This is a genomic window from Arcticibacterium sp. SM2516, assembly GCF_057914865.1.
Genome location: NZ_CP195290.1, coordinates 3,229,603 through 3,286,295, shown reverse-complemented (window position 1 = coordinate 3,286,295; position 56,693 = coordinate 3,229,603). Strand labels below are relative to the sequence as shown.

At 37.7% G+C, this 56,693-nt stretch carries 59 protein-coding genes and 1 riboswitch (2 of these 60 only partly in view); of the genes, 36 read left to right on the top strand and 23 right to left on the bottom strand.

The window, feature by feature from the left end:
• The 3 genes from ACSBFT_RS13630 to ACSBFT_RS13620 all read right to left on the bottom strand — a co-directional run.
• A protein-coding gene (locus tag ACSBFT_RS13630) for an ExbD/TolR family protein (RefSeq protein WP_463047622.1) crosses the window boundary here: on the bottom strand, positions 1-346 show its 5' portion. It extends 245 nt beyond the left edge of the window; the window shows 346 of its 591 coding nt (coding positions 1-346); its start codon is at positions 344-346; its stop codon lies off the left edge, out of view.
• 61 nt (positions 347-407) lie between these two features.
• Positions 408-1,238 (bottom strand): MotA/TolQ/ExbB proton channel family protein, encoded by an 831-nt coding sequence (locus tag ACSBFT_RS13625; protein ID WP_463047621.1) that lies wholly within the window; start codon positions 1,236-1,238, stop codon positions 408-410.
• A 354-nt stretch (positions 1,239-1,592) separates the two neighbouring features.
• Complete coding sequence (locus ACSBFT_RS13620) at positions 1,593-2,636, bottom strand: M28 family peptidase (RefSeq protein WP_489601049.1); 1,044 nt, start codon at positions 2,634-2,636, stop codon at positions 1,593-1,595.
• A gap of 132 nt (positions 2,637-2,768) precedes the next feature.
• Between ACSBFT_RS13620 and gcvP the strand changes: the two genes are divergently transcribed.
• From gcvP to ACSBFT_RS13590, 6 genes are all read left to right on the top strand, one after another.
• On the top strand, positions 2,769-5,675 hold the full coding sequence (gcvP, locus tag ACSBFT_RS13615) for an aminomethyl-transferring glycine dehydrogenase (RefSeq protein WP_489601048.1): 2,907 nt from the start codon (positions 2,769-2,771) through the stop codon (positions 5,673-5,675).
• Positions 5,675-6,691: an aminodeoxychorismate synthase component I gene (locus ACSBFT_RS13610; RefSeq protein ID WP_489601047.1), complete on the top strand. Its 1,017-nt coding sequence runs from the start codon at positions 5,675-5,677 to the stop codon at positions 6,689-6,691. Before gcvP ends, ACSBFT_RS13610 begins: the two co-directional genes overlap by 1 nt.
• Positions 6,675-7,286: an aminotransferase class IV gene (locus tag ACSBFT_RS13605; protein WP_489601046.1), complete on the top strand. Its 612-nt coding sequence runs from the start codon at positions 6,675-6,677 to the stop codon at positions 7,284-7,286. The genes ACSBFT_RS13610 and ACSBFT_RS13605 overlap by 17 nt, the downstream gene beginning before the upstream one ends.
• On the top strand, positions 7,283-7,702 hold the full coding sequence (locus ACSBFT_RS13600; RefSeq protein WP_489601045.1) for a hypothetical protein: 420 nt from the start codon (positions 7,283-7,285) through the stop codon (positions 7,700-7,702). The genes ACSBFT_RS13605 and ACSBFT_RS13600 overlap by 4 nt, the downstream gene beginning before the upstream one ends.
• Before the next feature lie 463 nt (positions 7,703-8,165).
• A riboswitch (SAM riboswitch) is annotated at positions 8,166-8,287 on the top strand.
• Positions 8,288-8,400: 113 nt separating this feature from the next.
• On the top strand, positions 8,401-9,684 hold the full coding sequence (locus ACSBFT_RS13595) for an O-acetylhomoserine aminocarboxypropyltransferase/cysteine synthase family protein (RefSeq protein ID WP_489604841.1): 1,284 nt from the start codon (positions 8,401-8,403) through the stop codon (positions 9,682-9,684).
• A gap of 80 nt (positions 9,685-9,764) precedes the next feature.
• Complete coding sequence (locus tag ACSBFT_RS13590) at positions 9,765-10,781, top strand: homoserine O-acetyltransferase family protein (protein WP_463047613.1); 1,017 nt, start codon at positions 9,765-9,767, stop codon at positions 10,779-10,781.
• Here the strand turns inward: ACSBFT_RS13590 and ACSBFT_RS13585 are convergent.
• A complete protein-coding gene (locus tag ACSBFT_RS13585) occupies positions 10,774-11,430 on the bottom strand; it encodes an alpha/beta hydrolase (RefSeq protein ID WP_463047612.1) in 657 nt (218 codons plus the stop codon). The two genes, ACSBFT_RS13590 and ACSBFT_RS13585, sit on opposite strands and share 8 nt — an antisense overlap.
• Complete coding sequence (locus ACSBFT_RS13580; protein WP_463047611.1) at positions 11,427-11,795, bottom strand: group III truncated hemoglobin; 369 nt, start codon at positions 11,793-11,795, stop codon at positions 11,427-11,429. Before ACSBFT_RS13580 ends, ACSBFT_RS13585 begins: the two co-directional genes overlap by 4 nt.
• Positions 11,796-11,855: 60 nt before the next feature.
• Between ACSBFT_RS13580 and ACSBFT_RS13575 the strand changes: the two genes are divergently transcribed.
• Both ACSBFT_RS13575 and rlmB read left to right on the top strand, forming a co-directional pair.
• Entirely contained in the window at positions 11,856-13,151 is a 1,296-nt protein-coding gene (locus tag ACSBFT_RS13575) for a GWxTD domain-containing protein (RefSeq protein ID WP_489601044.1), read from the top strand.
• A complete protein-coding gene (gene rlmB, locus ACSBFT_RS13570) occupies positions 13,124-13,939 on the top strand; it encodes a 23S rRNA (guanosine(2251)-2'-O)-methyltransferase RlmB (protein WP_463047356.1) in 816 nt (271 codons plus the stop codon). The genes ACSBFT_RS13575 and rlmB overlap by 28 nt, the downstream gene beginning before the upstream one ends.
• A gap of 76 nt (positions 13,940-14,015) precedes the next feature.
• On the opposite strand, the gene rfbC is transcribed toward rlmB, so the two are convergent.
• A complete protein-coding gene (gene rfbC / locus ACSBFT_RS13565; protein ID WP_463047357.1) occupies positions 14,016-14,552 on the bottom strand; it encodes a dTDP-4-dehydrorhamnose 3,5-epimerase in 537 nt (178 codons plus the stop codon).
• A gap of 74 nt (positions 14,553-14,626) precedes the next feature.
• On the opposite strand from rfbC, the gene pyrF reads away from it, so the two are divergent.
• The 3 genes from pyrF to ACSBFT_RS13550 all read left to right on the top strand — a co-directional run bounded on the left by pyrF (position 14,627) and on the right by ACSBFT_RS13550 (position 17,760).
• Positions 14,627-15,451, top strand: coding sequence for an orotidine-5'-phosphate decarboxylase (gene pyrF / locus ACSBFT_RS13560; RefSeq protein ID WP_489601043.1), 825 nt, complete (start codon positions 14,627-14,629; stop codon positions 15,449-15,451).
• Positions 15,452-16,028: 577 nt separating this feature from the next.
• Positions 16,029-17,300, top strand: coding sequence for a DUF2851 family protein (locus ACSBFT_RS13555; RefSeq protein ID WP_489601042.1), 1,272 nt, complete (start codon positions 16,029-16,031; stop codon positions 17,298-17,300).
• A gap of 61 nt (positions 17,301-17,361) precedes the next feature.
• Positions 17,362-17,760 carry a putative signal transducing protein gene (locus ACSBFT_RS13550; RefSeq protein ID WP_463047360.1) on the top strand — a complete coding sequence of 133 codons (399 nt, stop codon included), beginning with the start codon at positions 17,362-17,364 and terminating at the stop codon, positions 17,758-17,760.
• Positions 17,761-17,877: 117 nt separating this feature from the next.
• On the opposite strand, the gene ACSBFT_RS13545 is transcribed toward ACSBFT_RS13550, so the two are convergent.
• Together ACSBFT_RS13545 and ACSBFT_RS13540 are read right to left on the bottom strand one after the other, a co-directional pair.
• On the bottom strand, positions 17,878-19,341 hold the full coding sequence (locus ACSBFT_RS13545) for a CCA tRNA nucleotidyltransferase (protein WP_489601041.1): 1,464 nt from the start codon (positions 19,339-19,341) through the stop codon (positions 17,878-17,880).
• 223 nt (positions 19,342-19,564) lie between these two features.
• Positions 19,565-22,807 carry a UvrD-helicase domain-containing protein gene (locus ACSBFT_RS13540; RefSeq protein ID WP_489601040.1) on the bottom strand — a complete coding sequence of 1,081 codons (3,243 nt, stop codon included), beginning with the start codon at positions 22,805-22,807 and terminating at the stop codon, positions 19,565-19,567.
• Positions 22,808-22,932: 125 nt separating this feature from the next.
• Here ACSBFT_RS13540 and ACSBFT_RS13535 point away from each other — a divergent pair, with 125 nt between their 5' ends.
• Together ACSBFT_RS13535 and ACSBFT_RS13530 are read left to right on the top strand one after the other, a co-directional pair.
• Positions 22,933-25,224, top strand: a complete 2,292-nt coding sequence (locus ACSBFT_RS13535) for a TonB-dependent receptor (RefSeq protein WP_489601039.1) — start codon at positions 22,933-22,935, stop codon at positions 25,222-25,224.
• A 167-nt stretch (positions 25,225-25,391) separates the two neighbouring features.
• Entirely contained in the window at positions 25,392-25,772 is a 381-nt protein-coding gene (locus ACSBFT_RS13530) for a TfoX/Sxy family protein (protein WP_489601038.1), read from the top strand.
• On the opposite strand, the gene ACSBFT_RS13525 is transcribed toward ACSBFT_RS13530, so the two are convergent.
• The 7 genes from ACSBFT_RS13525 to ACSBFT_RS13495 all read right to left on the bottom strand — a co-directional run bounded on the left by ACSBFT_RS13525 (position 25,769) and on the right by ACSBFT_RS13495 (position 33,574).
• Complete coding sequence (locus tag ACSBFT_RS13525; RefSeq protein WP_489601037.1) at positions 25,769-26,782, bottom strand: LLM class flavin-dependent oxidoreductase; 1,014 nt, start codon at positions 26,780-26,782, stop codon at positions 25,769-25,771. The genes ACSBFT_RS13530 and ACSBFT_RS13525 overlap by 4 nt on opposite strands.
• Before the next feature lie 590 nt (positions 26,783-27,372).
• Positions 27,373-28,947, bottom strand: a complete 1,575-nt coding sequence (locus ACSBFT_RS13520; RefSeq protein WP_489601036.1) for a protein adenylyltransferase SelO — start codon at positions 28,945-28,947, stop codon at positions 27,373-27,375.
• Positions 28,948-29,074: 127 nt separating this feature from the next.
• Positions 29,075-30,619 carry an SBBP repeat-containing protein gene (locus ACSBFT_RS13515; RefSeq protein WP_489601035.1) on the bottom strand — a complete coding sequence of 515 codons (1,545 nt, stop codon included), beginning with the start codon at positions 30,617-30,619 and terminating at the stop codon, positions 29,075-29,077.
• Positions 30,620-30,837: 218 nt separating this feature from the next.
• Complete coding sequence (locus tag ACSBFT_RS13510) at positions 30,838-31,020, bottom strand: hypothetical protein (protein ID WP_463047368.1); 183 nt, start codon at positions 31,018-31,020, stop codon at positions 30,838-30,840.
• A gap of 104 nt (positions 31,021-31,124) precedes the next feature.
• Positions 31,125-32,375: a M24 family metallopeptidase gene (locus tag ACSBFT_RS13505; protein ID WP_489601034.1), complete on the bottom strand. Its 1,251-nt coding sequence runs from the start codon at positions 32,373-32,375 to the stop codon at positions 31,125-31,127.
• A 364-nt stretch (positions 32,376-32,739) separates the two neighbouring features.
• Complete coding sequence (locus ACSBFT_RS13500; protein WP_489601033.1) at positions 32,740-33,096, bottom strand: DoxX family protein; 357 nt, start codon at positions 33,094-33,096, stop codon at positions 32,740-32,742.
• Between the two features lie 7 nt (positions 33,097-33,103).
• The gene (locus tag ACSBFT_RS13495; protein ID WP_489601032.1) at positions 33,104-33,574 is read right to left on the bottom strand and encodes a CBS domain-containing protein; all 471 of its coding nucleotides are present in this window, start codon (positions 33,572-33,574) and stop codon (positions 33,104-33,106) included.
• A gap of 214 nt (positions 33,575-33,788) precedes the next feature.
• Here ACSBFT_RS13495 and ACSBFT_RS13490 point away from each other — a divergent pair, with 214 nt between their 5' ends.
• Positions 33,789-34,514 (top strand): SGNH/GDSL hydrolase family protein, encoded by a 726-nt coding sequence (locus ACSBFT_RS13490; RefSeq protein WP_489601031.1) that lies wholly within the window; start codon positions 33,789-33,791, stop codon positions 34,512-34,514.
• Positions 34,515-34,629: 115 nt separating this feature from the next.
• Positions 34,630-35,253, top strand: coding sequence for a hypothetical protein (locus ACSBFT_RS13485; protein ID WP_489601030.1), 624 nt, complete (start codon positions 34,630-34,632; stop codon positions 35,251-35,253).
• Positions 35,254-35,518: 265 nt separating this feature from the next.
• Here ACSBFT_RS13485 and ACSBFT_RS13480 read toward each other — a convergent pair whose 3' ends face one another.
• A complete protein-coding gene (locus ACSBFT_RS13480; protein ID WP_489601029.1) occupies positions 35,519-37,951 on the bottom strand; it encodes a TonB-dependent receptor in 2,433 nt (810 codons plus the stop codon).
• A 310-nt stretch (positions 37,952-38,261) separates the two neighbouring features.
• Here ACSBFT_RS13480 and ACSBFT_RS13475 point away from each other — a divergent pair, with 310 nt between their 5' ends.
• The 17 genes from ACSBFT_RS13475 (at position 38,262) to ACSBFT_RS13395 (ending at position 46,540) form a co-directional block, all read left to right on the top strand.
• Positions 38,262-38,633, top strand: a complete 372-nt coding sequence (locus ACSBFT_RS13475; RefSeq protein WP_489601028.1) for a hypothetical protein — start codon at positions 38,262-38,264, stop codon at positions 38,631-38,633.
• Entirely contained in the window at positions 38,620-39,048 is a 429-nt protein-coding gene (locus ACSBFT_RS13470) for a helix-turn-helix domain-containing protein (protein ID WP_489601027.1), read from the top strand. Before ACSBFT_RS13475 ends, ACSBFT_RS13470 begins: the two co-directional genes overlap by 14 nt.
• 1 nt (position 39,049) lies before the next feature.
• Positions 39,050-39,499, top strand: a complete 450-nt coding sequence (locus ACSBFT_RS13465) for a hypothetical protein (protein WP_489601026.1) — start codon at positions 39,050-39,052, stop codon at positions 39,497-39,499.
• A gap of 192 nt (positions 39,500-39,691) precedes the next feature.
• Complete coding sequence (locus tag ACSBFT_RS13460; RefSeq protein ID WP_489601025.1) at positions 39,692-39,889, top strand: hypothetical protein; 198 nt, start codon at positions 39,692-39,694, stop codon at positions 39,887-39,889.
• A gap of 133 nt (positions 39,890-40,022) precedes the next feature.
• Positions 40,023-40,736 (top strand): tRNA-uridine aminocarboxypropyltransferase, encoded by a 714-nt coding sequence (locus tag ACSBFT_RS13455; protein ID WP_489601024.1) that lies wholly within the window; start codon positions 40,023-40,025, stop codon positions 40,734-40,736.
• Between the two features lie 134 nt (positions 40,737-40,870).
• Positions 40,871-41,119 carry a hypothetical protein gene (locus ACSBFT_RS13450; protein WP_489601023.1) on the top strand — a complete coding sequence of 83 codons (249 nt, stop codon included), beginning with the start codon at positions 40,871-40,873 and terminating at the stop codon, positions 41,117-41,119.
• Between the two features lie 106 nt (positions 41,120-41,225).
• Positions 41,226-41,423 (top strand): hypothetical protein, encoded by a 198-nt coding sequence (locus tag ACSBFT_RS13445; RefSeq protein WP_489601022.1) that lies wholly within the window; start codon positions 41,226-41,228, stop codon positions 41,421-41,423.
• A 110-nt stretch (positions 41,424-41,533) separates the two neighbouring features.
• Entirely contained in the window at positions 41,534-42,547 is a 1,014-nt protein-coding gene (locus ACSBFT_RS13440) for a phosphotriesterase family protein (RefSeq protein ID WP_489601021.1), read from the top strand.
• A gap of 53 nt (positions 42,548-42,600) precedes the next feature.
• Positions 42,601-43,221, top strand: coding sequence for a hypothetical protein (locus ACSBFT_RS13435; RefSeq protein ID WP_489601020.1), 621 nt, complete (start codon positions 42,601-42,603; stop codon positions 43,219-43,221).
• Between the two features lie 250 nt (positions 43,222-43,471).
• Positions 43,472-43,879: a DUF3592 domain-containing protein gene (locus tag ACSBFT_RS13430; protein ID WP_489601019.1), complete on the top strand. Its 408-nt coding sequence runs from the start codon at positions 43,472-43,474 to the stop codon at positions 43,877-43,879.
• 62 nt (positions 43,880-43,941) lie between these two features.
• Positions 43,942-44,223: a hypothetical protein gene (locus ACSBFT_RS13425; protein ID WP_489601018.1), complete on the top strand. Its 282-nt coding sequence runs from the start codon at positions 43,942-43,944 to the stop codon at positions 44,221-44,223.
• A gap of 25 nt (positions 44,224-44,248) precedes the next feature.
• Positions 44,249-44,584 (top strand): DUF4172 domain-containing protein, encoded by a 336-nt coding sequence (locus ACSBFT_RS13420; protein WP_489601017.1) that lies wholly within the window; start codon positions 44,249-44,251, stop codon positions 44,582-44,584.
• 205 nt (positions 44,585-44,789) lie between these two features.
• The gene (locus ACSBFT_RS13415; RefSeq protein WP_489601016.1) at positions 44,790-44,960 is read left to right on the top strand and encodes a Fic family protein; all 171 of its coding nucleotides are present in this window, start codon (positions 44,790-44,792) and stop codon (positions 44,958-44,960) included.
• A gap of 111 nt (positions 44,961-45,071) precedes the next feature.
• Complete coding sequence (locus ACSBFT_RS13410) at positions 45,072-45,209, top strand: hypothetical protein (protein WP_489601015.1); 138 nt, start codon at positions 45,072-45,074, stop codon at positions 45,207-45,209.
• Positions 45,210-45,227: 18 nt separating this feature from the next.
• Positions 45,228-45,320: a hypothetical protein gene (locus tag ACSBFT_RS13405; RefSeq protein ID WP_489604840.1), complete on the top strand. Its 93-nt coding sequence runs from the start codon at positions 45,228-45,230 to the stop codon at positions 45,318-45,320.
• A gap of 150 nt (positions 45,321-45,470) precedes the next feature.
• Positions 45,471-45,653 (top strand): hypothetical protein, encoded by a 183-nt coding sequence (locus ACSBFT_RS13400; protein WP_489601014.1) that lies wholly within the window; start codon positions 45,471-45,473, stop codon positions 45,651-45,653.
• Positions 45,654-45,766: 113 nt separating this feature from the next.
• A complete protein-coding gene (locus tag ACSBFT_RS13395; protein ID WP_489601013.1) occupies positions 45,767-46,540 on the top strand; it encodes a class I SAM-dependent methyltransferase in 774 nt (257 codons plus the stop codon).
• A 226-nt stretch (positions 46,541-46,766) separates the two neighbouring features.
• Here the strand turns inward: ACSBFT_RS13395 and ACSBFT_RS13390 are convergent, their stop codons facing one another.
• From ACSBFT_RS13390 to ACSBFT_RS13380, 3 genes are all read right to left on the bottom strand, one after another.
• Complete coding sequence (locus tag ACSBFT_RS13390) at positions 46,767-48,554, bottom strand: LA_2272 family surface repeat-containing protein (RefSeq protein ID WP_489601012.1); 1,788 nt, start codon at positions 48,552-48,554, stop codon at positions 46,767-46,769.
• Positions 48,555-48,642: 88 nt separating this feature from the next.
• The gene (locus tag ACSBFT_RS13385) at positions 48,643-49,605 is read right to left on the bottom strand and encodes a FecR family protein (RefSeq protein WP_489601011.1); all 963 of its coding nucleotides are present in this window, start codon (positions 49,603-49,605) and stop codon (positions 48,643-48,645) included.
• Complete coding sequence (locus ACSBFT_RS13380; protein ID WP_463047391.1) at positions 49,602-50,207, bottom strand: RNA polymerase sigma-70 factor; 606 nt, start codon at positions 50,205-50,207, stop codon at positions 49,602-49,604. The genes ACSBFT_RS13385 and ACSBFT_RS13380 overlap by 4 nt, the downstream gene beginning before the upstream one ends.
• A gap of 157 nt (positions 50,208-50,364) precedes the next feature.
• Here ACSBFT_RS13380 and ACSBFT_RS13375 point away from each other — a divergent pair, with 157 nt between their 5' ends.
• Complete coding sequence (locus tag ACSBFT_RS13375; RefSeq protein ID WP_463047392.1) at positions 50,365-51,090, top strand: GIN domain-containing protein; 726 nt, start codon at positions 50,365-50,367, stop codon at positions 51,088-51,090.
• A gap of 347 nt (positions 51,091-51,437) precedes the next feature.
• Here the strand turns inward: ACSBFT_RS13375 and ACSBFT_RS13370 are convergent, their stop codons facing one another.
• Entirely contained in the window at positions 51,438-52,361 is a 924-nt protein-coding gene (locus ACSBFT_RS13370) for a LysR family transcriptional regulator (RefSeq protein WP_463047393.1), read from the bottom strand.
• Positions 52,362-52,607: 246 nt separating this feature from the next.
• Here ACSBFT_RS13370 and ACSBFT_RS13365 point away from each other — a divergent pair, with 246 nt between their 5' ends.
• Both ACSBFT_RS13365 and ACSBFT_RS13360 read left to right on the top strand, forming a co-directional pair.
• Complete coding sequence (locus ACSBFT_RS13365) at positions 52,608-52,784, top strand: hypothetical protein (RefSeq protein WP_489601010.1); 177 nt, start codon at positions 52,608-52,610, stop codon at positions 52,782-52,784.
• Between the two features lie 97 nt (positions 52,785-52,881).
• Positions 52,882-53,847 (top strand): sodium-dependent bicarbonate transport family permease, encoded by a 966-nt coding sequence (locus ACSBFT_RS13360; RefSeq protein ID WP_489601009.1) that lies wholly within the window; start codon positions 52,882-52,884, stop codon positions 53,845-53,847.
• A 222-nt stretch (positions 53,848-54,069) separates the two neighbouring features.
• Here the strand turns inward: ACSBFT_RS13360 and ACSBFT_RS13355 are convergent, their stop codons facing one another.
• Positions 54,070-54,939: a hypothetical protein gene (locus tag ACSBFT_RS13355; protein ID WP_489601008.1), complete on the bottom strand. Its 870-nt coding sequence runs from the start codon at positions 54,937-54,939 to the stop codon at positions 54,070-54,072.
• 135 nt (positions 54,940-55,074) lie between these two features.
• Here ACSBFT_RS13355 and ACSBFT_RS13350 point away from each other — a divergent pair, with 135 nt between their 5' ends.
• Positions 55,075-56,037, top strand: coding sequence for a methylenetetrahydrofolate reductase (locus ACSBFT_RS13350; RefSeq protein WP_489601007.1), 963 nt, complete (start codon positions 55,075-55,077; stop codon positions 56,035-56,037).
• Between the two features lie 103 nt (positions 56,038-56,140).
• Here the strand turns inward: ACSBFT_RS13350 and ACSBFT_RS13345 are convergent, their stop codons facing one another.
• Both ACSBFT_RS13345 and proS read right to left on the bottom strand, forming a co-directional pair.
• On the bottom strand, positions 56,141-56,563 hold the full coding sequence (locus tag ACSBFT_RS13345) for an FKBP-type peptidyl-prolyl cis-trans isomerase (protein WP_463047398.1): 423 nt from the start codon (positions 56,561-56,563) through the stop codon (positions 56,141-56,143).
• A 51-nt stretch (positions 56,564-56,614) separates the two neighbouring features.
• Positions 56,615-56,693, bottom strand: partial view of a proline--tRNA ligase gene (proS, locus tag ACSBFT_RS13340; protein ID WP_489601006.1) — the end only. Its footprint extends 1,391 nt past the window's final position; the window shows 79 of its 1,470 coding nt (coding positions 1,392-1,470); its start codon lies beyond the right edge, outside the window; its stop codon occupies positions 56,615-56,617.

Genomic DNA, 56,693 nt, shown 5'->3' with positions numbered 1-56,693 from the left:
GTTGCTTCATTGGTACGCCTACTTCTGAAAGACTTGTAAACTGGATCATTTCTTGTTGAGAAAGTCCTAAGTTATACTTATCGCTCATCGCTTTAGCGAAATCATCTCTTTGAGATGGATCTACAATTCCGAAATAGTATTTGCCGAATTGGTCAATAGAGACCATAGACGCATCTGTTTCAGGGATTAGATCTAGTGAAATGGATGATGGAGTATTGATTGTTACTGTCTCCTCGCTTTTAAATGAACTGGCCATTATAAAGAAGGTCAATAACAAGAAAGCTACATCACACATCGCTGTCATGTCCATTGCTGGACCGTGTCTTTTTGGTTTTACAGCTGCCATATATTTTTCTTTTAATGCTTAAAGTTAAACAATAATTTTTAATAACTAAAAAATTAGTTGATTAATTATTCGCAGAGAAAGTTTGTTGTAAGCTCATACCGATTTCATCAATCTTGTATGTTAAACCATCAATCTTACTTGTGAAAAGGTTGTACATGATGATGGCAACCGCTGAAGTTCCAATACCAAGACCAGTGTTAATAAGTGCTTCTGCAATACCACGAGCAAGTTCAGCTGCATCTGGAGCTCCACCACCTTCACCAATAGCGAAGAAAGAACGAATCATACCAAGTACAGTTCCTAAAAGTGCAATAAGTGTAGCAACAGAACCTAAAGTAGAAAGAATAGTAAGATTCTTTTCTAACATTGGTAATTCTAATGAAGTAGCTTCTTCGATCTCTTTCTGAAGAGCAGCTAACTTTTGGTCTTTTGTTAATTGAGTTTCACCAACTAATTGGTTGTACTTCATAAGAGCTGTTTTTGCAACATTTCCTACAGTACCACTTTGTTTGTCACACTCTTTGATAGCATCTGCAAGATTACCAGAGCTAACTTGAGAACGGATTTTTGCAACAAACGCGTCTAAGTTGCCTTTTCCAGAAGACTTGCCAATAGTGATAAAACGCTCAATTGAGAAAACGACTACAATAAGAAAACAAGTAATAAGAATAGGTACAATAACACCACCAGAGTAAACGATACCTAGCATGTTAGATGGATGATGTTTTACCTCAGGGTCATCAAAGTTAGCACCATCACCAAGGATGAATTTCCAGATGCAGATACCAATTACAAGTAAAATAGGAATGATAATTCCTGCGTTAAGTCCACCACCTTTTTTTGGAGCGGCCGCTTTTTTCGGTGCCGCAGGGGCTGTAGTCTTTTTTTCCATTAGATTAGAATTTTTTGGGGTTTTTGTTTGATTAAAACCGTTTGTTTAAAAAAAATAATTAATTCGTTTTGAAAAGAGGCTTTAGACCGATTTAAGTAGTCAGATACTAAACAAAACTTTGGCAATTCTAAGGAAAATACCTTAGAACCTAAAACATTTGTGAAGCCTTTTTTTTGTTAACATTAGATTTCTCCTGTTTTTTCTTTCAATGCCCTATAAATGCATGCAGAGGCATTTTTTTTATTTAAGTAATAAAATTAAAGGATAAAAATAGGTGATTTAGGCAAGAATGAGGCTTTGAAATTAAAGGGTTTTGTCTATCAGTTATACTTTTAGCCGACGTTTATGAAAGTTTTAACGATTGAGCTTCAGGCTTTCGTCTCTATTTGTCAGTTCCCATGCTGTGTGGAAAATTAATTTCGTGATTTTTGAGTATTTAGGAAATAATATTTTGTCAATGTCGTCTCCAGGTCTATGATAGTCTTCATGAACGCCTGTAAAAAAAAATACAACTGGTATATTATTTTTTGCGAAATTGTAATGATCGGACCGATAATAGAATCTGTTTGGATCCTTTTCGTCATTGTAGGTATAGTCTAATTCAAAATTTATGTAACGTTTATTTACATCTTTAGTGACCTTGTCGAGGTCTTTTGAGAGCTTATCTGCACCTATTAGGTATACGTATTGGTCTGATTTATGCTTATCATCTTTACGTCCTATCATATCTATATTTAAATCACAAGCGATGGTTTCCAATGGTATTACCGGAGATATATCTGTGAAATATTTAGAACCTAAGAGGCCTTTTTCTTCACCTGCTACTAATAAAAAAAGAATACTTCGTTTCGGTTCGTGACCTTCCTTTTTTGCTAACGCAAATGCTTCTGCAATTTCTAAAATGGCCGCTGTTCCACTTCCGTCGTCATCGGCACCATTGTTTATTTCTCCATTACTGTTTATGCCTATATGATCATAATGTGCAGAAATAACAATGACTTCTTCTTTCTTACCTGTTCCAGGTAGGAAACCTAGAATGTTCATGGTGGCACGTTTCTCAAAACCCTCTGCGTTCTCTTCCTTGTTTAAGACAAGCTTTTGAGATTTACCTTTTACCCAAACATCGAACCATTGAAAATAAGATTTATACGCTCCAAGGTCAACTGGTCGTTCGAGCCCGATTCTTTCAAATTCTTCAGCGAGATATCTTGCCGCTTTAAACTGCCCTGCTGTTGCAGTTTCTCTACCTTCCATTTCATCTGAAGCAATTATTTCTAGGTGTTTTCTTAAATCTGATTCTGAAATGGTCTCTGCATAAACCTTTGATAAATCTTGGGCAAAGGATATGTTTTTTGATATTATGCTTAGCATTAATACCAGAAAGAAAATGTTTTTCATTGCTTGAAATATTGTTTAAATGTTTTTCAATGGATATTGAAATAAGCCAAAAGGTTTTGCTTTATCAAGTAATTCATAATTAGTACTTTTGCGGCGGCGAATCATTCTTTATTTAATACTACATTTAACATAATGACAATAAGTCTTACAGCATACGAGAAATTTGAAAATAGACACCATGGAAAGAGAGATGAAAATCTTTCGGACATGCTTAAAAGTGTTGGTGTTGAAAGTATTGACGATTTAATCAGACAGACGGTTCCTTCGGGAATTAGATTGAAGAAGTCTCTTTCATTGCCTGAGGCAAAAACCGAGACACAGTTTCTAAAGGATTTCAGAGTTATTGCAAATAAGAACAAGGTTTTCAAGTCTTTTATTGGCTTGGGATACTATGAGTCAATATTACCAAATGTGGTTCAACGGAATATTTTAGAGAACCCGGCATGGTATACCGCCTATACACCATATCAGGCTGAAATAGCACAAGGTAGATTAGAAATGCTGTTCAATTTCCAGACTGTTATTTGTGATTTAACACAAATGCCTTTGGCAAATGCTTCGCTTTTAGATGAAGGAACGGCAGCTGCGGAAGCAATGGCCATGTTTTATGCCAGTAGAAAAGGTCAAAAGAAGAAGTCTGCAGATGTCTTTTTGATTTCAGAGAATTGTTTTCCTCAAACCATAGACATTGTAGTAGGTAGAGGTATTCCCCAAGGAATTACGGTTAAAGTGGTTCCTGAGAAAGAAATTACGTTTTCGGAGGATGTTTTTGGAATTTTAATTCAAAACCCAAGTAAAGAGGGAGAGATAAAGGATTATACTGAGTTTATTGAAGATGCTCATGAAGCGGGAATTCAAGTAGCAATAGCCGCAGATTTGCTGTCTCTAGCTTTAATGAAGTCGCCAGGCGAGATGGGAGCTGATTGCGTTTTAGGAACCGCACAAAGATTTGGTATTCCTATGGGTTTAGGTGGACCTCATGCGGCTTTTTATGCGGTGACAGAAAATTATAAAAGACAGATTCCTGGGAGAATTATTGGGATGTCTAAAGACGCCCAAGGAAATGATGCCTACAGAATGGCTCTTCAGACCAGGGAGCAGCATATTAGGAGAGAAAAAGCAACCTCCAATATTTGTACTTCACAAGTTCTTTTAGCGGTGTTATCGGCGGCGTATTCGCTATACCATGGGGCAGAAGGAATTAAAAGAATAGCTGAAAGAGTGCATGGATTAGCAAGATTTTTTGCAAATTCTGTTCAAGGATTAGACTTCAAGGTCAATTATGAAGATTTTTTTGACACTGTTTCAGTAGAAGTCAATGGGACAGAAAAGTTAAGAGCACTGGCGGAAGCCAAGGGAATTAATCTTAGGTACGTTAATGAGGATACGGTTTGTGTTAGTTTTGACGAAGCTAAAACCCTTCATGATGTTGGCGATTTATTAGAGATTTTCGCTGAGATTAGAGGAGATAGAGTGTTGATGAGCCTAAAAGGTGAAATAGAATCTGGTATTCCAACAAGGTTAAAAAGAACTTCACCTTATCTGACAAACCCTGTATTTAGCACGCATCATACGGAGCATGAAATGCTGAGATATTTGAAATCTTTAGAAAATAAAGATTTGTCTCTTGTGCATTCCATGATTTCTTTGGGTAGCTGTACGATGAAATTAAACGCCACTGCAGAAATGATTCCGGTTACGTGGCCTGAAATTGGAGGTATACATCCTTTTGCCCCAGCAAATCAAACGGAAGGCTATCAAGAGTTATTTAAGAATTTACAAGAGTGGTTGTGTGAAATAACGGGTTTTGACGCCATGTCTTTACAGCCAAATTCAGGTGCACAGGGAGAATATGCAGGATTGATGGTGATTCGTGCATTTCATGAAAGTAGAGGAGAGAGCTTTAGAAATATTGCTTTAATTCCATCTTCTGCTCATGGAACCAACCCCGCGTCTGCCGTTATGGCTGGGATGAAAGTTGTGGTGACAGCCTGTGACGAAAACGGGAATATAGATTTAGAGGATTTAAAAGCTAAGACGAAAGAGCATTCAGCTAATTTGTCTTGTTTAATGGTGACGTATCCGTCTACCCATGGGGTTTTTGAAGAGGGTATAAAGGAAATATGTAGTTTGATTCATGAGCATGGCGGTCGTGTGTATATGGATGGTGCCAATATGAATGCCCAGGTCGGACTTACGTCTCCAGGTCATATAGGAGCTGATGTTTGTCATCTAAATTTGCATAAGACTTTTTGTATTCCTCATGGTGGAGGTGGCCCTGGGATGGGGCCAATTGGCGTAGTGAAAGATTTAGAGCCGTTCTTACCGGGTCATGTAGATATCAATAATCGTACATCATCTGGAGCAAATTCTGAATCTTACTCTTTCGGTTCAATACATGCTGTTTCGGCCGCTCCATGGGGTAGTGCCAGTATATTGCCAATTTCTTATGCATACATAGAAATGATGGGTGCAGAAGGCTTGAAAAATGCCACGCAATATGCCATTTTAAATGCCAATTATATTAAATCAAGACTGGAAGGTCATTATAATATTCTTTATACAGGAAGTAACGGAAGATGTGCCCATGAAATGATTGTGGATTGTCGTTCGTTTAAAAATTCTGCCGGTGTAGAGGTAGAAGATATAGCAAAGAGATTGATTGATTATGGCTTTCATGCCCCTACCGTTTCTTTTCCAGTAGCAGGAACATTGATGATAGAGCCTACTGAGTCGGAGTCGAAAGAAGAGCTAGATAGGTTTTGTGATGCCCTAATCTCTATTAGAAAAGAGATAGCGGAGATAGAAAGTGGTGAAGTACCTTCCGAAAATAATGTGTTGGTAAACGCACCACATACCATGGAAGTGGTAATGACGGATAACTGGGAAAGACCTTATTCTAGATCCAAAGCCGCTTTCCCTGCAGAATATGTGAAAGGAAACAAGTTCTGGCCATCTGTTAGTAGAATTGATTCCGCCTATGGAGATAGAAATTTAGTCTGCAGTTGCCTCCCAATAGAAGCATATGTAGAGGCATAATGTCAATATTGAAAAATGAAATTGTATTAAAACAAATGAACGAGTTTGGCGAAAGCCAAACTCCGTTTCTTTTTATGATAGATTTTGAAATGGAAAATCCTATGGTTATTCCATTATTTGATCTAGATCATAAAGAGTTGGCTTATGCCATGAATGACAATTTCATTAACTATCAAAATTTTCACACCAAAGCGTTTAAAGACCTGCCTGAACTCATATTAGAAAAGAAACCAATGGTTTTCAATGACTTCAAGAAGGCTTTTGACTTTGTTCTCGGTAATTTGAAAAAAGGAAATAGTTTTTTGGTCAACCTCACGGTAGAAACTAAAATAACGGTGAACTGGCCTTTAGAAGCTCTTTTTCACAGGTGCAGGTCAAAATACAAGCTATTCATAAAGGATAAGTTTGTGTGCTTCTCTCCCGAGACCTTTGTTCAAATAGCCAAAAGTGGAAAGATTTCTTCTTTTCCAATGAAAGGAACCATCAATGCGGAAATTGAAAATGCTGAAAGTATTATCTTAGCAGACCTTAAAGAAAAGTATGAGCATACCACCATCGTTGATTTAATAAGAAATGACCTTAGCCGAGTGGCAAAAAAGGTTTGGGTGGAGCGTTTTAGATTTCTAGAAAGAATAAAGAAAGAAGACGGTAAAGAGTTGCTTCAAGTGAGCTCGGAAGTTTGTGGTGAATTAGGAGACGATTGGAAAACTAGAATAGGGGAGATAATTTTCAAATTACTGCCAGCAGGTTCAATTTCTGGTGCTCCTAAGCCCAAAACCTTAGAAATTATTAAAGAGGCGGAAAAGGAGACTTTTGAAAATGGGAAACGTGGTTTTTATACCGGCGTTTTTGGCGTTTTTGACGGAGAGCGATTGGACTCCGCAGTCATGATAAGGTTTATAGAGGAAGCACCCAATGGATTGGTCTTTAAAAGCGGTGGCGGAATAACCTCTAGGAGTATAGCCGAAAAGGAATATGAAGAATTATTAAGCAAAATATATGTCCCAATTCTTTGAAACTATCAAATATCAGAACGGAGAATTTTTCCTGCTAGATTATCATGCCGAACGCCTGAATAGTACTCGTTTTGAGAAATTGGGCATTGAATCACAATTAAATTTAAAGGCTTTTCTAGGTGATGCTCCAGAAGATGATGTTTTGTATAGATGTAGGGTAGATTACGCAGAGGCTATTTCAAAAGTGACTTTTACACCCTATACCGCAGCTTTACATAAGCGGGTAGCATTGAAAGAATGCGGAGCTTACGACTACGGTTATAAATATGCTGATCGTACTTTTCTGATTTCATCTCTAGAAGAAACGAATGCAGACGATGTTATCTTTCTTAAAGAAGGGTTCTTAACAGATGCGACATATTCTAACTTGGCTTTTTTTGATGGTAGACAATGGTATACACCAAGAACCTATTTATTGAATGGTGTAAAAAGGCAGTCTTTGATAAATCAAGGTGATTTGCATCTCGCAGACATCTTTGTTTCATCTTTGCATAAATTTGAAAAAGTCGCTTTTATTAATGCCATGAGAGATTTTGAATTGGTCTATCATTTTCTATTGAAAAATAATGAAATACAACTAACCTTAGAACAATGAGATACCTGCTTTTTGTAAGCCTATTACTTTTTCAAATTACCGCCTTAGGGCAAGAGAGATATTTCTATTTTACTGAGATAGTAGATTCAGAATCTGGCTATGAAAAGGCTTTGAATACGAATAATTATATAGATGTAGATATTCAGAAAGGAGAATTAACGGGTAGGTTTAATAAACAAAGCTTTCAAGCTTTCTATGATGTGATGAGCACTTCCAGTGGTTTTGTGAAGGGGTTTAATTATAGACTGGCTTTGGGTTATCTGCAAAGAGATGTTGTGGCGGATAAGGATTTCAATTCCTTTACAAAGGCTTTGGCGGAAGCTAAAAGTTTTTACTTTTATCCAGACTTTTTAGCGAGTCCCTCATGGCATTTTTTAGAAATTGGTGGCAAATTGAAGTTTGTGAGAAAGCAGTAACGCATTATAAAGCCTTATTTCTATATGCTAAATGGATAACAAGACTAATTCCTCAAAAAAACGAGAGCTGGGTTAAAAACAAATTTTATTTTTCATCTGGAAGAATGACGGATGACACCTATAGCGTTAAATATTCCTTTTCAAGCAAAAAACGGTCTTTTATTTCTTGGGTTTCTGAGTGGATGAAATCCGTGTTAAAGTCTTCTAAAAGTTCATATAGGATGGCCTTCTTTAGAAGCTCAAAGTGGAAGTATCTGAAACTGCCAGTTCGTTTAAAGCAATGGTAGTTTCTGGTATATTTTCAAATTCTTTTGTCATAACTTCGCCTCTATTCTGACGAATATGAATAATTCTTTCCAGGATGTCGGATTGATAGATTTATTTTTAAATTTTGGTATTTGATTTTTTTAGAAACTATATTTGCCGCATCATTCTCCAAAACGGATTTCCCGTTTTAAGGATTGATTTATAAAGACGAGGGGAGAGAATGGGCTCTTTGAACCTCGGGCAACCTGTCCCGCTTAATGCGATAAGGTGCCAATACCTACCTAATGGAGCAATAAATGCCCTTGGGACTTATAAACCAGTCTGTGATTTTATCAAATCCTATTGGTTTTATTCCGATTTTCGGGAGCATATGGCTGTGTTTCAGCATATGATTTAAAACATTTTAAAAATTATTATCGGTCATGTCAGATTTGAAATTCGAAACGCTACAATTGCACGCCGGTCAAGAAGTTGACCCAACTACTCTTTCTAGAGCAGTACCTATTTACCAAACTACTGCCTATCAATTTAAGGATTCTGAGCATGGAGCTAACCTCTTTGCTTTGAAAGAATTCGGGAATATTTATACCCGTATTATGAATCCTACCAATGACGTCTTTGAAAAAAGAATGGCGGCATTAGAAGGTGGTGTCGCAGCATTGGCCACAGCCTCTGGTCACTCAGCACAGTTTCTAGCTATTAATAATATTACTACCGTAGGTGATAACTTTGTAAGCAGCTCATTCTTATACGGTGGTTCTTTTAACCAATTCAAAAACACCTTCAAAAACCTTGGTGTAGAAGCCAGATTTGCGAATGGAAACGACATTGACAGTTTTGAGTCTTTAATTGACGAAAAAACAAAACTACTTTATGTAGAGTCTATAGGAAATCCAGGCCTTAATGTACCAGATTTTGAAGCTTTAGTAGCTTTAGCTAAGAAGCATGATTTGCCATTATTTGTTGATAATACATTTGGTGCAGGTGGTTCTTTGGTGCAGCCATTAAAATTGGGTGCCAATGTGGTGGTAGAGTCAGCTACGAAGTGGATTGGTGGACACGGAACCAGCATGGGTGGTGTGATTATAGACGGTGGTAATTTCAACTGGGGCAATGGTAAATACCCTCAATTTACACAGCCATCTCCAAGTTATAATGGATTGGTGATGAATGATGTTTTTGGTATTGGAGGCCCTTTTGGTAATATCCAATTCATAATCAGATGTAGAGTAGAAGGCTTAAGAGACTTTGGTCCGGCCCAGTCTCCTTTCAACTCATTCCTATTGCTTCAAGGTCTTGAAACACTTTCTTTGAGAGTTGAAAGAACGTGTGAAAATGCCATGGGATTAGCTCAATGGTTGTTAGCTCATCCAGAAATTGAAGATGTAAGCTATCCTGGTTTAAAAAGTCATCCTACACACGATTTGGCGAAGAAGTACCTAACAAGAGGTTTTGGTGGCGTATTGTCTTTTAATCTTAAAGGTGGTAGAGCAAGAGCAGAAAAGTTTGTAAATTCTTTGAAACTGATATCTCATCTTGCTAATGTGGGAGACTCTAAAACACTTATTATTCACCCAGCGAGCACTACGCATTCTCAATTGAATGATGCGGAGCAAATAAATGCGGGTGTTTTACCAAATCAGTTAAGAGTGTCATTGGGTATAGAGCACCTAGAAGACATCAAGGCTGATATCATTCAAGCTATGGAGGCCTAGTTTTATAAATGCACGGTCTTCTAATTTTAAGGCCGTGCATCTTTTCAATCTTTTAAGATCTAGCGATTAAGCAGTAGCTTATGTTAAAATATCATACTTTTAAGCATCATGCACCCATTCATTTAGAAGATGGCGAGTTTCTGCCAGAACTAGAGTTAGGCTATACCACCTATGGTGAGCTGAATGAGGATAAAAGTAATGTGGTTTGGGTTTGCCATGCATTCACAGGAAACGCAAATCCTTCTGACTGGTGGGGTGGTTTAATAGGGGAAAATAGACTTTTTAACCCTAAAGAGCATTACGTTATTTGCGTGAATGTTCCTGGGTCACATTATGGAAGTTCTAATCCGTTAAGTGTTAATCCAGAGACTGGTGAGCCTTTCTACTTTTCATTTCCGATGTTAACCATTAGGGATGTTATTCAATGTTTTGAATTGCTAAGAAAACATCTAGAAATAAGTAAAATTGATATTTTAATGGGAGGCTCCTTAGGCGGGCAGCAAGCCGTAGAATGGGCAGTTTCTCAGCCAGATTTATTTAACGAACTTATACTTTTCTCTACCAATGCTGTTCATTCTCCTTGGGGAATAGCATTTAATGAAAGCCAAAGAATGGCTATTGCAGGTGACCCTACGTGGCAAGAACCACATGCAGAAGCAGGTAAAGAAGGGATGAAAGTAGCTAGAGGAATAGCTCTTTTATCTTACAGAAATTACGAGACTTATAACAGAACGCAATCTAGAGATGAGGGGCAGATTAACTTCTTTAGAGCCAGTACTTATCAGAGTTACCAAGGAGATAAAATAAAGAAACGTTTCAATGCGTATTCTTACTGGGTGCTTAGTAGAATGTTCGACTCACACGATGTGAGTAGAGGCAGAGGATCTCTTAAAGATGCTTTGGAGTTAATAAAGGCCAAAACGCTGGTTATAGGGATAACATCAGACATGTTGTTTCCTATTGAAGAGCAAGAGCTCTTGGGTAAATTAATACCAAAGGCCACTTTCGCTAAAATTGATTCTGGCTATGGTCATGACGGTTTTTTGATTGAGTTTGAAGAAATGACCAAGGTTATAAAGCAATGGCAATCTAGCTAATCTGTGCTATAAGTTCTTTTAAGATTTTGGGAGAAACGCGGTGTTCACCGTCAAATTCTATAATTTTAACTGGAAGTTTTTCTTGAAAGTCTAAAAGCATTTTTTCTTTAAGTTCTGGTTCATTTAAGAAAAAAATATCCCTATTTCCATAAACGAAATAAGTGGCTGTGTTAGATAATTTTTCAATTGAAATAACATCTTCAATGCCATTACCAAAGTATCCTGCCCAAATCACAAAATGTTGAGGTGAAAAGTTGGTTTGATTTAACCACCTGCATGCTGTAGTGCAACCTTGTGAAAAGCCCAAAATGTTAATCTTGACAGAGTCTATGTCAATTTCTTTTGTTAATTGGTGAAAAAGGGTGTTCAAGTACTTAATGTAGTCTTCCGCTTCTTCGTCTTTCATTTCACGGGTAATCCAGCTGGCACCAATCCGCTGATAACTGTCGTTCAAGTAAAATCTTGATAAACCTTCTGGAATTATAATGGCTGTTTCTTCATTTGTCATAAACTGAAATTTCTTACCAAAATGTGAGGCTAGTTGCCCATATCCATGAAAACAAACCCAGATGTTTTTAGTTTTCTTTGTTATCTCTCCGAGTAATATAAATCTAGCTGTACGCTCTACTTTTATTTTTTGATATATCATTTCCTATTCAATCTTGCGTTCATCATTTGACCTAGCTCTAAGGCTTTGTTTTTGACAAAGTCTGCTTTCTCTCCGACGAATAGTTCATCTACCGATCTAAACCAGTGAGAAAGCCACCTTTCAAATAAGTCTGTAGTAATAGGATGGCTTTGGTTTTTCTCTATGTGAGCCCACATCAGCCCACCTTTGTAGCTCCCGGTTTCAAAGAGCCAATTATCCCAAAAGTTGTACGTACGTTGCAAATGTCGGAGCCATTGTTCTTCCGGCATTACAAAAATTGGAGCCATTTTTTCGTCGGCGTGAACGTATTCGTAAAATTTATTGACGAGTTCTTCTATATCCTTTCTGTTTTCAATTTCTTTCATAAAATAATTCCAAGCCCAACTATTCGTTCTTTCTATATGTTTATATTTGAGGATAAAGTTATGATACAAAAGAACCACATTCATACATTATTGGTGTTTTTACTGGTGGGCATTGCTTCTGGATGTAAAGTTCAAAAGAAGACTGCCGTCAATCAGGATGCACTAAGTACTCAGAGAAATAACCAAAAAGAGACAGAACCGTCGATTTCGTCTATCAAGACAGACTACATTCTGAAAGATTCATCCATGATAGTATTTTACTTGAAGGTGGATTTTGAAAATCTAAAAGCAAGTGACCTAAATTCTGTCGCGGCTATTAACAAAAAGTTTAAAACCAACTGGGCTTATAACCCTACCACGGGTATTAAAGAAAAGTTGGCGTCTGGAAGAGTAGAGATGGATGCTAATAATGCGGAGTTAAAGGGCAATCGACTTTTTCTGAAACTAGAAATACCAAGGCTTAGAGAATATTCAGAGGCAATCTTAGCTTTAGAGTTTGTGGATTTATCAGCCTCTAGAAAATTTACAAACCAAACACCAATTGACTTTAACGGTACCAGACCCAATCATCGTTTTGGATTATTTGTGAATGGCAATAATCGTCCTACTTTTGAGTCCTTTGTGTTAGCCAATACTCCAGTAACTTTCAAAAGTTTGAATGGAGAGCCAAGAACACTATACTTAAAGAGGTATGCCTCTGAAACTCCTGCGGCTCTTTCTCCTATGAGTACCTCTAAAAGGAATGACTTTCAAAGTTTTAAAGAGGAGGAACTCATTACTTTTACTTCTGGAGAAGCCATAAGCTTTTCTAAAGAAGGCACTTATGTACTTTTAGATAGCAGTGAGGGTGTAAAGGATGGTTTTGGTTTTTTGGTAGTAGATGACAGGTATCCAAGGTTAACCAATGTGGAAGAGTTGATGGAGCCGTTGATTTATATGAGTACGAACGACGAAATCAAAAATCTGAAGGAAACAGAGAAGTTTAAAGAAACTTTAGACCTCTATTTTTTAAGCATGACTGCAGGTAACGAATCTTTGGCAAAGCAGATTATTAAGTCATACTACAGACGCGTAGAGAAGGCCAATGATTTATTTACGACATATAAAGAGGGATGGAAGACAGATAAAGGTATGATTTACCTAATTTTGGGGCCGCCTACTAGAATACAGAGAACGGGACAGCGTGAAGTATGGCTGTATGCTCAGAATGCCAACTTCTCGGAAATTATATTTACATTTTATCGCAAACAAAATCAATTTAGCGAGGACCACTATGAATTAGTGAGATACCCAGAATATGGGTCATACTGGTACCCGTTTGTAGAAGCATGGAGAACAGGAAGCGTTTTGGAGTAAAGCAAGATTCATTTCAGCAGAAATCAAGGTTTCATAAACCAGCACCTAAACAAAATCCAGACGATTTTGTTTTTGGAGTTCAGTCTGTTTTGGAGGTTTTAAACTCCGAAAAAGATGTAGAAAAAATATTAATTCAAAAGGGTTTTTCTCACGACGAGGTAGAAACGCTAGCAAGAGAAAAAAATATTGGTATTCAGAGAGTACCCGTAGAAAGATTAAATAAAGTTACTGGCAAAAACCATCAGGGCGTGATAGCTTATGTTTCTGCGGTAAACTATGCCGAATTAAGTAATGTGATTGCCACGGCTTTTGAGACGGGTAGAACGCCTATCTTTCTGCTATTAGATAGAATTACCGATGTAAGAAATTTTGGTGCTATAGCCCGAACTTCTGAGGCGTCTGCAGTAAATGCCATCATTATTCCTAATAAAGGTGCTGCTCAGATAAACTCCGACGCCATGAAGACGTCTTCTGGTGCACTTACGCACATTCCGGTATGTAGAGTTAACGACTTGACGGCTGCTGTTCAAGAATTACAGGACAGCGGATTTACGGTGATAGGCTGTACAGAAAAAACTAAGGATACTTATTTTAGACATGACCTTACAGGCCCCATTGCCATTGTGATGGGTTCTGAAGAAGATGGTATTTCGGATGAGTTAATTGAGAAGTGTGATATGTTAGGGAAAATTCCTATGCTGGGTAAAGTGGGCTCTTTAAATGTGTCTGTGGCTTGTGGTGTTTTACTTTATGAAGTAAATCGTCAGAGAATGAGCTCTCCGGAGTAACACTCGAATAAATAATAAAAAGAAAGGGATGCTATTTATGAAATGGCATCCCTTTTTATATGGCTAGTGTCGGATTTTAACCTTTGGCAAAATCCTTAAATAAAGGTAAAATCAAATCCTTTTCAGATACATTTGGGTTTTCTGTTCCCCAGTCGATATTTAACTCAGGGTCGTTCCAGATGATACCCCCTTCGCTATCTTTATCATAAAGGTTTGTGCATTTGTACGAGAAGATAGCGGGCTCTATGGTATAAAAGCCATGAGCAAAACCAGCAGGTACGTAGAACATGTTGTTCAGTTTCGCATCTAAAAGCACCGTTTCATACTGACCGTAAGTTGGAGAATCTGGTCTGATATCCACGGCTACGTCTAGTACTTTTCCACTAATTACTCTAACCAGTTTACCTTGGGCAAAAGGTTCTCTCTGGAAATGTAGTCCTCTTAATACCCCTGTATCTGAGTAAGACTGGTTGTCCTGAACAAATACTTCAGGGATGCCATTTTTTTTGAATAAATCGTATTGATAAGATTCAAAGAAATAACCTCTGGCGTCTTCAAAAATACGTGGCTGAATTTCTACTAAACCTTCTATGTCTGACCTTTTAAATTCCATTTAGATGCTTTATTGAAAAGATGCCGCAAAAATAGCCAATTACTCATAACTTTGAGGACTCAAAAACTCGAAGAATGACAAAAGAAGAACTTTTTAAGGAAATTAAAGAAAAGGAATCGTTCCTATGTGTGGGATTAGATACAGATATTAAGAAAATTCCAAGTCATTTGTTAAAGGAGGCAGACCCTGTTTTCGAGTTTAATAAGCAGATTATTGATGCCACTGAAAAGTTTGCGGTTTCGTATAAACCGAATATCGCTTTTTATGAGGCCATGGGCCCAAAAGGTTGGGAGAGTTTACAGAAGACATTAGCATATATTCCTAAAAACTGTTTTACCATAGCGGATGCCAAAAGGGGAGACATAGGAAATACTTCTTCTCTTTATGCTAGAGCTTTTTTTGACCAAACATCTTCTGGAATGTCTTTCGACTCTATTACTGTAGCTCCATACATGGGTGAAGATTCCGTGAAGCCTTTTCTAGATTTTGAAGGGAAGTGGGTCATTTTATTGGCTTTGACTTCAAATCCAGGAAGTAAAGACTTTCAACAACTTTCTGTTGGAGACGAGAAGCTTTATGAGCAAGTACTAAGAACAAGCTCTCAATGGGCCGACGCCGATAGACTGATGTATGTGGTAGGTGCTACCAAGGCCAGCCTACTAAAGGAGATAAGAGCTATCATCCCGAATCATTTCTTACTCGTTCCTGGTGTAGGAGCACAAGGCGGAAGCTTAGAAGAAGTAGCGAAAAACGGAATGAACAGCGAATGTGGCCTATTGGTAAATTCGTCAAGAGGCATTATTTATGCTTCAAATGGAGAAGACTTCGGAAAAACTGCAGCCCAAGAAGCCGAAAAACTACAAGTTCAAATGGCAGAAATGCTTGAACAATATCTTTAGATAATGGCCCTAAACTTGTTTTTCAGATACTAGAGAAATAGGCATTATATACCCTTTTTTTATTAAAAACTATCCGTCCGATAGTGCTTAGCTTGTCTTTGCCAGACGGGCATTCCTTTTTTCGAAAAAAGGAACCGAAAAAACATTTCCAAAATAAACTTGTACTATTGATTTTGTTGGTAGGTAAATCCCAAATAAATGTAATTGGGGTGGTCAAAAAATCAATAATACTTCAAACAGTATTTTGGAGAAGTTGAATATTTATTATAAAATTATTTAATACAACCTTATAAAGCCATGTACTGCATGAGCACAGTCAAAATCCTACTACCAAGGTTATTTTCAAATTGAAGAGGTCAATTTTGAATGTGTGAGTTTGCGTGGTGCTACTTTTTGCTTGATTTTTTGAAAAATGAATTCCCGCTAGGAATGGGCAACAAAGAAAAGGATTTGAGGAAGTTTATCACTTGATTCTACATGATGAAGTTTTTTGACGGAGTCAAGGAATCAAAGAATATACTATTCCTTTATAAGGAATTCATTATATTTATAAGGCTAATAATCAAGACTCCACCCAATGAAAGAAGACTTCCTTCACTATCTCTGGCAATATCAAAAATTCAAAAAGGTTAATTTGAAAACCGAGAATGATGAGCAGGTAACCGTGCTTAAAACGGGCTTTCATAATACAGATTCTGGCCCCGACTTTAAAGAGGCACGGGTGAAAATAGCGGAGGTAGAGTGGGCAGGAAGTGTAGAGATTCATATAAAATCTTCCGACTGGAATCTTCATAAACATCAACATGACCCTGCTTACGAAAATGTGATATTACATGTGGTGTGGGAGCATGATGTGGATATTCTAAATACTGCCGGAAAGCCAATTCCTACTTTAGTCTTAAAGGCAATCACAGAGATAGCACTGCTGCATCAATACCAAAGTTTGATAAACGGACAAGACGAAATTCCTTGTTTCAGCCAATTCAGGGAAGTGCCGGATATTAAGAAATTTTCTATGGTAGAGAATGCTCTAATGCAGCGTATGCAAAGGAAAGGAACGGAGGTCACGCAGCGATTTGAGCAACTTGGGAATGATTGGGAGGAGGTTTCGTATCAAATCTTACTTAGAAACTTTGGTTTTAAACTCAATAATGAGGCATTTCTAAGTTTGGCGGAAAAACTACCTTTTAAACTGCTAAGGAAATATGCCAACTCCATTTTTCAAACAGAGGCTTTGCTTTTTGGTATGGCAGGTTTTCTGGAAGGGGAGTTGGACGAATATGGGCATAAACTGAAAGCGGAGTTTGACTTCTTGGCCGTTAAGCATGGAATAGCAGACGAAACAATAGAACCTTCGTTATGGAGATTTATGCGGACTAGACCTGCTAATTTCCCGACAGTTCGACTAAGTCAAATTGCCGTTTTATTGACGCAGACTAAAAGTCTTTTTTCTTCTTTAATAGATAGTCCTGATTTCAAAACTTTGGTAAAATTCTTCGAAGCCAGGCCTTCTGAATATTGGCTAAAGCACTACCATTTTGGTAAAGAAAATAGCCGTGACTTTAAGGGAATTGGCGTTTCGTCTATTCATAATTTAATTATCAATACTGCTGTCCCTGTTTTGGTAGCTTACGCCAAACAAATAGATAATCATGAATTGATAGAAAAAGCCTTAGCTTTTTTAGAAGAAATTCCCGCTGAGAAAAACAAAATCACCAAGTTTTGGAATAGCTTAGATTTAGAAACCAAAACCATGTTTGATAGCCAAGGGAGCATTGAACTTTATAATGAGTTCTGCATAAAAAAGAAATGTCTTTCCTGTGGCGTTGGGATTGGGATTTTAGGGTAGGGGTATTTTTGAATAGCTTCTCAGAACTAAATTGCCCATTTTATTAAATTAAACTAAGATTATGAACGAACCATTAATTACGATAAAGACCTTTTATTACGATTCTGAAACGATGCTTTATGAGCCTCGTTTTAAGGATGCTGGGCTTTATTATTTCTTAAAAGACCAAAAAACGGTGTCTGCCGATCCAGTTGTTTCAAACGCCATAGGTGGTATTAAACTTCAGGTGCGGGAAAAGGACTTAGAAGCAGCGAAGGCTATTCTTAAGGAAATTGATGATAATAGAATTGAAAGTGATTTTGGTAAGGAAGTTCAAATCAAAGGGAAAGATTATGAGGGCACTCTAAAGGAATGTCCAAACTGCGGAAATGAAGATACTTATATTGAAAAATTAGGCTTTTGGGAATCTTTAAGCAACAGGTCTAAGCATTATTGTAAAGCTTGTGAATTTGAGTTTTAATTGATTATCATAAAAGCTCCAATAACTTAGTTTAAGCGATACCCCTATAAAACCTAAAATCATCAAATGGTATTCCTAAAAGAGCGAGGTAAAACCAATGAGTAATAAATGTTTTGCTTATTCAGAAACCTCTTTCTTTACGGCCTCCAAAACCTCTTCCAAAGTCTTATCCAGCTGAAAGCCCATTTTCTTGCCTTCTTCCGTGATGAAATCAAAACCAGCCTCTAGTTCGTTTGGTACATCGCCTTCTAGTACGGCTTCACGTACCGCCACTTTGAGTACGCCTACTTCTTTAGATGGTGGTAAACCAAAAGCCGCCATAATAATTTCACCTGTGATAACAGGTTGGAAGTTTCTTAGTTTGTCTTTCTCCTCTAGCTCCATGAGCAACTCCTCTACTTTGTCGAAGTTCTTCAGATAGCGTTTTACGCGGTTAGCGTCTTTAGAGGTGATATCTGCACGGCAGAGTTTCATGAGGTCTTCAAGGTCTTCGCCAGCTTCAAAAAGTATGCGACGTAAGGCCGAGTCTGTGACACCTTCTTTAGCCAATGCGATGGGTCTGAGATGTAGCTTTACCAAGTTTTTGACAGAACGCATTTTACCATCAAGCGGCAGTCGCATGCGTTTGAAGATTCCTTTGACCCAGCGGGCTCCCAAGTCTTCATGTCCATGAAAAGTCCAACCCACTTTTTTATTGAAACGCTTGGTCGGAGGTTTAGCTATATCATGCAAAATAGCCGCCCAACGTACCCACAGGCTGTTGGTATTAGGGCAGATATTATCCAATACCTGAAGGGTATGATAAAAGTTATCTTTATGTTTTTTGCCATCAATTACATCCACGCCTTGTAGGGCTTCCATTTCTGGGAAAATGATTTTAAGCAACCCCGTATTATAAAGCAGTTTAAAGCCGTAAGACGGCACAGGAGTCATGATAATCTTATTCAGCTCGTCTGTTATCCTTTCTTGAGAAACTATGCTGATACGGTCTTTCATGGAGGCGATGGCCTCAAAAGTCTCGGTATCTATATCAAAGTTTAATTGCGTAGCAAATCTAATCGCACGCATCATGCGAAGTGGGTCGTCAGAAAAAGTAATGCCTGGCTCTAATGGTGTTTTAAGTATTTTTCTTTCAATATCGCCCAAACCATCAAAAGGATCTATCAGCTTCCCAAAAGTCTTTTTGTTCAGCGAAATACCCATGGCATTGATGGTGAAATCTCTGCGGTTTTGGTCGTCTTCTAGGGTCCCATCTTCTACGCTTGGCTTTCTGGAGTCACTTCTGTAAGACTCTCTTCTAGCTCCCACAAACTCCAAATCAAAATCTCCAAAAGGGATTTGAGCCGTACCAAAATTTTTAAAAACGTTCAGATGTGTGTCTGGACCAAGGGCCTCCGCTACTTTGGTGGCAAGAGCTATGCCGCTGCCTATACAAACCACATCTATATCTTTGTTTGGTCGCTGCAAAATGAGGTCTCTCACGTAGCCACCGATGACATAGGTTTCTAAATCAAGCTCGTCGGCAGCTTTTCCAAGGGTGGTGAAAATGGGAAATTGTAAAAGATGTTCTTTGAAGTTCAATGTTTTCTTGATGTCTGTTGTTCGATGTCTGATGTTGGGAGAATTATCACGGATTTTGGCAAATTTACAGTTTTTTAGCCTTTTGCAGTATGCTATTGGCTTTTAGTCTTTGTTATTGGCTGTTGGCTTTAAGCTGTAAGGTGTTTGCACTTGTTTTAATTTCGGACTATTTTGGTCAAAATTGAATGATTCACAACAAGTACGGCTTTTGAAAATCGAAAATCTAAACCCTTACAATCTCCACAGGATTCAAATAAATCAACAACAGCTCCACATCGTCGTAACCCATTTGGTGGTATAATTCGCCGTAGTGCTTTATCTGGGTTGTATGCGTGTTTTGCTTTTTACCCGTTTTATAATCTATAATGGTGACCTTGTTTTCTTGATACACCACACGGTCTGGTCTGCTGATATCCGCATTTTTTACCAAAATATCTCTTTCGTTTTCGACTCTGATATCGCCAGAATAAAGATGTTTTAGCAAAGGATTTTCAAGGATCTTCTGAGCCTCCTTTTTAAGTTCTTCTTTTTCTATTTCCAGAATAAGACCATCAAATTGCATTTTTTGAATGGCTTGGTCCAGATCTGTGGCTGTTCCTATTTCAGAGAATAAAGTATGAATAAGGTTTCCTTGGTCGCGTTGGTTCAATTCATTGAAAACCTTATCTAGATTAGATTTGAGCTTTAATCTGCCCAGGTTTTCACGACTATTAATCGTATTTAAAACATAATTATCATCGGCTTCTATGGTATTTTTTGGCTCGCTATTGGGTTCGCCTTCTGCTAATACGTGTTTAGATTCGGCAGATGGAGAAATGCTTAGACCTACAAAGTCCTCTAAATATTGATAGACAGTATTCGGGTTTCTTTTTGGTTTGGCCGCCAAAACATAAAGCCTGTCCACGGGTCTGGTAAACGCCACATATAATATGTTTAGAGCTTCCAGTTTTGTGAATTCTAGTTCTCGCAGATATTGCTCATTTATTAAAGTGGCCTCAAGCGTTTTTTTGTATTTCAGCGGGGCTGCATTTAATACACTGGTTCCGGTGTTGAGCTCGTCGTAAGGTAAACCCTCTAAATCTACCCAGAGACTAGAATAGTTATTAGGCGTGGTAGACCAATTGGCAAAAGGTACTATTACTACAGGATACTCCAAACCCTTAGATTTATGGATGGTAGAAACCGTGATGGCTCCAGGTTTTGAAACGCTTACCGCGTAACTGTTTTTAGATTGTTCCCAAACCTGTAAAAACTCTGAAAGGCTGTTTCCCGAGGTTTTAATGTGATTTTGTACAATATCGAAGAAAGCGAAAATGTATGGCAACAAGGCTTTGTCTTCAAACATGCCCAGTTTGTTTACAAAGGACTCGGTCAACTGGTAAATTCCAAAAGCACCTAAAACTTCTTGCTCAAAGCTAATGCCTTGGTTTGCTAAGAAGGTCCAGCAGCTGAGCTCTTTATCTTTAAAATCTATATCCGTAGGGAATTTTAATCCTTTATATCTGTGAAAAATCAAAATAGCCTCAGAATGGTTGGTGATGCTTTTAGGGTCTTGGTAGACCTTAAGCATACTTATCAAAAGAGAAATGCCCATTTTGTTTTTCAACAATAAAGAATCAGCTGAAATGATTTCATAGCCTTCTGTCATTAAATGCTCCGCTATTACGGCTGCTTGTGGGCCTTTTTTTCTGCACAGAATGGCCATGTCTTCATAAGAATACCCGGCAGCCAAAGCTTCTTTAATTCTGATTTCTATTTGAGCCAGCGTCCATGCGGTTTCGTCTATCGGCTCTTGATCTTTTTGGTCTTCTATCAGCGTTATCTCAATATGTCCGCCAGATTTGGTGCCGCCATGGGTCTCTTGCGTTTTATTTTCAAAAGCCAGTTTTATGATTTCTTCGGGGGAATTGTCGGCTAGTTTGGTGAAAAAATCATTATTGAACTCCACCACCTCTTTCTTACTTCTAAAGTTCTTTTGAAGGTTCTCTTTCTGTACCATGGCAGTGGTGTAGTCCACAGAAAATCTTTGGTTGTCAGATAATAATTCGTTTGCCTTTAGTGCGTCTGTATTTTTATTGAGCACATGAATCATGAGCTCCACTTTACCACCACGCCATCTGTAGATAGACTGTTTAGGGTCACCTACCAGCATATTGAAATGGTTTTTGGACAGGGCATTTTCTATGAGTGGTAGTAAATTGAAATACTGAACATCTGAGGTGTCTTGAAATTCGTCAATCAGAATGTGGTTATACTTCTCGCCTAGTCTTTCAAAAATGTAAGGAACGGGCTCGTCTGCCACTATTTTATTGATACGTCTATTGAAATCCGTGATATAGGCGAGTTCGTTTTCCATCAGTATTTTACCAAACTCTTCTTTTACTTCTCCTAGCAGTGCCAGATTGTCTAGGTTGTTTCTTACTTCTTTCAGAAGAAGGTATTTTGGCTTTTCTTTATTTAAAAAGTGGATGAGTTGATTAAACCAAGTGCTTAATTCAGACGCTACCGCATCAATCGCCGCCTTCTTATCTGTCCCTAAACCCTTAGAATACCACTTGTCATTTTCTACGGCATCCTTCATTCTGTTTGTAGGTTCCCAAAGGTCGTTTAGTACTTTACTTTCTGCATCAGCTGCGTATATAAAAATTGAGGCAAATCCAGATTTTCCGTAAGCAAAGTCTTCAATACTTAAGCCTGCTTTCTCTAAAATATCAATACCATGCCTGCCTATCAGTACGAAAGTGTTTTGGGTTACTTTAAGGTATTTGTTAACCTGTTTTTTTACACTTAAGTAATCGGAATAATTGAGCTTATCGTTTTTTTGAATGATATTATAATATTGGTCGTCGAAAAGGTTACCGGCAAATTTGGCAAGATTGGGCAACAGCATTTGCCAGTTTTTCCCATCTTCTGCCTGCTCTTGGGCAAAGTTCTCTATCAAATCTGTGAGATGCTCTTCTCCGGCTAAACCTATCTTATCAAAAACTCTTTCAGCGGCCTTTAACAGTAAAGGGTCTTTGTCTAAAACCACTTCATAATTATAAGGCAAGCCCAAATCCAAAGAAAACGAGCTCACCAATTGATTCACAAAGCTGTCAATGGTTTTGACGTTGAAATCTGCATAGTCTTGGAGGATTTGCTCAAAGGCGGCTTTTGCTCTTTGTTGTATTTGCTGGGGATGCAGCTCTGGCAAATCTTCTTTCAAAGCGGCTAAAGTGACCTTGGTTTTAGAAGACATTTCTTCCTCAGATCCTGCCAGTTCTTTCAAGGTTTCAATAATCCTGCTTTTCATTTCTGAGGCAGCATCATTGGTGAAAGTAATGGCGAGTATTTGTTTGAAATAATTCGGACTTGAAGAAGATAGAACAAGTTGCAAATAAGTTTTGGTCAGCGTAAAAGTTTTACCTGAACCAGCAGAAGAACCGTAGATTTTATATAGCGACATAGTAGCATTAAATATCTCCATAAAACGGGCTTATAAAAAATCAAAAGCCGTTTTTATACAGAATAGGATAGGTGGTTTTTGAATATGATGTAACTTTGAAATCTAAATTAGGTTAAAGCGTTTTAGATTCATTAGAAATTATCAATTTGAAAAAGTTTATTTTATTTTTTGCAGCTGTTTTTGCAGCTCAAATATTGTCTGCTCAGCAGACTAACGTACTCCGAGGAACAGTGAAAGACTTATTGACGGAAGCCCCTTTGGGAAGAGCTACGGTCAGCGTAGTGGGGTCTAAGTTTCAAACGACAACTAAGGAAGACGGCTCTTTTATTCTGGATAATGTCCCTGTGGGTCGTTTGGAATTGGAAATTTCTATGGTAGGTTACACCAAACAAGTGGTAAAAGAATTGGCCTTAACAGCCAATAAAGAAATAGTACTTTCCATTTTATTGGAAGAAGCTACCAGAGATTTGGACGGGATTACCATTACGGCTGCTAGTCCAAACTTATCTGGAGCTAAAACCAGTTTGCAAAGTATAACGGTAGAGCAAGTGATGCGTTTCCCAGCCACGTTTTTTGACCCTGCTCGTCTGGCTCTAGCTTTTCCTGGCGTGGCAAATGCAAACGACCAAGCCAATGGTATAAGCATAAGAGGTAATAACCCAACGGGTTTGCAGTGGCGACTTGAAGGTATGGAAATAGTGAATCCAAACCACACCGCCAATGCAGGTACTTTTTCTGACCAAGCAACCTCAAATGCCGGAGGCGTCATTATGGTTTCTGCACAAATGATGGGCAATACTAATTTCTTAACAGGAGCTTTTCCTGCCGAATACGGAAATGCTCTTTCAGGAATTATGGATATGCGACTTCGCAAAGGGAATAATAAGGAATATGAGCATACCGCACAGGTGGGTTTAATTGGCGTAGATTTAGCTTCCGAAGGACCTCTCAATAAGAAAATTGGAAGTAGTTATTTGGTTAATTATCGCTATTCTTTCACAGGGCTTTTGGCTCTAGGTGGCTTGTCTTTTGGAGGTGAAACCATCAAATTTCAAGATTTAGCGGTTAATCTTAGTTTTCCAAATAAGAAAATGGGCGACTTTACCATCTTTGGTATGGGTGGGATAAATTCTAACGATTTTGCTTTTGACGATGAAGATGGTAATGGTCCAGAATTTGAAAAAGATCAGTATAATATCAATTATAAAGGTAAAATGGCTGCTGCAGGAGTTACACATTCCAAGCATTTTAAGGGTACTTATTTATGGAAGAACGCCTTGGTTTATTCTGGGCTTAAAAATGAAAGATTACAAGATGCAGGTGTGGATGCCATTATCAATGTAATACCACTAGAGGATGTTATGCAGTCTAGCAAATTGTCATTTTCTAGTATTTTAAGCCATAGAGTTAATGGTGCTAGCAGCTTAAAGGGTGGTGTTTATGCTACGTATTCTCAAGATTCCGTATTGTCGCGTCAGAATACATATGCAGGCGAATATACTTCATTGGTGATAGAGCCATTTGTACAGTGGAACACCAATATTGGTAGATCAGGAAACTTGGTTTTAGGTTTACATAATCTAAATTATATTCTTACCCAGACCACTACTTTAGAACCTAGAGCGGCTTTTGGCTACAAAATAAATGCTAAAAATGATATAAATCTCGCATACGGTTTTCATTCTCAACTCAATTCACCTTGGCTAAACGACCAAGTGGCAGATATCAAACCTATTTTGGCTCATCACGTTGTGTTAAGTGAAGAAACACAGCTTAATAGTTCGTCTTCTATAAAAACAGAAGTTTATTATCAAGCCCTATCCAATGCCTTGAGCCCAAGATTGGGAAGTAGAAATAACTTTTTATCAGGCTTGAATTTGAGTGATTTTATTATTCCATTCGATTTGAATCAAAACGGCAAGGGAAGGAATTATGGTTTAGAAGTGGGTTACCAAAAATATCTGGATAAGGGTCTTTTTGCTTTGATAAACGGCACGCTCTATAAATCGGAGTTTGAAGCAGCCGATGGTCAATATTATGAGACCAGATTTAGCGGAAATCATATTGTCAATCTGACAGTAGGAAAGGAGTGGGATTTGAAAAAGGAACGTATGGTTGGAGCGAACGTGAGAGTAGTATGGATGGGTGGTTTCAGAAATTATGAGATAGATTTAGCGGCTTCTGCAGCTCAAGGAAAGACAGTGTTTGATTATACCCAAAACCTAACAGAACGCCTTCCAGATTATTTTAGACCTGACATTAGAGTATATCTTAAAAAGTCGAAGAAGAAATATAATACCATGCTCTCTTTAGATATTCAGAATGTGGCTAATTATGAAAATGTGGCTTTTGATTATTATGATGTTTTCCAAAGGAAAGTGGTTCGGAAAAGTCAATTAGGTATGATTCCGATGCTAAATTATAGGTGGGAGTTTTAGATGAAATGAGTCTTGGTTAGGAAGGTGAGACTCGCTTAATTTTGTGACAAATAAATGACAACTTCAATTTGATAGCAACGGATTTTACCCCTTGCTATCAAAATTATGCCTCTCTGGGGCAGCAATTCGGAATTGATTATATTTACTCCTATTAATTTATAATCGATATGGCATACGACGAATACCTAGCAGACAGAATCAGACAAAGTTTAAAGGAGAAGCAAACCCATTTTGAAGAAATGAAAATGATGGGTGGACTATGCTTTAAAGTGGATGATAAAATGCTCTGTGGTATTCATATCGACAAGAAATTTGGCGATAGTCTTTTGATGGCTAGAATAGGGGAGGAAGCGTATGAGACAGAGATTAAAAAGGAAAATGTCTTACCTATGGATTTCACTGGCAGGCCAATGAAGGGTTATGTTTTTGTGACACCCTTAGGTATGGATTCTGAAGAAGATTTATCTTATTGGGTAGATAAGATGCTCGCTTTTAATCCCCTCGCAAAAGCCACTAAAAAGAAGAAACCAAAGAAGAAAGATTCTTAAGCCTTATTCACCAAAGGAATTACCTCTTTTCCTATCAATTCAATGGCAGACATGAGCTGTTCGTGATTCATGCCAGCATCCATCTGGAAAGTAAATCTGCTGATACCACCAAGAGCTTCGCTATGTCGTAATATTTTTTCTGCTACTTCTTCAGGGTTTCCTACTACCATAGAACCAAAATGGCTATTTTGGGCATCAAATCGCTCTTTGGTTACCGGCGGCCAGCCACGCTCTTTCCCTATTTCTGTAAACATTTTGGCATAACCTGGGTAATAAGTGTCAATAGCGATATCAGCTGTTTTACCGACATAACCCAAAGAATGAATGCCCACTTTCAAGGTTTCAGGAGAGTGACCTGCTTCTGCACCTGCTTTTCTGTAAGCGTCTATCAAAGGTCGAAAACGGTGTGTTTCTCCGCCAATAATAGCCACCATAAGTGGTAAACCTAAATGCCCTGCACGTTTAAAAGATGCAGGCGTGCCACCCACACCCAACCAGATAGGCAATTTCTCTTGCATCGGTCTTGGGTAAACAGATTGTTTGTGCAGCTGAGCTCTAAACTGTCCCTTCCATGTCACGGTTTCATTATCACGAATTTGTAGGAGCAATTCCAGCTTCTCAGCAAAAAGATCGTCGTAATCGTCAAGTCGAAAACCGAAAAGTGGAAATGACTCTATAAATGATCCACGGCCTACCACCATCTCTGCTCTGCCTTGTGATATTAAATCTAGTGTCGCGTAGTTTTGAAACTCTCTTACCGGGTCAGACGAACTCAAAACAGTTACAGCGGAGGTTAAAATGATGTTTTCTGTTCTAGCTGCGGCTGCCGCCAATATCATGCTCGGGGCAGAATCTAGAAAGTCTTTTCGGTAATGCTGGCCAATACCAAAAACATTTAATCCCATTTGGTCTGCAAAGACCATTCTGTCAATGAGTTCACCCATTGCCTGAGCTGATGAAACACTTTTATCTGCTGGTGCTGCCGCAAAACTATCTATTCCTAATTCCATGGTTGGTAAACAGTTTTTGGTTTTGAAATGTTCGTATTGATTATTTTATATGTTTTTTGTTCTGTATGTTATTTCTCTGTCTTAGCTCCGTAGGAGCGATACGTCGGTAGCGAGGGGTGAAACCCCTCGTAAAAGGTCAATTTGCTTTTTGTTTGGCGTGATTTTGGCCTTTAATGCCAAAATCGTGACAAACGTTTCTTAGATGATAATGACGGATTAGATGTTGATTTAGTAAATAGTTTAGTTTTATTATTTCCTAAATCTTGCTCTTCGCTGTCTTGCCAGACGGACCCTCATTTTGGTTTCGGCCAAAACGAGGCAAAAACCATTTCCCAAAATAAACTTGAACACTCGAAATTTAAGTTTAGTCAATGTATTTAGCTGAGTATGTTGAAATTTCGACCATTCTTCACACAGTATTTTGGATATAAGGATTTATTTAATTTAGCATGAATTAGATATAATATTAATAGAGACGGGTGTAACCCGTCTTGAATTTAGATACCACAGCAACGCATTTGGCGGAATCTTGGCCACTAAAAGCCAAAATTGTGACAAATAACTTTCTTGGATACAAGGAATTTTCTCTTTTACGAACTACACGAAAGCATAGAACAGCCTACCTTGTTTCTTGCCCATTCGGGTCTTTTGGCGAACCATTTTTCGTTTTCTGGTTGGTTGTCGTATGGTTTTTTTAGGAGTTCGTGTAGTTCACTTATTAAACTGTAATCGCCATTGTCTGCAGCGTCTATGGCTAGCTGCGACATGTAATTACGCAATACATATTTAGGATTAACAGTATTCATTTTTGTTTTCCTGGCTTCGTCGCTTGTATCCTCTTTTAGGAGTCTGGTTTGATATGATTTTAGCCAGTTTAGCCATCCTTGTAATGTTTCGTCCTTCAGCTCTTCGGGCGAATAAAAGGCGTCTTTTATAAAGTCTAAGGCTGTGCTATTGTCTGCAAGAGTTTCATCCTTTTTGAAATTGGCCAAGTTTCTGTAGAAAATGGTCATATCTGTTTCTGTGAGATGAAGCGTTTTTTCTAAATCTTGAAATAATAGCTCGTCGGTGTCCTCTTCTGAATTGAATCCCAGCTTGTCTCGCATCATTTTTTGATATGCTAAAGTAAATGAATCCTGATACTCGTTCAGGATATTTTCTAAAGCAGGCACATCATCAATAATCAGGTTTAGAGCACTTCCTAGTTGAGCCAAATTCCATAAAGCTACGTTTGGCTGTTGTCCAAATCTATATCTTCTGTGCTGGCTGTCGGTGGTGTTTGGCGTCCAGTTTCTGTCGTACCCTTCCAGCCATCCATAAGGTCCAAAATCTATAGTGAGTCCCAGAATCGACATGTTGTCGGTGTTCATTACACCGTGAACAAAACCTACTCGCTGCCAGTCCATGACCATTTTCAGGGTGTCTTCACTTACTTTTTTAAAAAATTGGATATAGCCTTCTTTTGTGTTTTCTTTAATGTCTGGGAAGAAATGGCGAATGGTATAATTCATCAGCAAGCGTAAGTTTTTACGGTCTTGTCTAGCAGTTAAAATCTGAAAGTTACCGAAGCGAATAAAACTAGGGGCTACTCGGCAAACCACGGCTCCTTTTTCGTAGGCAGGGTTTCCGTTATACTGCACATCTCTTAAAACTTGGTCGCCTGTTAAGGCCAAAGAAAGCGAACGTGTGGTAGGCACGCCCAAATGAAACATGGCTTCGCTGCATAAATGCTCTCTAACAGACGACCTTAAGACGGCTAAACCGTCCGCAGTTCTGGAATAGGGGGTAAGGCCAGAGCCTTTTAGCTGTAATGCCCAACGCTTATTGTTTTGTACAACTTCAAAAAGATTGATTGCTCGTCCGTCGCCTAATTGTCCCGCCCAATGTCCAAATTGATGCCCGCCGTAGCACATGGCGTAGGGTTTGGTATTGTCATAAACCTTTGCTCCTGAGACTAATTCAATAAATTCAGTTGACTCAGCATCTGATTTAGAAATACCCAATTCATTGGCCATTTCGGCGGAATAATGTAGAAGTTTTGGTTCACTTGGAATCCTAGGTTTCACAAAGGAAAAGGAAGCCTCTGAAACTTGACGAGGAAATACTTCTAATTCGGTATCCGCTGGAAGTTCATTTATGAAAGTATTATCAATGTTTAGCTTCATTTGTCTTTTCTATCAATTCTATGGTAGAACAAATGAAGGCCGAAAAAAGTTGTTTAAATTAAGACGGATGTTTATTTTCGGATTCAGGCTGGTAATTGAATTCCTAATTCTGTTTTAATCGTTTTGCTTACTCTTGTATCCTTGTTACAAAAATATCAGTAGCACCAGCTGATGTTTTGGGTTTTACCCCAAAATTGGCAGTTCCTGCAAATCTACCTGTAGCATAAATATTCTTATTGGCATCCACAGCAATGCCATATCCAATATCAGAATTAGTTCCACCTGCGGTTGTTACCCATTGAAAATCCCCAGAATTACTGTATTTGGTTACGAAGATATCATTACTTCCTGCCGAGGTTTTTGAAGTTCCGCCGAATATAGCAGTATTGTTAAAATATCCTGTAATAAATAGGTCTCCACTAGCATCAACCTTAATACCGTTACCTTGTTCAGCACCAGGTCCACCCCCAGTTTGAACCCATTGCAAATCACCCAAACTAGAAGCGTATTTAGCCACAAAGTAATCATAACTACCAGCAGATATTTTTGGAGTTCCACTAAAGTTGGCAGATCCAATAAAATAACCTGTTATAAAAACATTTCCACTAGCATCAAGGGAAATGTCCTCACTAGCATCATAATGTGAGCTACCTGCGGATTTCGCCCATAACCATAAGTTTACAGTCGGGTCGTATTTAGCCACAAAAATATCGCTAAACCCAGCCGAGGTTACCAAGTGTGCGTTAAAGTAAAAAGATCCACTAAATTGACCCGTTATAAACAACTTTCCATAGGCATCAATCGCGATTCCCTCGCTTACGTCTGATCCTGTTCCTCCTGCTGTCTGTACCCACTGAAAAGTTCCAGAATTACTGTATTTAGCTATAAATATGTCAGAAGAACCTCCTGAAGACGTTCTTGGTGTTCCACTAAAGGATGCAGTTCCACTATATTCACCTGTAATATACACATCGCCACTGGGATCAATTGCTATTCCTTTGGCAAGATCACGCACAGATCCTCCGGCGGTTTGCACCCATTGAAAAACTCCAGAATTATTGTATTTAGCCACAAAAATATCATACCCACCTGCCGAACTTTTTGTGCTTGTATCAAAAGTTACATCATCTTCAAAAGCCCCTGCTACAAACACATTTCCACTAGCATCAACAGCAATATCCAACCCAAAATTATATCCAGGGCCATTAGCGGTCTGCACCCATTGGATAACCCCAGATCTATTGTATTTAGCCACATAGACATCAGAATACCCAAGTGAGTTTTTTGAAATTCCTCCAAAGTTGGCGGTACCTCTATAATTTCCTGTTATAAAAATATTACCGCTGGCATCAACGGCGACGGCAGATCCTTCGTCCTCGGTGGTACCTCCTGCAGTAATTATGGCTGCTATGTTTGGGGTAGGGTCAGAAATACCTTGGTTACAAAACCAGTTAACCCCATTGTACACCCTTAGGCAAGAAAAGGTAAGGTCATAAGCGATATCGCCCTCTTGTGGGCTAGGAAGAGCATTTATGGCATCGTAAGAAAGCCGAGGATAGGTACCCGACATGGTTGGGGTAATACCTGATGGGGTAATGGTTACATTTTGGGCTTTCGTTAGAAAACTGGCAAATAATATTGTAGCTAAAAGTAAAGATGTATTTTTTTTCATAGCAAGTTTGTGTTTTTTGCAAATAATAATTTATACCATGGAATACATAAATATACGATTGTATTTTATTTAAAGGATAGGTATAATTAGGGTCTGCTAATTAAGTAGCAATCGTCAAGAGTTGATAATTTAGTGAGAATTTCATCTGTTTTTTTTCTGTCAATTTTTAGGTAGAAAAATTATGCCGAGAAAAAGTTGATTGACATTAATACTGATGATTAAATTCCAAAACTTTTAAAAGCTTCGTAAACAAAATAGGCTGGCCATACCACAGCTTTTAAAACGCCCACCACACCCATCGTGAAACTTGTAGCGGTAGTTAGGAAATAGATTACAGCACCAATGCAGCCAAGGCCATAAATAGAATTTGATTGTGCTCCTCTTTGTACTTCTTTTTTCATGATTTTGATATGTTAAATTTTAGCGACTAATATTCGGTATTCATACGCATGAATGCCAAAATCAATATACTCAGGTTATCCTTAAGAAGTCTATAAATAGCATATTAATCAAACGGCTCTTTAATAGAAGGGCTTGGCTTTGAAAACCATTTTGGACCATCATCGCTCATGAAAACACAATCTTCTAAACGAAAGCCAAATTCCCCTAAAATAGCAATGGTGGGTTCTATGCTAAAACACATGCCTGCTTCTATGATGGTCTCATTTCCTTTGACGGCATTACCCCATTCGTGGCCATCCATGCCTATGCCATGCCCTGTTCTGTGTGGTAAGCCGGGTAATTGATATGCTGGACCAAAGCCTGCGTCTGTAATCACTTTTCTGGCAGCGGCGTCTACCTCATGGAGTTTCTTGCCTATTTGAGCGGCAGCAAAACCTGCGGCCTGAGCTTTTTTCTCTAAGTCCCAAATCTCTTGCTGACGAGCCGTAGGGGAGGCTCCAAAAACTATGGTACGGCTTATGTCCGAATTATAACTTTCTACGGTGCAGCCACAGTCTACCAAAACTACATCTCCCTTTTTCAGTATTTGAGGTCTACCAGAACCATGTGGAAAAGCAGATGCTTCACCAAAGTTACAAGAAGCAAATTCATGACTTGCCCCCATTTTGGTATGTGCTGCGGCTACGGCTTCTGAGAATGTGGCTGGCGTACATCCTTCTTTTAAGCTTTTAAATCCTATTTTGATGGCAGCGATGGTGATTTCGGTCGCTTTTTGCATCAGCAGTATTTCCGAAACTGATTTTATCATTCGACATGGAATGGTAATGGCATCTCCACTGACAAACTCTAAATGTGGAGCGGCTTCTTTGACACCATTAAAAATGAAGAATCTTACGCTTTCTTCTATGCCTATTTTTCCTTTTGAAATTCCTGATTTCTCAATAGCTTCGGCTATTTTTTGGTACGGACTTTCATCCTCTTGCCATGCATATACTTTGGTGCTTTCTGAAAGCATTTCGCGAAGTCGGTTTTCTTCAAAACCAGGGCATATAAATGATAATGCACCCTTGGCTGGAATTAAAACCACCATCGGTCTTTCGCTAGGCCACCAATAAATGCCTGTGAAGTATTTGAGCGAAGTTCCAGCATCTAATAATAAAGCAGAAATGCCTTGCTCTTGCATGAGCTTTTGAGCCTTTGTTATTCTGGCGGTTCTTTCTTCATCCGTGATAGGCTGGATATCATCAACTAAAGATTTTAGTCCATCCACGGAGCTTGCACCAGTTTCGCAAGAGCTTAAAAATACGGCTCCAGCACCTAGAGCAGATGCGTTTAGGAAATTTCTTCTTTTCATGGTTTTTAAATACTGTCGTCCTAATAAATTTAAAAGTGGTTAAAAATAGGTCAATGACAGCATGAATAGCTAATTTTCTTAAAGCTCAAAAATGTCCCCTACCTTATTCTCGGTTCACTTTCCAGTGGGGAGGCTTGCCGCCCGCATTCATTTTTGCGGATCGCCGCACCGTTCGAAAAAAAAACGAACGGCAGCGGCCGACCGTCAAAAAAAACTGCAGCCTGTAAACTCACACATTCAAAATTTTGATAAAAAATGAGATATGAAATTATATCATTACCAGAGAATTTTGCTTGTGTTCAAACAGTACAGGCCGATATATTGAATTTATTTTGTTTCTTTTTTTTGCGGTCGCCAATAGTGCCTAAATAAAACTATATGCCCAGTAAATCAAAAGAAATTGGACAGGAAGTCTTATTAAAGTCGGTACGACAAGTTTTCCTTTTTCTCGTGCTTTTTGAAAATGATAAAAGTTGGCAGGAAAAACAGCCAAGAGCAAGGCTATGATTCCCACAGCCGCGTAAGAGCGTGTAGCTTCAAACAAAAGAGCTATTCCTAAGAAGATTTCAATGAAACCGACCAGAAGGTTTACTTTTTCGGGCTGGGGTACCCACTTTGGGGTGATTTTTAAGAAAAACTTGGGGCTTCTGAAATGACTAACACCTGCAAAAATATAAATACCTGCCATGAGGTATAAAGAGATGGACTTTAGGTCTACCATATGGAAATTACCACTTTTTTTGGTTCATGTCTCTTATGGCCATCAAGATATCTCTACGGCTAATTTGACCAGCCAGTTTGCCCTCATTATCCATCACTAAAAGTCGTTTATATGGCGTGGTAAGAAAGGTATTTGCCACATCCACAATATCGTTTTCTATAGAGATGTCTTTCATCACATTTGACATGTATTCAGACACCGTGTCTTTTTCTACCGGATGGTTATAATAGGCACTTCCGAGCAAAATACTTAAGCAGTCTTTATCATCAATCAACCCTACCACATCACCCTGTTCGTTTACCACAGGAGCTCCTGTAATTCTTTTGTCTAACAAGGTTTTAAGTACTTCCAGCACGGGCGTGTCTTGTTTAATGGTAATAAGCCTGCTGATGGGCGTCATGTATTCCGTAACCGACGGAATTTTTGGTGTTTCGACGCTGGGGCTATCGTTATGTGCTCTATTTTGGAAGTTTTTCATGCTTAACCTATTTAATTATTTCAAAAAGTTTTCGTAACTAAATATACAAAAAAGCTTGATGATAAGTGATGGATTGGCCGAAGTTTTGGTTTGTATCGATTTAACCGTTCAAATATCTGGTGTATTAGGAAAACTGGCCGGTTTTTGTGAAGAAAGATTGTGAAGGAAACGGCATGAAGGAATTAGAACTATTTTAGCATAAAGAATGATTTTTATGAACAGAAGAACTTTTTTAGCCGCCAATGCTGGCTTATGGGTTTTGCCCAAAATAGTGAAAAACAGCCCAAAACGTTTCCTTTTTATGGGCGATAGCATCACAGATGGCAATAGAGGCAGAAGCGAGGACCCGAATCATATTTTAGGGCATGGTTATGTGTTTAGTATAGCCACGCGGTTGGGTGCTAAGTTTCCTATGAAAGGACTTTCTTTTGTGAATAAGGGAGTTAGCGGCAATACGGTTATGGACCTAGAAAAACGCTGGGATGCCGATGTATTAGTACAACAACCTGAGGTTTTGACAGTTTTAGTAGGCATAAATGATTTCAATAAATATTTAAAGACCAAAGAGATCGCCAATACACCACAGAATTATGCGGAGGTTTATAGGGCATTGCTTCGCAGAACGAAGGAAGCATATCCAGATTTGATGCTGGTTATCATGTCGCCTTTTCTGCTGCCCGTTGGCAATACTTGGGGAGCGGCATATCATACAGCGTTACCGCTTTTTATGGAATATCATGCAGCCTCCAAAGCTTTAGCAGTCGAGTTTGGAGCTACTTTTATAGACCTTCAAAAAGTATTTATGGAGCAAGGAAACAAACCCGATTATGCCTATTGGATTTGGGACGGCATTCACCCCACATACAGCGGGCATGAGCTGCTAACGCAGGCTTGGTTTAAGGCTTTGAAGCCTAAGATTGTGTTTCTTTCTGGGGTTTAGGAGAAAGTGTTTTTTGTGAGTTACCGAATAATCAATTTGTTGTTTTGGAGTCGGTTTTGTTGGTTTAAAACTGTTAAATTGCTTTTGTATCATTCAATGGAAGTAAATTCAAGAAATGGAATTGAAAGACTTTGAAAATAGAAATCTGATTTTTGAAAGTATTTGGAAAACAATAGCTTTAACCATTATCTCAGGACTATTTGTATTGATGGCATTAACGATAAATTTGAGAGTCGATAAGCCTATTATTTTTTGGGCGACATTGTTTCTTTTTGGCTTTGGTTTTTTACATGGACTATTCACACTTTTAAATCCAAAGAATCTGTTTCTAAGACCAGGAAGTAAAATAGCCAAAGAGTATGGGCGACTTGATTTTGAAAGAAGATTCAATGATAACGGAATATTTATATTCACTCAAAATGGTTTTGAAGCTAATTTAGGAAATCAAAATGTTTATTATCAGTGGACTGATGTGGTTTCACTTTTTGGATACAAAAAAGATCTATACACGATAGATAATATCTATTTGGACATTTTTACCAATGATTGTAAAGTATTTACAATTAATGAAGACACCTCAGGATGGTATCAGTTTTTAAAACAATCAAAAGAAAAATTAAATGGAATTCCTGAGAATTGGGAGTTTGAAATAGCTACACCAGTTTTTGAGACTAAATTGACCTTGCTTTACGACAAAAGGAATAGGAGTCAGGATGAGGTGGTTGGAGAATTATATTAAAACGAATAGAAAATAATACCTAACAATTAGAATCTAATTCATCCAAGTAAGCTTTAGTTTCCCCTCAGCAGAGTCCCGCTCACGGTCTCTGCGGCATATATCAGGGATAGAAAGTAGTAAGTAAAAAAGTGTAGAGTCCGCTATGACGAGACTCTTCAATGAAGGGAGAAAATCATTATTCTGTATTATGAAAACGGTTTGGGTGTACACCCAAACCGCTTTTTTGTTGTTACGTATAAAGATATACGTATCCCTCACCTGACTACTAAAAGTAAACCCTATAAACCACATTAGGAAGTAAGGATAAGGGTTCTCCGTAGCCAATGTTGTTTGGTTCGGAATTGTCATAATATTCGTAGAGTTTTGCCTTGGTATTATTGGCATTCAACACATCTATAGAAAACTCGTGGGTGGTTTTCTGCTTGTTTATTTTCAAACTCACCGAGGCGTTTATTTGGAATACATCGTCCAAGCCATTTTGATAAGCTTTGCTGAAATCGTAATAATTGTCGTTTACGGTATCCACGTTTAGATTTCCGGCTTCGTCTCTTAGTAAAGGTATTATTTTTCTGGCACCTGTGTAAAAGAATTTAGCGTTAAAAGCCAGCGTTTTATTCTGCTTTTTACCAAGTTTCAAAAACTCTTTACCGAGTAAGGCATTAAAGGCGTAATTGCCATTAAAACGGGTATTTCTTTCTATGTTTTCTAAAGAAGTGTATTTAGAATTATAGATAGAAGAAGTAAACATATAGTAGAAATTATTGACAAAGAAACGCTCAATAGTAAGCTCCACACCATAATTTTTTCCCGTTCCGGCGTTTACCAAGGCTTTGTCTACAAAAACGTCTGTATCATTAATGGTAGCGTAATAACTGGTGTTATCGTTTTCTACAGGTAGGTCGTATAAACCTTGGTAGTACAGCTCTAGTTTACCCATCAGGCTTTGCGTGATTTTCTTTTCATAACCGAGTACAAAATGATTGGCTTTTAAGAGTTTCAGGTTTTTGTTTGGCTCCGAAATTACACCGTTTTGGTCTTCCACTTTGGCATAATAATTAGAAATGTGCTCCATAGTGCTGTGTTTGCCATAACCCACATTAATAGAAGACGCATTTGGCAGCTGCCATTTCATACTTACACGTGGCTCTAATGAAGATTCGCCCGTTAGTGGCACATAGAAATTATGAAGACCGGACACAAAGGTAATTTTCTCATTCATACGGTATTTCCAGGCTACGTAACTTCTGGCGGTGCTGATGTTTTTATGGAAATCTATGGCGGTAAAGAGTACTTTGCTGTCGTCTACTGGGTATTGCGTTTGGTAGTCGTTGCTGTTTAAAATGTATTTGGTACCTATTTCTATTTTGTTTTTGGCGTTGATTTTTGTACTCAGTTTTACGCCAACTCTTATGCTGCTGTTTTTTAAATTGCCGGTATAGTCGGTGTATTGGTTTGAGGTGGTATCTCTAAGGAAATTACCCTCCAAATCTGTCAATATCCCCGTACTGCTTTCATAGTCGGATTCTTCAATGCCACTGCCCGAATAGGCCACGGTGGTTTCTAAAAACGTGTTATTATTAAAAGGGAAGACATGATTTAGGCCAACCGTGTAGAGGTTGTTTTTATTATCATAAGTGCCATTGGCAGAGCCATCAAAAATCAGGTTTTCTTTAAAATTGTCTTTAAAGTCGTAGGTATAGTCTTCTGTGATGCTGCTTAAACCTCCCATGCCGAAAAGCGAAAACGCTCCAAGTTTTTTGGTGGGTAAATTGATTTTGAAAGCCGCATCTTGGTATTTGGGCACACCGCCAAAATCTACCAAACCAACTCCATCTAATAATGCCAAAGAAGAGTAACGGTAGTTTATCAAATAAGAGCCAGCGTAGCCTTTCTTAAAAGGTCCTTCTAAAGTGGCGTCTATGCCTAAAGCACCTATGCCGAAGGTGTATTCTCTTTTTTCGTTATTTCCTGAGCGAAACTTTACATCAAAAACACCAGAGAGCACATCGCCATATTCGGGTGAAAAAGCTCCTGTGTAAAAATCGGAGTTGGCAAGTAAATTACTGTTCAGTGCACTAATAGGGCCGCCTGTTCCGCCTAATGCTCCAAAGTGGTTTGGATTAGGAATTTCTACGCCTTCTAGTCGCCACTGCACATATTTTGGCGAGTTTCCTCTTACCACGATGTCGTTATTTCCTTCAGGATTTGCAGTAACTCCTGCAAAAGAAGACACCATACGGGCGGGGTCGTTAAAAGAGCCAGCGTAGCGTTGGGTTTCGTCCACGGTTACGGAGCGAGCACTTATTAAAGACATGTCGTTATTTAAATCGCCTTTGTTTTTGGTGGCTTTTACCACCACAGTTTGCATTTCAGTAAGCGACTCTTGCATGGCGAGTTCCAGTACCACCTCTTTGCCAGAAGTAAGGGTAATGTTAGGGATGTTTTTTTCTTCATAACCCACGTAGCTGAGTTTTAGGTTAAACCTGCCCACGGGCAAATCATCAAAACGGAAGTTGCCCTCCACATCTGCCGTGGTGCCTAGTATAGGATTACTGCCAAGAATGACCACATTGGCACCTATGAGCGGAAACTTTCCGTCAATGTCTTTTATGTTTCCACGGAGGGTTTGTGTTAAGTTTTGGGCATGAGATTGTAAGGCCATGCCAGCCAATAGGAGTAATAATTTTAACTTTTTCATGTTTTGTATTTTCAACCTCACCCCAACCCTCTCCAGATGGAGAGGGAGTCTTTTTAGGTTTATGTTTAATAGTTTTTCATTTTCACCTCAGCACCAAGCCGAGATGTGGTTTCAATAGTAAGACAAACAAGAAAGCTTTTACCCCTATGACCGAATAATCAATTTATGATTTGGAGGTGTTTTTATTGGGTGGGAATGGGTATTTTGCGGGTGTGAAAAAAGTAGAGTAACTTTAGAAAGTTATGGTGAAGCCAACTTTTAATTAATAAATTTAGTTATAGCTAAAGTTTTGAGTAAATATTCGTTAATATTGTCCCCGATTGTATCAGGAAACACTAAAATAAAAGTGTTTGAACTATGCAAGAATGGAAAAAGCCTGTTGCAAAATTTTATTGAAGAAATAGAAAAGGATGGGAATTTAATTGATCATTTGGCCGGTGCAATTAGAGTTGTTGAAGATACCGCAAATTTGAATAGGCGACCTAAAACCAAATTTAGGGAGATAAAAGATTCAAAAATCAAGTGTAAAATCTATGAGGCAAAATGTAATTCAATAAGGGTTTATTTATTTCACGAAGAAAAGACAGGACGGGTAATTGTAACTGGAGGTTTTAAAGGAAATCAAGACGAGGATATTAAATCAATCAAAAAAATCGTTAAGGATTATTATGAAAGTAAATAGTAATTTTAGAGAAAGGATTTTATCATCAACCTCTTATTGGGTTGAAGCTATAAATGGGAAACTATATGATGCTATAATTGAATTTATGGGAAGTAACGACATGAAAAGAAAGGATTTAGCTAAGTATCTTAATCTTAGCCCTGGTCGAGTTTCTCAGATATTAAATGATGGAGATATAAATTTCAGTATCGAAAAGGTTGTTGATATTGCTCTTAAGATAAACATGATTCCCTCATTTGATTTATTGGATAAAGCATTGTATTTGAAGAAAGAGCAAGATTCTAATAAATTGTTTCAGTTCCATTATGGTTCTGATTCGAATGATTATTACTCATATGAACCCAAATCGTCAGATAAATGCAAGGTTATTAGACTAGGTGAAATAGGAGAAAATAAGCTTCAAATGACATATTAACATGAAAAGTGAAGAAAAAATTGAATTGGGATTTAAGGTTAATAGAATTAATACCCTAAAGTTATCTTTTGAAGACATAAATGATATCTCTTTTCGGCAACTTCAGGAAGAAGGCGTGCTAGAAATTGGAATAAAAACAGGAATAATAATAAAGGAAGAAGAATCTACAATTTCAATTGATATTGAATCAGACTTGAGAGATTCAAAGAATGATAAAGCTTTTATCAATCATATAGGAAGAACAGTTTTTGGAATAAAAGGTTTAAGTCGTACTAAGAACATTGACAATAAATCTTATAACCTACCAGATGACTTTATTGTTCAATTGTATTCAATTGCATATTCTCATGCTAGAGCTCTTTTGGCTGTAGAACTTAGTCCTACATTCTATAAAGATAAATTTATTTTACCAGTGGTAGATCCTAAGTCATTTATAAAAATAAATAACTAACGAGCCACATAGATCAGCGAAGCTTATAGCTTCGTTGTAGTATTCTTAAACCTCTGGTTTAAAATAAGGTTCTTTAAGTCAAAGGTCTCTGCTGGTGGAAACATTAATTGGGACTAAAGTTTGTTGACAAAAAACTATCTTTGTTAGTATAAAACTTTGGATTATGAATATAGAAACCAAAAATTAGAATTAATGCATCTTTTGCTTCAAACACAGAAAGAAAGTGTTCTAATGAAGGTTAAATCTGTTTTTGAGGAAGAGCAAGTGGACTGGTGGAATGAAATGTCGAAAAGTGAACAAGAAGAAATCAAAACTGGTTTAGCTCAAGCCGATAAAGAAGAATATAAGGCTAACGAAACAGTGATGAAGCGTTTTGACAAATGGCTTTAAAAATCGTTTGGATACCACAATCTGAAAGTGGATTAATCCCTTAGCTGATTCCGCTCTGACTAGAAGCTGCTAGGAGGAAAAACCAATCAACGCTGAACCTTTTCAGAATTAGATAAAAGAAGAAATACTCAATTTGCAAGTAGAAACAAGAACCAATTGTTACCAATGCATGCGAACTTCAAGTTCATGTATTTGTAAACACCTTAAGCCTTTCCAGACTAAGACTCGTTTTATTATTCTTATGCACCCTAAGGAGTACAAAAAAGAAAAAAGCGGAACGGGGCATATGACTAAGCTTCAATTGGAGAATTCAGAAATTATAGTTGGTGTTGATTTTACCAATAACAAACGTGTAAATGAAATACTGAATGAGGAACAAAGTGATTCTTTTTTACTTTATCCGGGGAAAGATAGTTTCAACTTATCGGTAAGGAAAAGTTCAGAAATGATTTCATTTATGGGTGATAAGCCATACATCTTTCTTTTGGATGGTACATGGCCCTGTGCCCGCAAAATGCTTAAACTGAGTAAGAACTTGCAAAAGCTAAAAAGAGTGAGTTTTGATAATAAGATTACATCAAAATTTATTATCAAGCAGCAGCCAGATGCTCTTTGTCTTAGTACCATTGAGTCGGTTTATACGGTCTTAAATTTACTTAAGGAAGGTGGCTTGGAAAATTGCGAGACTAAGGATTTTCTTATTCCTTTTGAAAAAATGATTGAGTATCAAATGGAGTATATGCTAAATCCAAATAATAGGAATTTTCGTTCTACTGCCAACATCGCGATTACTCCTAAGACCAAGTACAAGAAAAACCCTCAAAGAAGTGTTGTTTTTGAGCAGTAAGGTATTTAGATGAATGGAATGAATAGATTGTTCTTAAGTCGCTGGTTTTAAGGATGGCTACGTTTTACGCCTTCCGGATGGTAGTGTAGAATTTTGATTTCATTTTTTGACTATCTTTGGTAAAATTCAAGAATATGGAGAATTTAATAATTAAGCGAACTGGAAAACAGACGTTCCTAAAACTTAACGACGATTGTTTTGGTGAAGAATTCATAGATTCTTTGATTGAGAAATTGACTAGTGAAGCTTTAAGTAAAAAGTCGATTGACTTAAATCCATTGACCAAAGAGGCTATCAGAAAAAGGACGCTTGAAAGTGAGGAGGACTATAAAAAGGGTGATTTCATCACGCAAGAAGAACTAGAACAGAAATCGTTGAATTAAACGATTATTTGGTCAAGTTTTGCATCAAAGCGTCTAGAAGAAATCTATGGCTTTTATAAAAAAGTAGCAGGTGTTAAAGTAGCAAAACAAGTTACTCAAGAGACTTATGAATCCACCAAATAGGCTTAAAGAATATCCGAATTCCGGTCAACTAGAAGAGAATTTGATTTCTATGAAACATGAATATAGGTATTTCGTATCTAGGCATACCGAAGTGATTTATAGAGTCCTTTCTGAAGATTCCATTTTAATAACAGACGCATTTGATACTCGTCAAAATCCGAGTAGGATGATGAATTTGTAATGATGACGGTTCTGGCAAGACCCTGCCGAGGGGAATGCGTATTTTGCCTTTCAAACTATGTTATTTGTCTTAAGGAAGTAATGAATACTCAAATCAAGGAATCTTATATTATGAAAAGTGTAACAGTTAAGCTTTTACTGATACTCAATTTGGTAGTGCTATTATCAGCCTGTCAAAACGGTGAAAAACAAAAACAAATAAACACCGTCCAAGGACCAATTGATGTGTCTGAATTGGGGATGTCCTTAACTCATGAACACATTATGTCAAATTTTGGCAAAGAAATGGATGAGGCGTCAAATTATGATAGCCTTAAATTGTTCAATCAAGTTATCCCATATTTAAAGCATTTAAAATCTTTAAGTGTTCATGCTGTTTTTGACTGTACCACAGCATATTTTGGTAGAAGAGTGGACTTATTAAAAGCGATATCAGATTCCTCAGGAGTTCAAATTATCACCAATACTGGATTTTATGGAGCGGCAGATGACCGATACATTCCAGCCTTTGCCTATGATGCCAGTGCTGAATCTATCTCAGAAATTTGGATTGATGAATTTGAAAATGGAATTAAAGGAACAGCTATTAAACCAGGCTTTATCAAATTAGCTTTTGATGATGGTATGGCACCTTCCATTATTGACAAAAAACTGTTTGAGGCAGGATTGCTTACTCACCTAAGTACAGGCCTGACTTTGGCTGTGCATACTGGGGCAAATATGGAAGCCGTAAAACTACAGACCGAACTTCTTAGCGAATATAACATTCATCCCAGTGCATGGATTTGGACGCATGCTAGCAAGCTTGAAAATGATGAAATATTAATTGAATTTGCATCTAAGGGAGCGTGGATTTCACTGGATGGGGTCAATGAAAACAATACCAACGAGTACCTTAAACGAATCCAGCTTTTTAAAGAGAATAATTTACTGAATAAGGTATTATTATCTCATGACGGTAATGCTTTTCGGAATGGCGGTGGTATGAAAAAATTTGAGGCCATTTTTGAAAACTTAATTCCAGAAATGCGTAAAAATGGATTTACAGAAGAGGATATCAATCAAATTATGGTAAGTAATCCGAAAGAAGCTTTTGGTATTAAAATAAGAAGAACCAACAATTAGGCTCTCTTGCAGGTTTTCGCTTTGGCGATACTCTACCAAATAAATACATTCAAATGAAAATGAATTCAGTTTTAGTACTATTAGTGGTACTATTATTTGGCCATAATACATTTGCGGATTCGCCACTAACTTCCATAGAATTTAGTAAGGCATATCAGGATGTGAAGATTGTTCAGTTGGCCTCAAAAACGGATGGTAAGTTGACTAAGGAATTGATGACGTATTTAGTCAAAAGTGAAAATCCTTTGGAAGTCAAAATAGCCTTAATCAATAAATTAGGTTGGGATTTTGACGGTAAGGACAATTCAAACGTATTTTATCAATATCTAAAAGGAAAATACAAATTTGGTGATAAAGAAGAATTTCTTGAGAAATCTAGCGGTGATTTGCTAATTTGTATGGCTTATTTAAAAGCTTTGGATAACTATTTTGACGTCAATGAATCATTGGTTTATGCCAGAAAAGCAAAATCAAAGAATAGTAAGAGTTATACGGTCAATATAATTGCGGCCATTATTGAGGCTCAAAAAGTATTGGACTCAGATTGGTGTAAGGTTTATAAGATTACGAATGATGTTCGTAGAAACGATTCTTTAGTTAAAGATATGAAAGCTAATGCAGTTGCCTTGGTTTTTGAATACATGGATTTGTATAAAGCTGATTGCAAAGAATAAATTGAATTTTCTCCGAAGTGCCCGATCTGCGAAGCTTACTCCTAAGGCGGATAAATGTAGCTTCGTTGAAGTGTTCTCAAACCTTCGGTTTGAATGCGGCCAAAAACGCTGCAGTATTCATGTGGGAGGAAATAAAATATATAGAAAGCTATAAAATAAGTGCAGACTCGTTCCGGCAAGATTCTCAGAAAAGGAAAGAGAAATCTAAGCTTGAAAAACCGAACGGTCTTTTATAGAAAACAAAATGAAGATGATGGAGTATTTGTATAATGGTTTGTTATTGGCTTCGCTGGTGTTGTTTTATTTTGCGTATTCGCAATTCGCCCAAACCCAGCGATTAATAAATGACGGCGTAAAAACTAGAGCGGAGGTAGTAGATTTAATTCCTATTCGTGGAGATAATGGCTACAGCTATAAACCCGTTTATGAATTTACCGATAGGTTAGGGGCTAAAGTTTCATTTGTAAGTGATGTAGCTTCAAAGCCAGCACCTTACCAAGTGGGCGATTATGTGAATATTTTATATGCCAAAGATGGTGAAGTAAGAAAAGTGGTTTCTTTTTGGGGCTTATACCGGTACACCATATTGCTCTTATGTTTTGCCTTCCCTCTCCTGATTATTGGCGGAGGTTATTTTTTATATGCTAGAGGTTTGTGACGTGTTAATTGTATAGGGTAGGTAATTTTGAATTTAAAGAGCCCACAAACCGCTGGTTTAAAATGAGTCATAATCACCGTAGTACCTCCTTTAGCAGATTCTCACTTGCTGACACTGCGGCATTCATGGGTGGAAATAAAAAAGTGCAGCGTACACTTTGGCGAGACGAAGCTAGTGGTGAAAGGAGGAAGCTTAGACTGATATTATTACAGCGTTTACTTTTGCCTATCATTTTATGTTCTTATCTGGTAAAGGCATGCTGTATTATGCATTTTCTTCAAATCTTCACCAGCCTTCTGGCTTATAAATATGGCCAATATGACTCACTATTTTCGGGGAAATGATTTATAAATCTAAAAGATATAACTCATGAAGTGGGTTTGGGAACTAAAAGATTGGCCAATGTTCACCTATGATTCGGAGGTGCTGAAGACTTATGAGTCTAAGTTTTTTCAGAATTCCAGGTTGGTTATGGGCATAAAGCACATGGGCGATGGCGATTTGGAAACCATACGAGTGGATATATTAAGTGATGAAGCTTTTACCACTTCTCACATAGAAGGGGAGGTGCTTGACCGAAACTCGGTGCAGTCTTCTATAAGGAAACATCTAGGCTTAAAGACCGAAAATAGAAAGGTTAAGGCCAATAAATATGGTGTGTCTGAAATGATGGTGGATTTATATCGGAAATATGGCAAAGAATAGAACCATGAAATGCTTTACGGCTGGCATAACATGCTTATGAATGGTTGCCGAGATTTAGAAGGCTATAGGACGCATTCAGACCTATACAGATAGTGGCGGGTAATTATCAGTCAAATCGCGTGTTATTTGAGGCACCGCCGTAAAACTGGTAGTGTAAAAACATGGACGACTTCAAGTTTGGTATAAAGGAGCTAGTAAGCTACCTGTGTTAGTTCATGCCGGAATAGCACATTTGTATTTTGAGATAATACATCCTTATGAAGATGGAAACGGAAGAATAGGAAGAGCACTGGCAGAGAAAGTATTGTCGGAGAGAATGGGTAGACCGAGTTTGGTGGCCATAGCTCACACAATAGAAGTAAACCGAAAGGCATAATACGGGACTTTACATAAGAGCAATCATAGCTTAGACATAACTAAATGGCTCGTATTTTTCTCTGAAATCATCTTAGAAGCACAGGCGTTTATACTTAGTTTGATAGATTTTGTGATAGCCAAAACTAAATTCTTTGAAAAGCATAAAAGCATACTTAATGAAAGACAAAAGAAGGCCGTACTCAGGATGTTTAAAGAAGGCGTAGATGGTTTTCAAGGTGGTTTAAGTGCCGAACTATATGCGTATTAAGGTGCTTCGAGAGCCACCATCAGGCGTGATTTAGCCAATTTGGTAGAAAAAACTGTTTTTAAGAAAACTGGCGAACTGAAGTCTAGTAGGTATTTTTTGAATTTGAACTAGCGTATAATTAAAACCATACGTTAGCCTTTTGAATTACACCCCTTATTAGATATCCTCACGCCAAATTTATATTCAAATGGAGTATATAGGTTTGGGTCATTACGCTAGAAGTCTCTTCTGTTTTGAAAGTTTAGGATTGGTAAAAAAGAGATGTTCAGTAAAAAAGTGCATGACTTTGACAGGAAAACGGACTGGGAAGAGATTCTAATAGCATTATCGTTAAGCTCGCTTTCCCGCTCTTGGAACATTGCACATGATGTTCTGATAGAAAAAGTAGTAGACCGCTTTAACTTTCTAGCACAAAGGTTATTAATACTATCTGCTAGCCTTTGACCCTGTATTGATTCCGTTCTGAAGAGCTTCAAAATATATCACTACTTGTTTCTCTTCCTTGAAACTGTCTTAACATTTAACCGCTTTTTTTATAAACAAAGTGTTTCACCTGAGTGATTAAGATTTTATATTTATGTCTTTATAGGCATTACTTGTTGAAGAAATGCAACAACCAGTTGGTAATAAACGTATCCATGATATTTGATTTTTTTGAGTCCAAGCGAAATGAAATTGTTGCTGGCCAATTGCGGAGACCTCACGGCATTTTTGCCAAACGAGTAGGGAACGTAATGAACAAAACCAATAGATTTATACATGATTTCACTATACAGACTCTTAAACTAGAAGACGGCGAAAGAGTTCTTGAAATAGGATTCGGTAACGGCAAATTTTTTAACGATGTTTTTAAAGTGGCTAAAAACCTCCACGTTTCTGGGTTGGAGTATTCATCACAGATGGTAAAGGGAGCAAAACGGAAAAATGCTGAAACTGTAAAATCAGGCAAGCTCGACTTAGTTTGCGGGGATAGCGGAAAAATGCCATTTGAAGATAACACATTCGATAAAATCTATTGTGTTAATGTCATTTATTTCTGGGATTTGCCATCAATTCATTTGAAAGAGGTGCTGAGGGTATTAAAACCCGGTGGTAAGTTTTATGCAGGCTTTAGGGCTAAAAAGTTTTTTAGCTTAATTCCTTTGACTGAATACGGATTTAATATTTATGATCAACAAGATTGGCGGACTCAATTAGAATTGAATGGTTTGAAGTTTTTTTTATCGTCTCGGACAATCGAACCGGAGATGCTAATTTATGGTAAAAAATACAGGCTAGATTCCTATTGTGTTGCCGGTCAGAAACCTATACTAAATGAGGATGGTGTTTAGGGTAAAATTATTTTTCTAGCAATTGAGCATATTTGCAATATCTAAATAAGACTACGTATGCCCCAATGCGTTTTTTTTGGGCGAAACTATTTTCCTTGGATGTGTAATTGAGGTTTAACAAAGAAACTAGGGGGTAAGCATATTGATTTGGGTAAAAATCTTCAATTTGTCTTTCTAGAACGAAGGTCTCAAATGTTATCTTATGAGAGATGATTTCCCCAATAAACTACACCCCCTTATTACATATTCTCAGGCCAAACTTATACCCAAACCAAGTATAGAGGTTAGAATCGTAGCCAAAGAAGTCACCTCTGGTTTCTGACACTAGGAATTTTGGGTTGGAGAAAGTGAGGTCGTCATTTCTGCTTGCTAAGAAGTTTAAGGATGGGGCGGCGAAGAGAGCGATGTATTTCGTGATTTTAAACTCTAGTCCAAAACTGGCCCTAAACTGTTGGTTTAAGTAATCTACGTCGTCAAAGTTTTCTGGGATATAGGCCATGCCTATGAAGTCTAAATTGGAGCTGAATCTTTTACCATATTTCCATGAGGTTCCCAATCCATAACCTAGGCCAAATAATTCTTTATCCTCTTTGCCATAGTTAAATGCGGTGGTGAAAATATTATAAAAACTCTTGGTTCCGGTTTTAAAACTGATTTCGGTGGCGTTTAGGTCAGAGGCTGCTAGCTCTATTCTTCTGTATCCATTTTTATGAACATAGGTGAAAAAACCAATCGGGGTTCCTTTTGCATCATGAGAAAAGTTAAACACACCTATTTGCGAACCAACAAGCCTAGTGGCATAGTTAAAAGGAGCAATCTGAACGCCCTTAAAAGTGCCTAAAGTAACGTTGGCCCCACCAGTAGCATTAAACCCACTGGCGTCTTTAAGATTAAGATTAAGTGAACCACTGCTTATGAATCCGTCGGCATCGCCTATGTTTATGTTTACAGCTCCGGCTATTTGTGCACCGGTAGTTTTATGGCCTACCACATTTAGAACTCCAGCTATTTGGACACCAGTCATGTCTTTTCTGATGATATTTGCTACCGAGCCAATCTCTAGTTTGCTTACGCTTCCCGTGTATCCTGCTATCACATTGAAAGAGAAATCATTCGCCACAAAGGGGCTAAGCTTTTGGTTGGTGCCAATAAATGGCAAAATAGAAATCTGGTAAGGTTTGTAAAGGCTGTCGTTAATGTTATTTCTGTGAAGTGCCTGTTTGGTACTTAGAAACCAATCTACAAATTGCTCTTTGCCGCTTTTATAAGTTTTATCTACAAAAGCCAGTTGGTCTTTAATGTCAATATCTACCGCTAATCTTTTTGTTTCAGGTTGGGGAACAGGCACAGGCTGCGGTTTCGCTATTTCTGGAAATTCAGTTTTAGGAAGGCTGTCTTTCTTTATGCTTCGTAATTCTATTTGAGCAATGTTAGCGGTAAGCTGTTTTTGTATAAGCTCTTTGTCTAAATCCACATTCATTTTGATATCCGTTCTTTCAAAAACGTTTACCAATGCTGTGCTATATGCCTCTTTTGAAAAGCGGAGGTCTATGTCTTTCTGGTTTCTGGGTAGTTTTATTTTGTAATAACCATAACGGTTAGATAGGGCAGAAGCCAGTGTTAGAGGCTCGTAAATACTGGCGTTGATTATCTTTTCACCCGTTTCTGCATCTTCAATGTAGCCCATTACGAAAAAGTCTTTTTTTTCCTGCGGTTTCGTTTTTTGAAGAATGACATATTTCCCTTTGGTGCGTATCTCAATCTCATGGCCTAAAATGTCTGTCAGTATGTTCTGCACACTATTAGCGGTAGCTTGATAGTTTATTTTCCGACCAGTATCAACATGATTAGCATTATAAGAGAACTGTAAATCTGCTTTGGTTTCAATGCTTTTTAATGCGTCTTCTAAGGGAATGCTTATAAAATTAACAGAAATACGTTTTGATAGCACATCGCTCTGGCCAAAGGCCATCTGGCAAAAAAGAACGGCGAAAATAAGTATTAGCTTTTTCATTAATTTGTGTTGCTCCCGACATATATCACGGAAGTTTATTTTCATAATTTGTTATCTAATAAATAGACAACCCTCGCCTAAAAAACCCCTATTCCGTTTTAGTCTTTTTTGCTAAAATGTAAGTTTTATCTTTATTCTGAATTTTAAGTTCTAATGTTTCCGCTATGATCCCGAGTGCTTCAGAGAGGTTTTCGTTTTCAAATCTGGTGGTAAGGGCATAGTTCTCCCAGTTTTCCCCTTCTAGCTTAATGTCGGATTGGTAACCTTTGTTCAAGACATTCACCACATCTTCCAAATTGGTGTTCTTAAATTCAAAAACTTTGGTTTTGTAGGCGAAGACATTTCTGTCTAAAATGGGAGCCGTTTTAATGGTGTCTTTGATACTTTCGTAGGTGGCTTCGTCGCCTTTTTGTAAGATGACTTTTTTATGTTCCGTTTTTCTAAACTCCACCGTTCCAGAATTGACACTTACTTTTACGTTTTCGTCTCTTGCAGAAATACTAAAAGATGTTCCTAGTACTTTTATTTCTGTGCCATTGGCTTCAATGATAAATGGTTTGTCGGGGTTTTTGCTGATGTCAAAAAATGCTTCGCCTATTAGTTTTATGCGTCTCTCTTTTGATCCAAATTCTTCTGGATACTCTAAAAGGGAAAAAGAATTTAATGTCACGGTACTTCCGTCTGTCAAGGTTTTGGTTTGGGCTACTTTTTCGGAACTTAAAGAGAGGTATACTATAGGCTTATTATGTTTTACTAAAAAGTAGGTGCTGAGCAGTAGCACTCCTACCACTGCCGCCGCTATGCTGAGATAAGCGGACTTCTTCTTTTCAACTTTAATTTTTGAATTAATTTTTTCCCATGCCAAATCTGTATTTGGTTTAAACGCTTGTACTTCCTTATCCGTAGCAGACCAAACCCTTTGGTATTGCTTTAGCAGAACCGCATTCTCTTCATTTTCTTCAAGCCATATTTGAAGAATCCTCAGCTCCTCAGAAGATGCTGATTGGTCAAAATACCTGGCTAATATATTTTCGTCAATTGCCTTTTTCATGCTCCAAAACAAATTAAAAGAAGACTCACTAGATATGGTGCTAGCGAACTTCTAAGTATTTTCAATGCTTTACCAATCTGATTCTCCACGGTTTTGATAGAAATACCTAGCTGGTCTGCTATCTCTTTATATTTCAATGATTCCATTCTATTCATTATGAATATTTTACGGCACTCCGTTGGTAAACTTTCAATGATGGATTCAATCTGAAGTTCTAGTTCCATTCCCTCCACACTTTCTTCTACATCAGAACGGTATTTAATGTCAAAAAACTGGCTATGCTCCACATAGCTGGCTTTTACTTTTTCATGCTTTATAAGGTTTAAACTTTGATTATGAACAGACCTGAAAAGGTAGGATCTAAGAGAGCCGGAGATAATAGTTTGCTCACGTTTTTCCCAGAAATTGACAAAAACCTGTTGTACCAAGTCTTCAGATTCTTCTTTTCTTTTTAAGATAGAAAAGGCATATCTGGCTAGGTCCTCATAGTAGGTTCTAAAAACACTTTCAAAGGCGTTCTTATTACCCTCTCTAATTTTTCGGAGGTATGCTTGTTCGGTGTCCAAAAGTTCTATTTCTCTTGTTTTAGCTAGTGCAAACATACATAGTTAGGTCTTATCATTTAAGTAATGACAGCCAAAAACCGAAATACCCCTACGTATCAATTTTTTATTTTTTTTAAAACTATTTATAATAGGGCGTAGGGGTAAGTTTAAGATGAGTTGTCTTTTATTCGATTATCAAGAATTATAATAAAATATGAGAAAGCTCAAACCCGTATTACTAGTGACCTTAATGGTCGTTTTTTTCAATTCATGCGTTAGCATAGATTTTGAAAATGATGTTTTTGCAGAAAACGAAGAAGAGGTTTTCAATGTAAATGATTTCGATGCGGTGGACTTAGGTTCAGCCATGGATGTGGTTATTATACCCTCTTCTTCATTTAAAGTGACAGCAAACGGCAGTGCAAAAGACTTAAATGACCTCAACGTGCGAGTGGTGAATAACACTTTGAAGGTAAGTTTTTATGACAGGAATATCTTTAGAGCTGTAAACAGAAATAAGGTCGAGTTACTGATTGAAATGCCAGACCTTTTGGAAGCAGATATTTCTGGAGCTGCTACGGTGAGGATAGTAGATTTTACTTATTTCGCAGATTTTAAGGTAGATATAGGTGGAGCGTCAAAGCTTACTTTTGATGTGCCAACAGGAGAGCTTAATGCCGAAATAAGCGGGGCATCCACGCTTACTTTAAGAAAGGAGATTCCTATAATAAAAGCAGACTTATCTGGAGCCTCAAAATTAAATGCTTATGATGCAGATTCCGAAGAAGCTTATCTAGAACTTTCAGGAGCTAGTAAAGCCAATGTGGCTGTAAAAGAATACTTGAAAGTCGATGCTAGTGGAGCCAGCACCGTAAATTATAGAGGTATCCCAAGAATAGAACAAGACCTATCAGGTGCCAGTAAGGTCAACAAAGATTAGCTAGTAAAACAAAGAGGTTGTCTAAAAAAGGGGCAGTCTCTTTGTTTGGTTTAAACTTCCAATATGAAAGCAATAAGGAAGATGTTTTTTAGGATTGTGATCCTAATCAGTTATCCTTTCTTCCTGGATTGTTATATGAATTAATTTCCAAAAATCATGTAGTGCGTTTGGTACAAATATTATTGATAAGGTAGACATTTATTCATGGCTGTACAAGGAGGATATTCCTTGTAGGCCAAGGCTTATTATTTGGAAAGTTATTCCTTCTGATAAAGGTTCTTCTTATGAATCCTCAAGCAATGATTCTAGAGGAGATGACGCTTGGAATAGCATATGGCTTCGATATTTTAGTACTGTTCATACCAGCTGAATTTGTCATGAACTATTTGCGACTTTTCACTTTTTAAATACTCCAAAAATGAAGCAGAAACCGGGGAATGTTTTTTGCCTTTTAACCAAATAAGGCACCACGTAGTTTTGATGGGTAAACCCTTAATCGGAATTATTTGTAATTCCTTGTTACGAATTTCATTTCTTATGCCAATTAAAGGCATAATAGAATAGCCTAAACCTGCTAATAATGCCTGCTTCACGGCTTCATTAGATGTTAATTCCATTTTTTTTATTACTGAAATTGTATTTTGGTCAATAAAACGCTCCATGGATTGCCGAGTCCCAGAGCCTTTCTCTCTAAAGATTAAGGGTAAATCTTTAAATATTTCTTTTGTTTTGGAGACCCTTTTGAGTTTTGAGTGGCTATTTCCTACCAAGTATAATTTATTCTGAAGCAAATCAAGTTTTTCTATATTTAGTGAAGTAGGCAATACCGAGACAAGGGCAAAGTCAACTTCATTGTTTTCCAGACTTTTAACCACTTTATTCTTATTAGTAACATCCATTAAAAGCTGTATTCCAGAGTGCTGACTCATAAAGTCGGCTAGAAAATATGGCATGACATACTTTCCTGTGGATACCACTGAAATCTTCAACTTCCCTGTCAATTGCCCTTTATAGGCTAAAGTCTTAAAGTTGATGGCATTAACCTGATTGATAATGTTTTCAGCTGCCGTTGCGATTTCCTTCCCAAAATCTGTAATGTAAATCCTTCTTCCAATCAATTCTGTAAGGGGTATTTCAAACTGGTCTTGAAGGTTTTTAAGTTGAATGGAAACAGCGGGTTGCGTAAGGTTTAGCTCTTCGGAGGCCTTTGTAACGCTTTGTGTTTCTACAATTTTCAAAAAAATCTGTAACTGATTGAGCGTATAGTTCATTAAAAATATTTATGTATTACATAACAAATATAAATAAAAACTTATGAATTGAAGTTTTCAATTTTGCGGCGTTTTAAGACAAGGCGTCTTATAGAACAGATTTAATTATGGGCTAGGAATAGCTTTAAAACAAAAAACAAGATGAGCACAAATGATAAATTATCTTTCATAGAGGGGACCTTCTTGCATGAGGAAGTGAAGGACATTTTAATGAATGTATTTTCTAACAAAATCAATTTTCATCAAATGAAAAATTTTAGCTCACAAGAACGTCTCGGAATAGACCACGCCACAGCAGTGAAAAGAATTCCTGAGCTAAAAAAGTCATTGGAACGCTTGAAAGAGATTTTATCTGAAGCCGAAGCAAAAGGTTTAAAATTGAAAATTAGCTCAGATATTAATATTGCATTTTCGAACGAGTAGGAGTTTTAAGTGAGCGATTTAATTCCATCTTTCGACAGTAAAATCATTAAGCCCATTCTGGTGATTTTAAACACCATTTTTCATATTAAAACAATTAATGAATTATAACTTACTTATAGAAAACTTAACAAACCCAGCATTGCTATTTTTTGTGCTTGGTATCATTGCCGTTTCTTTAAAGAGCGACTTGGCCATTCCTGCTAATTCCTCAAAATTCATATCACTTTATCTCTTGTTCGCCATTGGTTTTAGGGGTGGGCAAGAGCTATCACACGAAACCTTTAGCACTGAGATTGGTCTTTCTATGATGCTAGGTATAGGTATTTCTGCCTTAATCCCTTTGTGTACTTTTTTTATTCTGAAGAGAAAACTTAATGTGTTTGATGCTGGTGCTGTAGCCGCAGCGTATGGTTCTGTAAGTGCTGTAACCTTTGTAACGGCGGCATCTTATTTGGAAGCACAGCAGATGATTCTTCACGGTCATATGGTAGCCGTGATGGCTTTGATGGAGTCGCCAGCAATTATTGTTGGGTTGGTTTTAATTTCCGTATTCAGGAAAGGAGATGCCTCCCCAAAAATCAAAATACCCACGGTTATTAAACACTCCTTAACCAATGGTAGTGTATTATTAATTCTCGGAAGTTTGGTAATAGGATTCTTGGCAAATGACAAACAAGCGGAAGGTATCAAACCTTTTACCAACGACTTGTTTAAGGGTTTTTTGGCTATTTTTCTTTTAGATATGGGAATTACAAGTGGCAAAAAGCTGAAATCATTCTTTTCTTTTGGCGTTTTCCCTCTTTTGTTTGCAATCATTATTCCGCTAATAAATGGATGTCTTTTCGCAGTTATAAGCTCGTACGTTACGGATGATATTAGTAATAGATTCATGTTTGCCATTCTGGCCGCCAGTGCGTCTTATATTGCTGTACCAGCCGCGATGAAAATAACGGTGCCTGAAGCCAACCCTGGACTTTATTTGCCAATGGCTTTGGCTGTAACTTTCCCTATAAATATTACAGTAGGCATGCCACTGTACTTTTATGTATCAACTTTGTTCTAGTTTGGAGCTTGGAATTTTTAGCCGTTTCTAAGATTTAGCATTTGATGTTTTGGGAGCAGTCTGTCATAGGTTTCTTGTTTAGTACATTTTGGTGGTAAATACCCTCTCCATATACATGTTATTTAGAGGGAATGAAAAGTGTTTTCCATAAACTTTGGCGGCTTTCAAACAAAAAGAACTCCGCTGTTTGGCGGAGTTCTTTTTGTTTTTTGTTTGAAGTGCTTAACCAGCAGATGGATAGGCCGTCATTTTTTGCCCGTCGTAGGTTAAAATAGCTTCCGTTACAGCATTTTTCGCATTTACCTTGAATTCCACAGTACCGTTTACACCTTGGATTTCAAAGAAATCGGGCTTACTTGTTGGGGTCAAAAAGGCTTCACCTTGCTCTGTTATGCCGTAAAGTTTGCCCTCTCTAATTTCCGTTTTTAGGCTAAGGTCTACATCCACAAAGTTGTATTTTCCTACATATTTGTCAAATGAAGGCATTTTTGCCTTCATTTCTTTTACACCTTCTATGGTCATCCCTTGGCTTGGGATGTTTATTTTAAGTGTGCTTACTTCACCTTTTTCGTTTCTGATAAAGATGAAATCACTTTGATAATTGGATTCGTAAAACTTGTCAATTACGCTAGTGTTATCAATGGTGGCTTGGCCAAATTCCGGAACATCAATACTTAGCAGCCCATTGTCTTCGCCTACGGTGATTTTGGAAATGGGACCACCAGCCTCAAAAACAAAAACACCTGCAAAGTCTGAAAGAGCGGGTAGCTTACGCATCCCTTTAACGCTCTGCCCGTCCATGATTAATTCTAAAGATTTAATGATGTTTTTTTCGGTGGTAAAAACCAAGCGAGCTCTCGGTACGGAAGCCAAGCTGAAAGTGTTAGCGACATCTGTAGCTACTAATTCGGATTCTCCAGCACCTACAGCTTCACCCCAGAGTTGGCCATTGTTTAAGCTGATAAGAATAGTTGAGAATGGAGCGTCCTTTACGCTGTATTCTCCTAGGTATTTGGCATGTTTAGAAGATTCCTGTGCCTGAATGCTACTTGCACCAAGTGTAATTAGTACTAAAATCCATAGTTTTTTCATCTGTTGTTTCCGTTAATAGGGTTGTTTAAAAGATAATTTATCCAAAATGTACGAAGTTTATTAAATACCTAGTCTACAAATTTGTAAGAAAGGGGGATTATCTATTTTTGCGGTAGAAATTATAAAATACATGGTATGGCCAAAGTCACAGAACATATTGATAATGCTAAGGGCAAAACACTTTTTTCAATAGAAATAATACCACCATCCAAAGGTAGTAACAGTATTTCGGAATTATTGGAAAGTATAGAACCTATGATGGAGCTAAAGCCTCCTTTTATTGACGTTACCTACCACAGAGAAGAGTATTTGATTAAGACCATGCCAGATGGAGGTCAGAAAGAAGTAAGAACTAGGAAACGTCCTGGTACAGTGGGTATTTGCTCGGCCATTATGCATAAATTTAATGTGGATGCGGTACCACACGTTCTTTGTGGCGGTTTCAATAAAGAGGATACCGAAGATTTGCTTTTTGACCTTAATTATTTGGGTATTGAGAATATCATGGCTCTTCGGGGAGATATTGCAAAACCTTTCAATGTCTTCAAACCTAAAAAAGGTGGGCATCAGTTTGCTTCTGAGTTAATAGGGCAGATAAAGGATATTAATATGGGCAAATACTTATATGAAGAGATGATGCATGAGCAGCATCCAGACTTTTGTATTGGCGGTGCGGCCTATCCTGAAAAGCACTATGAAGCACAGAGTATGGAGGTAGATTTTGAAAACTTAAAAAGAAAGGTGGATGCAGGGATGGATTATATTGTCACGCAGATGTTTTTCAATAATCAGAAATACTTTGATTTCGTAAATAAATGCCGAGCAAACGGTATTCAAATTCCAATTATTCCGGGCTTAAAAGTATTGGCTACCAAGCCTCAGCTCCAAATATTGCCCGACTTGTTTTTTTGCGATATGCCGGAGGATTTGAGAAAGGGTGTTCAACACGCGAAAGATAACACGGGTGCTAGAGAAGTGGGCGTGGAGTGGTGTATTCAGCAGTGTAAAGAACTAAAAGAATATGGAGTGCCTGCTTTGCATTTTTATACTATGAGTAAATCTAATACTACTTTGGCTGTGGCTAAAGAAGTTTTTTGAAATTAAAAAGACATTTTAGGACATAAAAAAAGAGTCGGCAATATTTGTCGACTCTCATTTTTTAAAGACTGTAAGTTATTAAGAACTTATTAGTCCAGACTGTTTAGCCTTGAACAGCAACTAATTCTAAATCAAAGTTCAAATCTTGTCCAGCTAGTGGGTGATTTGCATCTAATTTGATATTTGTTTCTTCTACTGCTACTATTTTTACGGGAACATTTTGCTGACCATTGTTCATCGTCAACGTACCACCCACTTCTAAAGGAATATCATTAGGGATTTGAGCTCTCTCAAAATCAAAAACCATTTCAGGGTTTGCATCGCCATAGGCTTCTTTTGCAGGAATGTTTACGCTTTTTTTATCACCTACTTTCATTCCTAACACTCCATCATCAAAACCTTTGATAACCATGCCTCCGCCTACTTGAAACTCTAAAGGTTCTCTTCCTTCTGAGCTATCAAATTGACTTCCGTCGTTTAGTGTTCCTTTGTAATGTACTTTGATTGTGTCACCTGCCTTTACCATCGTCCTGTATTTATTTGAATTCAAAAAAAAATATAATTTCTAAGCGTCTACTTAATATGCCTTAGCAAATAGTACTCTTCTTGCAGAAGGGTTTCCAGTAAGAATACAATTACCTTCTTCCGTTTCCGCA

What these genes read in the sequence shown, in the direction of transcription:
- ACSBFT_RS13625 (WP_463047621.1), bottom strand. Translation starts at nt 1,238, where the DNA reads ATGGAAAAAAAGACTACAGCCCCTGCGGCACCGAAAAAAGCGGCCGCT.
- ACSBFT_RS13620 (WP_489601049.1), bottom strand. Translation starts at nt 2,636, where the DNA reads ATGAAAAACATTTTCTTTCTGGTATTAATGCTAAGCATAATATCAAAA.
- gcvP (WP_489601048.1), top strand. Translation starts at nt 2,769, where the DNA reads ATGACAATAAGTCTTACAGCATACGAGAAATTTGAAAATAGACACCAT.
- ACSBFT_RS13610 (WP_489601047.1), top strand. Translation starts at nt 5,675, where the DNA reads ATGTCAATATTGAAAAATGAAATTGTATTAAAACAAATGAACGAGTTT.
- ACSBFT_RS13605 (WP_489601046.1), top strand. Translation starts at nt 6,675, where the DNA reads ATGTCCCAATTCTTTGAAACTATCAAATATCAGAACGGAGAATTTTTC.
- ACSBFT_RS13600 (WP_489601045.1), top strand. Translation starts at nt 7,283, where the DNA reads ATGAGATACCTGCTTTTTGTAAGCCTATTACTTTTTCAAATTACCGCC.
- ACSBFT_RS13590 (WP_463047613.1), top strand. Translation starts at nt 9,765, where the DNA reads ATGTTAAAATATCATACTTTTAAGCATCATGCACCCATTCATTTAGAA.
- ACSBFT_RS13585 (WP_463047612.1), bottom strand. Translation starts at nt 11,430, where the DNA reads ATGATATATCAAAAAATAAAAGTAGAGCGTACAGCTAGATTTATATTA.
- ACSBFT_RS13580 (WP_463047611.1), bottom strand. Translation starts at nt 11,795, where the DNA reads ATGAAAGAAATTGAAAACAGAAAGGATATAGAAGAACTCGTCAATAAA.
- ACSBFT_RS13575 (WP_489601044.1), top strand. Translation starts at nt 11,856, where the DNA reads ATGATACAAAAGAACCACATTCATACATTATTGGTGTTTTTACTGGTG.
- rlmB (WP_463047356.1), top strand. Translation starts at nt 13,124, where the DNA reads ATGGAGAACAGGAAGCGTTTTGGAGTAAAGCAAGATTCATTTCAGCAG.
- rfbC (WP_463047357.1), bottom strand. Translation starts at nt 14,552, where the DNA reads ATGGAATTTAAAAGGTCAGACATAGAAGGTTTAGTAGAAATTCAGCCA.
- pyrF (WP_489601043.1), top strand. Translation starts at nt 14,627, where the DNA reads ATGACAAAAGAAGAACTTTTTAAGGAAATTAAAGAAAAGGAATCGTTC.
- ACSBFT_RS13555 (WP_489601042.1), top strand. Translation starts at nt 16,029, where the DNA reads ATGAAAGAAGACTTCCTTCACTATCTCTGGCAATATCAAAAATTCAAA.
- ACSBFT_RS13550 (WP_463047360.1), top strand. Translation starts at nt 17,362, where the DNA reads ATGAACGAACCATTAATTACGATAAAGACCTTTTATTACGATTCTGAA.
- ACSBFT_RS13540 (WP_489601040.1), bottom strand. Translation starts at nt 22,807, where the DNA reads ATGGAGATATTTAATGCTACTATGTCGCTATATAAAATCTACGGTTCT.
- ACSBFT_RS13530 (WP_489601038.1), top strand. Translation starts at nt 25,392, where the DNA reads ATGGCATACGACGAATACCTAGCAGACAGAATCAGACAAAGTTTAAAG.
- ACSBFT_RS13525 (WP_489601037.1), bottom strand. Translation starts at nt 26,782, where the DNA reads ATGGAATTAGGAATAGATAGTTTTGCGGCAGCACCAGCAGATAAAAGT.
- ACSBFT_RS13520 (WP_489601036.1), bottom strand. Translation starts at nt 28,947, where the DNA reads ATGAAGCTAAACATTGATAATACTTTCATAAATGAACTTCCAGCGGAT.
- ACSBFT_RS13515 (WP_489601035.1), bottom strand. Translation starts at nt 30,619, where the DNA reads ATGAAAAAAAATACATCTTTACTTTTAGCTACAATATTATTTGCCAGT.
- ACSBFT_RS13510 (WP_463047368.1), bottom strand. Translation starts at nt 31,020, where the DNA reads ATGAAAAAAGAAGTACAAAGAGGAGCACAATCAAATTCTATTTATGGC.
- ACSBFT_RS13505 (WP_489601034.1), bottom strand. Translation starts at nt 32,375, where the DNA reads ATGAAAAGAAGAAATTTCCTAAACGCATCTGCTCTAGGTGCTGGAGCC.
- ACSBFT_RS13500 (WP_489601033.1), bottom strand. Translation starts at nt 33,096, where the DNA reads ATGGTAGACCTAAAGTCCATCTCTTTATACCTCATGGCAGGTATTTAT.
- ACSBFT_RS13495 (WP_489601032.1), bottom strand. Translation starts at nt 33,574, where the DNA reads ATGAAAAACTTCCAAAATAGAGCACATAACGATAGCCCCAGCGTCGAA.
- ACSBFT_RS13490 (WP_489601031.1), top strand. Translation starts at nt 33,789, where the DNA reads ATGAACAGAAGAACTTTTTTAGCCGCCAATGCTGGCTTATGGGTTTTG.
- ACSBFT_RS13485 (WP_489601030.1), top strand. Translation starts at nt 34,630, where the DNA reads ATGGAATTGAAAGACTTTGAAAATAGAAATCTGATTTTTGAAAGTATT.
- ACSBFT_RS13480 (WP_489601029.1), bottom strand. Translation starts at nt 37,951, where the DNA reads ATGAAAAAGTTAAAATTATTACTCCTATTGGCTGGCATGGCCTTACAA.
- ACSBFT_RS13470 (WP_489601027.1), top strand. Translation starts at nt 38,620, where the DNA reads ATGAAAGTAAATAGTAATTTTAGAGAAAGGATTTTATCATCAACCTCT.
- ACSBFT_RS13465 (WP_489601026.1), top strand. Translation starts at nt 39,050, where the DNA reads ATGAAAAGTGAAGAAAAAATTGAATTGGGATTTAAGGTTAATAGAATT.
- ACSBFT_RS13460 (WP_489601025.1), top strand. Translation starts at nt 39,692, where the DNA reads ATGCATCTTTTGCTTCAAACACAGAAAGAAAGTGTTCTAATGAAGGTT.
- ACSBFT_RS13450 (WP_489601023.1), top strand. Translation starts at nt 40,871, where the DNA reads ATGGAGAATTTAATAATTAAGCGAACTGGAAAACAGACGTTCCTAAAA.
- ACSBFT_RS13445 (WP_489601022.1), top strand. Translation starts at nt 41,226, where the DNA reads ATGAATCCACCAAATAGGCTTAAAGAATATCCGAATTCCGGTCAACTA.
- ACSBFT_RS13440 (WP_489601021.1), top strand. Translation starts at nt 41,534, where the DNA reads ATGAAAAGTGTAACAGTTAAGCTTTTACTGATACTCAATTTGGTAGTG.
- ACSBFT_RS13435 (WP_489601020.1), top strand. Translation starts at nt 42,601, where the DNA reads ATGAAAATGAATTCAGTTTTAGTACTATTAGTGGTACTATTATTTGGC.
- ACSBFT_RS13430 (WP_489601019.1), top strand. Translation starts at nt 43,472, where the DNA reads ATGATGGAGTATTTGTATAATGGTTTGTTATTGGCTTCGCTGGTGTTG.
- ACSBFT_RS13425 (WP_489601018.1), top strand. Translation starts at nt 43,942, where the DNA reads ATGAGTCATAATCACCGTAGTACCTCCTTTAGCAGATTCTCACTTGCT.
- ACSBFT_RS13420 (WP_489601017.1), top strand. Translation starts at nt 44,249, where the DNA reads ATGAAGTGGGTTTGGGAACTAAAAGATTGGCCAATGTTCACCTATGAT.
- ACSBFT_RS13400 (WP_489601014.1), top strand. Translation starts at nt 45,471, where the DNA reads ATGTTCAGTAAAAAAGTGCATGACTTTGACAGGAAAACGGACTGGGAA.
- ACSBFT_RS13390 (WP_489601012.1), bottom strand. Translation starts at nt 48,554, where the DNA reads ATGAAAAAGCTAATACTTATTTTCGCCGTTCTTTTTTGCCAGATGGCC.
- ACSBFT_RS13385 (WP_489601011.1), bottom strand. Translation starts at nt 49,605, where the DNA reads ATGAAAAAGGCAATTGACGAAAATATATTAGCCAGGTATTTTGACCAA.
- ACSBFT_RS13380 (WP_463047391.1), bottom strand. Translation starts at nt 50,207, where the DNA reads ATGTTTGCACTAGCTAAAACAAGAGAAATAGAACTTTTGGACACCGAA.
- ACSBFT_RS13375 (WP_463047392.1), top strand. Translation starts at nt 50,365, where the DNA reads ATGAGAAAGCTCAAACCCGTATTACTAGTGACCTTAATGGTCGTTTTT.
- ACSBFT_RS13370 (WP_463047393.1), bottom strand. Translation starts at nt 52,361, where the DNA reads ATGAACTATACGCTCAATCAGTTACAGATTTTTTTGAAAATTGTAGAA.
- ACSBFT_RS13365 (WP_489601010.1), top strand. Translation starts at nt 52,608, where the DNA reads ATGAAAAATTTTAGCTCACAAGAACGTCTCGGAATAGACCACGCCACA.
- ACSBFT_RS13360 (WP_489601009.1), top strand. Translation starts at nt 52,882, where the DNA reads ATGAATTATAACTTACTTATAGAAAACTTAACAAACCCAGCATTGCTA.
- ACSBFT_RS13355 (WP_489601008.1), bottom strand. Translation starts at nt 54,939, where the DNA reads ATGAAAAAACTATGGATTTTAGTACTAATTACACTTGGTGCAAGTAGC.
- ACSBFT_RS13350 (WP_489601007.1), top strand. Translation starts at nt 55,075, where the DNA reads ATGGCCAAAGTCACAGAACATATTGATAATGCTAAGGGCAAAACACTT.
- ACSBFT_RS13345 (WP_463047398.1), bottom strand. Translation starts at nt 56,563, where the DNA reads ATGGTAAAGGCAGGTGACACAATCAAAGTACATTACAAAGGAACACTA.